The sequence below is a fragment of the Halomonas sp. DP4Y7-1 genome (assembly GCF_019800705.1).
Taxonomy (GTDB): Bacteria; Pseudomonadota; Gammaproteobacteria; order Pseudomonadales; family Halomonadaceae; genus Halomonas; species Halomonas litopenaei_A.
On the sequence record NZ_JAHVKS010000007.1, the window covers coordinates 225,262 to 267,193 of the forward strand.

Here is a 41,932-nt window from a genome sequence, read left to right on the forward strand (position 1 = left end):
GGCTGTCACAGGAAGAAGGGCGGCTGGGGAGTGTCATGGCGCCTCCTGCCGATGGGCCAGGGAAGGATAGGAAGAGCCCCCTGTTGCCGGGGCGTCTGCGGGGACGCTCTCGATCAGTCGACACAGGCTATGGCCATTGGGCATGCCGTCCGGCATGTCCTGCCAGCTGGTCATGGCGTCTTCCATGCGCTGAGCCAGCGCTTCCAGTTCCGCAATACGCTGGCGTATCTTCGGCAGCCGCTCCGCCAACAGGTCGCGGACCAGTGGGCAGGGAGAGTCACCCTGGTCTGCATGAACCAGGATCTGGCGGATGTCGGCCAGGCTGAAGCCCAGGGTGCGGGCGCGCTGAATAAAGCTCAGGCGTTCACGATCCTGCTCCGAGTAGCGGTGATAGCCGTTCGCTGGGTCCTTGCTCGGGGACAGCAAGCCCTCTCGGGTGTAGTGACGAACGGTCTCGGACGTGACCCCTACGGATGTGGCCAGTTCACTGACTTTCATCTTGTCTCCTTGGGCGGGGTGGCGCGGGACAGGGAGCGATGTGGTGCAATGTCAGTGTAAAACCTTTGTGTTACCCAATGGTCAAGGGGATATTTTGTATGCCGTAAACAACAAAGCATGAAGTCCTAAGTCACTGAATTGACGTTAACAGCAAAATTCGTTGGACCAAAGTATGAGCAAATTAGCTATTAAAACGAACGTTTGGCCTTGAACTCTCGCCCGCCTTCGCAAACACTGCGATCAAGCCCGCTAACAAAGGCGGTGCCAGCCGATAATAAATGCGCCGACACGCTTGCTGATATTAAGGACGTCGAGATGATCTATAACAAAGTCAAGCCGTTGACCCTGGCGGTTGCCGTGGCCGCCTCCGCTCTTTCTGGTCAAGCCATGGCCGGTGCCTTCCAGCTGAATGAGCAAGGTGTCAGCGGGCAGGGCACTTCCAATGCGGGCCGCGCCTCTACCGTCAATGATGCCAGCATCGTGTTCGGCAACCCCGCCGGCATGTCGTTTCTTGATCGCGCTCAGGTCACCGCCGGTGCCGCCTTCCTGACCGTAGATACCGATATCAAGAATGCCGATGGCAGCGCGACGGGTTCCAACGAAGGCGATATGGTGCCCAACAGTGTGATTCCGTTCGGTTTCTACGTGCAGCCGATCAATGACAACCTGCACTTCGGTCTCGGCGTGTATGCGCCCTTCGGTTTGATCACCGACTACGAAGGTCAATTCCAGGGCCGCTTCTTTGGCGATCGCAGCAAGGTCGAGGTGGTGACCGTCCAGCCGACCATCTCGGTCAAGTTCAGCGAACAGTTCTCGGCGGGCTTCGGTCTGACCTATAACCAGATCGACGGCGAGCTGACCGCCAATACCCAGGGTGGCCCCGTAGGCCTGTTCGACGCCGCAACCGGTGCGCCTCTGGGCGGCAATGGTATCGCGGGTGAAGGCGATGTCGACATTGAGGGTGATGACAACGCCTGGGGCTATACCCTGGGCGCCATGTACAAGCCCTGGGAACACACCACCTTCGGCTTCGCCTATCACTCCGAAGTGGAGTATGACCTGGAGGGCAAGGCGCGCTTTACCAACGTCCGTGGTGCGCAGGCCGGCCCCTTCCCTGGCACAATCGCGGCAGGTACGCGGACCCAGGCTGCGGACGCCGCCCTGTCCATTACCCTGCCTGCCGTCTGGGATTTCTCGGCCACTCACCAGATCAACGACCGATGGACGGTGATGGCCGGTGCCGCCATGACCAACTGGAGCGAGTTTGACGAGCTGCGCGTCGAGAATGATGTGCGTGAAATCGTCGAGGCCCAGAACTACGAGGACAGCTGGCAGTACTCCGTGGGTACCACCTACCAGCTGAATCCCCAGTGGGTCCTGCGTACCGGCCTGGCCTACGACGAGACACCGATCAAGGACGAATATCGCAGCGTGCGGGTGCCGTCCGATGATCGCATCATCTTCTCACTCGGTGCCGGCTGGACGCCGATGCCGGATCTGACCGTGGACGTGGCCTACAGCTACATTCATGAGTCCGACGCGGAACTGTCCCAGGAAGAGGAAAACCGCGGCACCTACGAGGCGGACTTCGAGAACACCGCCCAGGCCTTTGGTGCCCAGGTCACCTACCGCTTCTGATCCGTTTGGTCGCAAGACCACGGTCACTGACACTGACACTGGCCCCACAGCGCCCCTCCCTGGAGGGGCGCTGTCGTTGGTAGGTAGCTAAGGAACCACGGTAGAAACGGCTGCGCGGACGATTCGCTACGTTGCGCGATGCTCTCATTCTTCACCTGTATCACATAGGCGCCATGGACTGTGCTGCGGGCGCCTGGTCTCTCATTGCGCTCAGCGCTTTCCCGAGGGTTCGCATTGCCGCTTGGCGCAACCGTCAACGTGGCGCTGTGGACGAGGGCGATAGCCATCTGCGGCGATGGGTACGAGCGGCATGGTTGCGGAAAATAGAACATGCCGTTGTGACGAAAGCATGGCCAAAAGGCCGCTTAACGCTGTTTGGACGGCATCGACCTCTCTAGAATTGAGAACTAATAACGTTCAATACGAATTGACGATACTGGTGTTCTCCATGCTTTCACGATCTTTGCTCCCTTGGGTGGTTGTTCCTCTTAGTGGCGCTGCCCCGCTGGTGGTCCACGCTCAGGATGACATCAATCTCGACGATATCGTCGTCACTGCCGCGGGTTACGAGCAGACCGTCAGCAATGCCCCAGCTTCCGTCAGTGTTGTCACTCGCGAGTCCTTGGAGAGGCGTGCGTATCGTGACATCACCGATGCTCTCCAGGATGTTCCAGGGGTTGTCGTCACGGGAGGTGGCGACGGTGAAGATATCAGCTTGCGGGGTATGCCCCCCCAATACACGCTGTGGTTGGTGGATGGCCGCCGCCAAACCTCTCGGGAATCCCAGCCCAGTGGTGGTGGCGGCTTTCAGAAGGACTGGCTGCCGCCGCTAAGCGCCATCGAGCGTATCGAGGTCATCCGGGGGCCCATGTCGACTCTGTACGGCTCCGACGCGATAGGAGGTGTGATCAACGTCATCACCCGCAAGGTCAGTGATGAATGGGTCACCAGCGTGCGCAGCGAAGCGACAATTCAGGAAGACAGCGATTCCGGCAACGAATTCAACAACCAGCTATATGTGTCGGGACCTTTGATCAACGATGTGCTCGGTGTGCAGCTTAGTGGCCAATACCAGCATCGTCAGGAAGACAAGATCGAGCGGGGCTATGCCAAGCGCGAGTTCGACAATCTGGCGGCTCGCCTCTCCTGGCAGGCAAGCGACGAGCACGCCTTTTCCTTTGATGCCAGTCGGCGCAAGCAGGAGCGCACCAGCCGGGCGGGGTTTTCATTGCCAGAGCGATCAAGCGACAGCGAAACCGAGAACCGGCACAAGACGCTAGCGCTCTCCCACCAGGGCAAGTGGGGCGCCTTGACCTCCGATTCTTACCTCCAGCGGGAAGAGACCGACAACGTTGGGCGCGATATCGAGATCCGCAACACCGTAGCCGATTCGCGCTGGGTGCTGCCGTTGGCTGATCACTTCGTCACCTTTGGCGCTACCTGGGAAGACGAAAGGCTTCAGGATACGACGACCAATGCGCTCTCCGATACCGACGAGATCACCGTCTATCAGTACGCGTTGTTTGTCGAGGATGAGTGGTTTCTGACGGACCGCGTTGCCCTCACCGCAGGTCTTCGCATGGATGATCACGAGTTCTTCGGCGACCACTACAGCCCCCGTCTTTATGGTGTTTGGGACTTTGCCGACGAATGGACGATGAAAGGTGGCATGTCCACTGGTTTTCGTGCGCCTAACCTGCGTGAGCTGTCAGGGGAGTGGGTCCAGGAGAGTCGTGGGGGCGATATTTACGGCAACCCGGATCTGGATGCGGAAGAGTCTCGCAGCTACGAGATGGGGCTGGTCCATGATGGCGCCGGAGGCCTGCAGGCCAGCCTGACCCTGTTCTACAACGACTTCGATGACAAGATTGCCACCGTGGGCTGCGGGGGCCGTGACTGCGGCGATGCGGCGACGGGGGATCCGGATGCTCGCACCAACGTCAACATTGATGACGCTATTACCCAGGGAGTGGAAGCTAGTCTCACCATGCCAGTAGGGCAGCGAGTTCAGGCCCTGGCGTCATACACCTACACCGACTCCGAGCAGAAGAGCGGTGACAACGAGGGACAGCCTCTGACCCAGGTGCCGCGCCACCTGTTCACAACCACGCTGAACTGGCAGGCCAGTGACAGCTTAGCGCCCTGGCTGCGCTTTACCTTCCGTGGTGAGGAAAGCCAGCCGGTCAACTTGTCGAGTAACAGCAGTACCTCCATTCGTGCCCCATCCTATGCCACCTGGGACACCGGCCTGGGATGGCAGGCGACGCCTCGGCTAGAGCTATTGGCAGGCATCTACAACCTGACTGACAGGGATATCGACTACGACAATTTCGGCCATGTTGATGATGGACGACGCTATTGGGTTGGGCTGGAGATGGAATTCTGAGCACGTGATGACCGGCCTCTATCGAATCGATACCGCCCTGATTTTGTTTAAGGAACTGAAAATGAAGCACCTATCCAATCCGACTCGGCGAAACGTGGCACGGCAGGCGATCACGCTGGGTCTAGGTCTGCCGGTGGCGCTGATCAGCCTGTCAGCAGTGGCGGACGTTGCTGACAGCGAAGCGCCCGATATCCTGGCTCAGGCGATCGCCGAACGGGGCCTGGCTGCCGGTCAGGCGTTTCCGGGGTTGGCTAGCCTGTGTGACCTGTCCACTCGTCTCAAGGTGGCAGGGCAGCGTCCCAAGGGCAGTGGCGCCGAGCACGAGCATCGTGAGTCCCATCGGGAAAACCGGCGCGGCCCGGCAGAACCAATGCCGACCCGGGTGTTTGATAACCTCTACTATGTCGGTACTCCGGGCGTCGCGAGCTGGGCGGTCACCACCAGTGAGGGCATCATTCTGATCGATGCCCTGAACAACAATGAGGAAGCCGAGAGTTTTATCGAGCAAGGGCTCGTCGATCTCGGGCTTGATCCTGGCGACATCACTACCCTGATCGTGACCCATGCCCATGGTGATCACTATGGTGGTCAGCAATATCTGGTCGACGCCTACGGTGCTCAGGTAGTGATGAGCGATGCTGACTGGACAGCGCTGGAGCAACCGGAGCTGGCGATCGATAACCCGCGCTGGGGCGAGCCTCCGGTCCGTGATGTCACCGTGGCCGATGGCGAAGCGATCACCCTGGGTGATACCTCTATCGACGCCTACGTTACCCCTGGTCATACGCCGGGCACACTGTCGCTGGTCATTCCACTCAAGGATGGTGAGTCGACCCACCACGCCGTGCTCTGGGGAGGCACCGGTTTCAATTTCGGGCCGGATGAAGCTCGCCTGCGTGAGTACTCAGCCTCAGCCGCGCGGATGAAGGCGATCGCCGCAGAACATGACGTCGATGTCTTTCTCTCCAACCATCCCACCCGGGACAACTCTCTTCAGCGTATCGAGGCCTTGAAGCAGCGTGAGGAAGGCGCTCCACACCCCTTCGTCAGCGACCAGTCGCTGGGTGCCCTGGACCTGCTGATGAGTTGCTCGCTGGCCCAGGCCGAGCGCGTCTACGCAGGTGAGCACCCGGCAGAGTAAGGACACCAAGCGAGCAATAGCGAAGGCGGCGACCGCTGCCATCGCACACCAGGCGCTGTCTAGGCAGAGCCTGGTGTCATGCTGGCGACCCTTCGTTACGCCACCTGGTCGAGCATGGCGGCGGCCAGCAGGCGCTTGGTGTACTCGGTCTTGGGGGCAGCAAACAAGTCCTCGGCGCTGCCCTGTTCCACCACCTGGCCGTCCTTCATCACCAGCACGGTGTCGGCCAGCGCCCGCACCACGGCCAGGTCGTGGCTGATAAACAGATAGGTCAGCCCATGCTTTTGCTGCAGCTCGCGCAGCAGGTCGATGACGGTGACCTGCACCGAGCGATCCAGCGCCGAGGTAGGCTCATCCAGCAGCAGGAATTCTGGCTTGAGGACCAGTGCCCGAGCGATGGCGATGCGCTGGCGCTGGCCGCCGGAAAACTCGTGGGGGTAGCGGTTGCGCATGGCAGGGTCCAGCGAGACTTCCTTCAGGCTGGCCATCACCTGGGCGTCGCGCTCTGCCCGGGACAGGTGCGGGGCATGGACCTTGAGCCCCTCGCCGATAATGTCGCCCACGGTCAGGCGTGGCGACAGCGAGCCGTAGGGATCCTGGAACACCACCTGCAGCTTCGAGCGGATCGGCCGCATGGCGGTCTTGTCGAGCACGTCGAGTCGGGTGTCGTGGAAGCGTATCTCGCCCTGACTCTTGAGTAGCCTGAGCAGGGCGCGTCCCAGGGTCGACTTGCCCGAGCCGGATTCACCGACGATGCCCACCGTCTGGCCCCGACGGATAGTGACATCGATGCCGCGCACCGCCTCGAAATACTCGCTGGCCCCGAACAGGCGCTTCTTGAGGGCGAAGCGCACGCGCATATCCTTGGCTTCCAGCACCATGGGCTCGCTGTCAGGCACCATGGCCTTGCGTCCTCGCGGCTCGGCGTCGATCAGCATGCGCGTGTAGTCATGGTGTGGGGTGGCGAAGACCTCGGCGGTGACGCCCTGTTCCACCAGCTCGCCGTGGCGCATCACGCAGACCCGGTCGGCGAAGTGCTTGACGATTGTCAGGTCGTGGGTGATGAACAGGATCGCCATGCCATAACGGCGCTGGAGGTCCTTGAGCAGATCCAGAATCTGCGCCTGAACGGTCACGTCCAGCGCCGTGGTGGGCTCATCGGCGATCAGCAGCTCCGGCTTGCCGGCCAGCGCCATGGCGATCATCACCCGCTGGCGCTGGCCGCCGGACAGCTCATGGGGATAGCTCGCGATGCGCCGCTCGGGCTCGGGAATACCGACCTGGTCGAGCAGGTCAATGGCCTTGGCGGTGGCCGCCTTGCCTTTCACGTTCTGGTGGCGGTCGAGCACTTCCTTGATCTGGTCGCCGATGCGGTGCAGCGGATTGAGCGAGGTCATCGGCTCCTGGAAGATCATGGCGATGTTGCCACCGCGAATCCGGCGCATGCGCTTGGGCGTGGCGCTCAGCAGTTCCTCGCCCTTGAAGCGAATCACCCCCTCGGCCCGGGCCAGCTCCGGCAACAGGCGCATGGCGGCGGTGGAGGTCACCGACTTGCCGGAGCCGGATTCCCCTACCAGCGCCAGGGTCTCGCCGGGGCTGATGGCAAAGCTCACGTCCTTGACCGCCTGGACGGTGCCGTGGGGCAGCTCGAAGCTGACGCTGAGTCCCTCGATCTCGAGCAGCGCCTCGCGGGCGGGACGACGGGTGGGCTTATGTTGTGTGTCGGTCATGGTCGCGTCTCCGTCGTCACTTAGCGGGTCTTGGGGTCCAGGGCGTCACGCAGGCCGTCGCCGAGGAAGTTCAGGCAGAACAGCGTCAGCGCCAGGAACACCGAGGGCACCAGCAGCATCCAGGGTGAGGTCTGCATCATGTCGGCCCCCTCGGAGATCAGCACGCCCCAGCTGGTCAGCGGCTCCTGCACGCCGAGGCCGAGAAACGACAGGAAGCTCTCCAGCAGGATGACCTTGGGTACCGTCAGGGTGACGTAGACGATCACCGGGCCGATGGCGTTCGGAATCAGGTGGCGGGTGACGATCTTGCCGTCCTTGACGCCCAGCGCGTGGGCCGCCTCGACAAATTCACGCTGCTTGAGCGCCAGGGTCTGGCCGCGCACGATGCGGGCCATGTCGAGCCACTCCACCGCGCCGATGGCGGCGTAGATCAGGAAGATGTTGCGGCCGAATACCACCATCAGCAGGATCACCAGGAACATGAAGGGCAGCGAGTACATGATGTCGACGAAGCGCATCATCAGGTTGTCCAGGCGACCGCCGACATAGCCGGAGATGGCGCCATACAGCACGCCGATGATCAGGCTGACGAAGGTCGCCACCAGCGCCACCGACAGCGATACCTGGCCCCCGTAGAGGGTTCGGGTCAGCAGGTCGCGGCCGTTGGCGTCGGTGCCGAGCCAGTGGCCACCCTCCAGGGTGGGTCCTACATCAAAGGCGTTCCAGTCAACGTCGGCCAGCCCCCAGGGGGTTAGCCAGGGGCCGATAAAGCAGGCCAGGGTCATGGCGCCCAATAGCCACAGGCTGACCATGGCGGCGCGGTTTTGAGTCAGGCGCCGCCAGGCATCGCGGCCAAGGCTGTCGCCGGCAGGGGCGCTGGGGGCGAGGGTATCGGTGGTCATGGCGTCGCCTCAGTCGTCGTAGCGGATTTGGGGGTCGAGGGCGGAATAGATCAGGTCGACGATCAGGTTCATCAGCACGATCAGCGCGCCGTAGAACACCACCGTGCCCATCACCAGGGTGTAGTCCCGGTTGAGCGCGCCTTGGACGAAGTAACGCCCGATCCCGGGGATGCCGAAGATCTGTTCGATCACTACCGAGCCGGTGATGATGCCGGCGATGGCCGGACCCAGGTAGGAGGTAACCGGCAGCAGCGCCGGACGCAGCGCGTGGCGCCAGACCACCTCGGCCTCGGTCAGGCCCTTGGCCCGGGCGGTGCGAATATAGTGACTGCCCATCACCTCGATCATGCTGGCGCGCATCATGCGGGCGATGTAGGCGATCTGCTGGATCGACAGGGCGATCACCGGCAGGATCAGATTGGGCAGGGCGCCGTCGTTCCAGCCACCGGCAGGCAGCCAGCCCAGCATGACCCCGAAGACCAGCGCCAGCACCGGGGCGACCACGAAATTGGGCACCGCTATCCCGGCCAGGGCCGTGCCCATTACCGCGTAGTCCACGGCGGTATTGCGTTTCAGCGCGGCAATGATGCCCAACGGCAGCCCGATCGCCAGCGCCAGCAGCATCGCCAGACCGCCGATCTGAAGGCTGACCGGAAAGCCCTGCATGATCAGCTCGGTGACGGTGAAGTCCTTGTACTTGAACGAGGGGCCGAAGTCGCCCTGGGCCAGGTTACCCAGATAGCGGAAGTACTGCTGCCACAGCGGCTCGTCCAGGTGGTAGGCGGCCATCAGGTTGGCCTCGATCTCTGGTGGCAGCGCGCGTTCGCCGTCGAAGGGGCCGCCGGGAGCGATGCGCATCAGAAAGAAGGCGATGGTGATGACGATCAGCATCGTCGGAATGGCCTGAGCCAGGCGCTTGAGGGTATAGCTCAGCATGGTGCCGTTCCTCGCTTGCGGCGGCGGGCGGGGCGTTCGCGGCCGCGCCCAATGGGTTCATGGATCGGGGCTGGGCGAGGGTGTCCCAGCGGTAGGGTGGGGCCGGGCTTGCTCATTTTGCGGCTGCCTCGTCCACGGACACGTAGCGCAGCGGATGCACATCGAGCGTCGTGGGCTGCCAGCCCTCGACGTCCGGCGAGACCAGATTGACGACCACGTAGTCGTAGATCGGCAGCATCACGTCGGCGTCCAGCAGACGCTGCTCGGCCTCGGTCATCAGCGTGGCGCGTCGGTCCACGTCGAGCTCATGGGTGCTGGCCTCGACCAGGGCGTCGTACTCGGGATCCGCGTAGCCGGTGCTGGTAGCCGCCGAGCCGCCCGCCGCGTAGGCGTTGAGGAAGTCGTAGGGGTCGTTGACCGTGGCCACCAAACCGTGGCGCGCGATCTCGAAGTTGCCCTGCTTGAGGCCGGCGAAGTGCACCGCCGCCTCGCGATTGACCAGTTCGATCTCCACACCCAGTGGGCGCCACATGGCGGCGATGGCCACGGCGATCTTCTTGTGGTCTTCCAGAGTGTTGTAGGAAAGCTCCAGTTCAAGCGGTCGATCGGGCCCGTAGCCGGCCTGATCCAGCAGCTCGCTGGCACGAGCCCGCCGGCTGTCCATGTCCTGGTCATGGAAGTCGAGGCTTGCCGAGGTGGGCGAGGCGATGGTGCGCGGCACGAACCAGTAGGACGGCGTCTGGCCCATGCCCAGCAGGCGTTCGGTGATCACCTCGCGGTCGAGCGCCAGATTCAGTGCCTCGCGCACCCGCTTATCGCTCAGCGGCGTGCCGTCGCGCAGGTTGAGCATATAGAAGTAGCTGCCGATCAGCGGACCCACCCGCAGCGATTCGCTCAGGTTCTCCTGGGCCCAGTCGAACCGCGCGGAAGGCACCGCGCCGTAGGCGATGTCGAGTTCGCCCGAGCGAAAACGATTCATCAGCGCCGAGGTGTCCTCGATGGCGTGGAAGTCGACACCGTCGAGGGCCACCTCATCGGCGGCGTAGTAGTGGGGGTTGCGGCTGACCTCGACCTTGTCCTGGGGCTTCCAGTCGGCCAGCACGAAGGGGCCGCTGGCCACCAGGGTGCCTGGCCGGGTCCAGTCCTCGACGCCGCTGGTAAGCAGGTGACGGGGCAGGGGGGCGGCCTCGGTCATCGCCATGGCCTGAAGAAAATAGGCGGTGGGCTCGGACAGCCGGATTTCCAGGGTGTGGGTGCCCAGCGCGCTGACGCCGAGGCTCTCCGGCTCGGCCTCCCCGGTGTTGATCGCTCGGGCGTTGACGATGGGGTAGTAGAGGTTGGCGTTGTGATTGGCGGTGGTCGGCGTCACCAGACGTTGCAGCGCGAAGACGGCATCGTCGGCGGTGATCGGCTCGCCGTCGGACCAGTGAGCCTGGCGCAGTGTGAAGGTGTAGACCAGGCCGTCGTCGGACAGCGTCCAGGATTCGGCCAGGCCCGGCTCCAGTGAGCCGTCGGGGCCGTAATTGATCAGCCGATCAAACAGCTCCCGGGTGATCCGGCTCTCCCAGTTGCCGTTGACCTTCTGCGGATCCAGGGTGCTGGGCTCGGCACCGTTGCCTACCTGCAGCGTGGCGGCTTGAGCGCCAAGCGCCAGCGACGCCGAGGCCAACAGCAGCGTTGCGCGGGTACTGGCCAGAACGGCCGAGGGCAAGACACCACGAAGCGCGGGAGGGAACATGGGCATTTCCTTGATCAGGATGAGAGGGCGAAAGGAACGCCAGCCAGCGGCGACATGGGCCCGAGGGCATGCCTCGGGCTCATTGAAGGCCAACGGTGACACGCTGTCCTCGTCTATTCCTCGAAGGAAACCCAGCGTGAGGGGTGGTCGTCCTCGATGTTGTCTTCCCAACCACTGATCGCCGGGTTCACCAGGTTGCGTGAGACGTAGTACAGCATCGGGATCAGCGCGTCGTCTTCCATGGCCAGGGCCTCGGCACGTTCCAGGATGGCCTTGCGCTCGTCTAGGTCGAGGGTCGTGGCCGCCTCGTCGTACAGGGTATCGAACGCCTCGTTGGCATAGGCCCCGTAGTTGTTGCCGACGCCGGAGCGCAGCAGCGCGAGGAAGTTCTCGGCGTCGTTGTAGTCGGCAATCCAGCCAGCCCGGGCCACGTCGAAGTCGCCCTCGGCGATGGTCTGGTAGTGCACCGTGGCCTCGGCGTTGACCAGCTCAACCTCGACCCCCAGCGGTCGCCACATGGAGGACACTGCTACCGCGATCTTCTTGTGCTCGTCAGTGGTGTTGTAGCGCAGGCGCAGCGTCAGCGGGTTGCCCTGGTCGTAGCCGGCGTCTTCGAGAAGTTCCTTGGCGCGGGCCATGCGGGCGTTCAAATCGCCGGTGATGTCGTTGCCCTCGGCGTCGTCGAAGGCTGCGTTCTGGACCTGGTAGTGATCGATGCCATCGGGCACGAAGGACAGTGATTTCTGGAAGGTACCGCCCATGATGTTGTCGGCGATGACGTCGCGGCGTACGGCAATGTTGAGCGCCTCGCGTACCCTGGGGTCGGCGGTGGGATGGCCGTCGCGATGGTTGAACACGTAGTAGTAGCTGCCCAGGTAGGTGGCCATGTGGGTGGCCTCGGGGATCTCTTCCTTCAACAGCGGATACATGCTCGAGGAATACTCGCGCATGATGTCCAGCTCGCCTGCGCGAAAGCGCGAGACGCCGGCGTTGCGATCCTCGATGGTGTGGTAGCGCACGCCGTCCAGCGCCACCTGATCGGCCTCGTAGTACTCGGGGTTCTTGACCGTGGTGATGCGTGACTGGGAGATCCACTCGGTAGGGGTGAAGGCGCCATTGGTGACGATGTGCTCGAGATCCACGTACTCCTTGCCGTACTGCTCGAAGGTGTGCTGCGGCTGTGGGTAGGCGGTGTAGTGGGTCAACAGCTGCAGGAAGTAGGGCGTGGACTGGTTCAGCTGGACGACCAGGGTGCGGCCATCGTCGCGGCTTTCCACGCCAAGCTCTTCCAGTGCAAGCTCGCCGGTGTTGACCTCCCGGGCATTGACCAGCGGATACAGCATGTAGGCGTACTTGGAGGCGTTGGCTGGGTCCAGCAGGTGGCGCCAGCCGAACACGAAGTCCTCGGCGGTGACCGGTTCGCCGTCGGACCAGCGGGCATCCTCGCGCAGGCTGAAGGTCCAGGTCTTGCCGTCCTCGGAGACCTGCCAGTCGCTGGCCATGCCGGGCAAGACCTTACCTTCCGGAGACTTTTTGACCAGGCCCTCGTAGACGTCCATCAGGATCTGGGATTCCCAGATACCGCCCGAGATCTGGGAGGTGTCGAAGGAGGCGAGTTCGCCGGTGACGCCCAGGTCGAGGGTCTCGGCCATGGCCGGTGCGGCGATGACGGCAGCCAGTGTGGACAGGGTCAGGCCAGAGGCCAGCCCTAGCTGGCGCACCCAGCGAGGACGGATCGCGATCATGTCAGTTCCTTGTTGATGTTGGCATTGTTGTGGCGGGCAGGGCCGTTGGTAGCGCCTGCGGCTAGCCTGAGAAGGTCGCACAAGGTGTACGACATCGGCTAAGCCCGCTTAGTCGCTAATGACCATCGCGCTGAGTCGCTGGTGCTGTCCAGACGAAAATTTTCATAGCGTCTTGCGTTTCGTCGATAGCCCAGCGCGAGCCCTTTTGCCATGAGGGGTGGCCGCCCTGGTCAGGATGACGGGGTTAGACGTTTTGGCTACAATGCTCCCCCTTTATCGCGTTGCCCCTGGCGACGTTCGACCAAAGCCCATTTCACGTGCCCTGGCCGCCCTGTGGCGAGGGACAACACAAGGCGAGCACCATGTTGGAAACCAATCCGATTCACAACCAGATCAAGGACCTGTCTGAGCGGACAGATGTTCTTAGGGGGTATCTTTGACTATGCCGAAAAGAAAGATCGGCTAGAAGAAGTGACCCGCGAGCTTGAGGATCCGGCGGTCTGGAACGACCCGGACTACGCTCAGAAGCTCGGGAAGGAGCGCGCCTCGCTGGAACTGGTGGTCGCCACCATCGACGAGCTGGACCAGGGGCTCGGCGACAGCCGTGACCTGCTGGAACTGGCCGAGATGGAAGACGACGAAGCGACCGTGGCGGAAGTCGAGAAGGAGCTTGATTCGCTTCAGGCCAATCTCGAGAAGCTTGAGTTTCGTCGCATGTTCTCCGGTGAGATGGATGAGAACAGCGCGTACCTGGACATTCAGGCAGGCTCTGGCGGCACCGAGGCTCAGGATTGGGCCAACATGCTGTTGCGTATGTATCTGCGCTGGGCCGAGGCCCACGGTTTCAAGGCGGAGATCACTGAGCTGTCTGCCGGTGAAGTGGCGGGCATCAAGTCGGCTACGGTGCATATTCAGGGCGAGTACGCCTTCGGCTGGCTGCGCACCGAGACCGGCGTACACCGCCTGGTGCGCAAGAGTCCGTTTGACTCTGGCGGTCGCCGCCACACCTCGTTTGCGTCGGTGTTTCTGTCGCCTGAAATCGACGACAGCTTCGAGATCGAGATCAATCCGGCGGACCTTCGCGTCGACACCTATCGCTCCAGTGGCGCCGGTGGTCAGCACGTCAACACCACCGACTCAGCGGTGCGCATCACCCATGAGCCGTCCGGCGTGGTGGTGTCCTGCCAGAGCCAGCGTAGCCAGCACGCCAACCGCGACTTCGCCATGAAGCAGTTGAAGGCGAAGCTGTGGGAGCTGGAGATGCAGAAGCGCAACGCCGCCAAGCAGGAAGCGGAAGACTCCAAGGCCGACATCGGCTGGGGCAGCCAGATTCGCTCCTATGTGCTGGATGACCAGCGCATCAAGGATCTGCGTACCGGCGTGCAGTCCAGCAACTGTGACAAGGTGCTCGACGGCGACCTCGACCAGTACATCGTCGCCAGCCTCAAGCAGGGGCTCTAGGCGACCGTCGACGCCGCCACCCAGCCCCAGGCGCTCGTGCTTGGGGCCTTTCGCCACCATCATTCATGGGTCCCTGCCGGGACCATCCGGGAAGGTCGCTCGTTGGCCTTCCCCTTCGTGACAGAGACGACTAGCCATGGCCCAACAGGATACGCCTTCCCCTCAGGACGCCGCCGCCGAAGAAAACCGTCTGATCGCGGAACGCCGCGCCAAGCTTGCCGCCCGTCGCAAGCTGGCCGAGGCCGAAGGTGGCAGTGCTTTTCCCAATAACTTTCGCCGTGACAGCCTGGCGGCCGAACTCGATGCCGAGCTTGGCGACAAGGACAAGGAAGCGCTGGAATCGCTGGGGCGTGAGGCAGCCGTGGCCGGGCGCATCATGCGCAAGCGTGGTCCCTTTATCGTGATTCAGGATGTCAGCGGCCAGATTCAGCTCTACGTCGACAAGAAGGGGCTCGATCCCGCCCTGCTCGAGGACATCAAGAGCTGGGACATCGGCGACATCGTGGCTGGCCATGGCCCGGTGCACAAATCCGGCAAGGGCGACCTGTACGTGATGATGCGTGAGGCCAAGCTCCTGACCAAGAGCCTGCGTCCCCTGCCGGACAAGTTCCACGGCCTGACCGACATGGAAGCGCGCTACCGCCAGCGCTATGTCGACCTGATCATGAACCCGGACTCGCGTCGGGTGTTCGAGACTCGCGCCGGCATCATCAGCGCCATGCGCCGCTTCTTCGAGGATCGCGGCTTCATGGAGGTGGAAACCCCGATGCTGCAGCCGATTCCCGGTGGGGCCACCGCGCGTCCCTTCGTCACCCACCATAATGCGCTGGACATCGACATGTACCTGCGTATCGCGCCGGAGCTTTATCTCAAGCGCCTGGTGGTAGGCGGTTTCGAGCGGGTCTTCGAGATCAACCGTAACTTCCGCAACGAAGGGCTTTCCACCCGCCACAATCCCGAGTTCACCATGGTCGAGTTCTACTGGGCCTACGTGGACTACCAGGCGTTGATGGACCTGACCGAAACCATGCTGCGGGAGATCGCTCAGAAGGTGCTGGGCACCACCACCCTGAATTACCAGGGTTCCACCTACGATCTCGGTCAGCCGTTCGTGCGCATGACCCTGCGTGAGGCGATTCTGGCCCACGGCGAGGGCATCGAGGCAGCGGACATCGACGAACTCGAGCCTGCCCGCGCCCTGGCCGGCCGTCTGGGTATCAAGATCAAGGACGGCTGGGGGCTTGGCAAGCTGCAGACCGAGATCTTCGAGGAAGTGGCCGAGTCGCGTCTGGATCAGCCGACCTTCATCACCGAATATCCGGCGGAGGTGAGCCCGTTGGCACGCCGCAACGACGCCAACCCGTTCGTCACCGATCGCTTCGAGTTCTTCGTCGGCGGCCGCGAGATTGCCAATGGCTTCTCGGAGCTCAATGATGCCGAGGACCAGGCCGAGCGCTTCCGTGCCCAGGCTGCCGAGAAGGATGCCGGCGATCTGGAGGCAATGTACTACGATGCCGACTACGTGCGCGCACTGGAAGTCGGGCTGCCGCCCACCGCTGGTGAGGGTATCGGGATCGACCGTCTGGTCATGCTGTTCACCGACAGCCCGTCGATTCGCGACGTGCTGCTGTTCCCGGCCATGCGCCCGGAAGCCGGCGACGCGTGAACCAAACGGGCGGCCGCTGGGAGCCTTTCCGAGCGGCCGCAGGCGAAACCGCGCCGCAGCGGCCGGGTTTTATTGGCAAGGGACGCCCATAGCACCCATAATGGCTGCGATTCGAGACTGCGATTCGACGTCGAGGAGATCGCGATGAAACTGCTCAACCGCTCCGCACTGAGCGTCAGACCCACCCAGCACTTTGTTGACTGGATCAATGCCCTGGAACCGACCATGGGCGATGACGATCTCAACCTGTCCGACGTCGACCGCGAGAGTACGGTCTACCTGATTCCAGAAATGGATACTCCCGAGGCGTTGGAAGCCTTCGTTCGCGAGCGGTATCTCGAGGTGCTCGAGAACGAGCTGCGCGCCTGGGAAGAGGACGAGCGGCAGTGGCCTGAATCGCTGGACTGGGCGCTGTTCCAGCGTTTCCTTCAAGTCGAGCACAGCTATCTGGCCATCGATCTGGATAGCGAGGCGGCGCTTGAAATCTCCGAGGTTGACGACGAGTTGCTGGCCGACCTCGAACAGGACTGAGCTCGGCACCCAGCGGCAGGCCTGCTTGCCGCACGTGCAACGCGTCTCTTTGCTGACAGGACCGGCCCAGGCCGGTCCTGTCAGCGTTCGCGCTGGTTTCCCATGACGCCCCAGGACGGGACGATACCTGCATGAGTCGACTGTTCTCTACCCCTGACGGCGACGATGGCCTGCCCGGGCCGGAACGTCGTCTGGCGGTCATCGCCCTGGTGTTGGGCACCTTGATGGCGGTGGTCGACACCACCATGATCAATATCGCGCTGCCCTCCATGGCTCGCGATCTCGGCGTGTCGGATGCCCGCGCCGTATGGATCACCAACCTGTTTCAGGTGGTCTGCGCGGCGATGCTGCTGGTATTTGCAGCGGCCAGCGAGCTGCTCAGTCGGCGCAAGGTCTACGTCGCCGGGCTGTCGCTGTTTGTGCTGGCCGCCCTGGGCAGCGCGCTGTCGCCTAACTTCGAGACCTTGCTGGTGTTTCGTGCCTTGCAGGGCATTGGCGCCGCAGCCACGCTGTCCATCGGGCCAAGCCTGTATCGTTCGATTTTCCCCTCGCGCCTGTTGGGTAGCGCACTTGGCCTGTCGTCGCTGGTGGTGGCCGGTGGCTATGCTGCAGGTCCTTCTATCGGCGGGCTGGTACTGTCGGTGGCCAACTGGCCATGGCTGTTTGCGCTGAACGTGCCGCTGGGAATCGCCGCGGCCTTCATGGCGTGGAAGGCGCTGCCCAGGGAGACTCGCCGCGAGGGTAGCTTCGATGGACCTGGCGCGCTGGCGTCCATGGCCATGCTGGCAGGGTTGTTCATGGCCATGGATGCCATTGGCCATCGTGCGCCGATGCTGGATATCGCGTTGTGGCTGGCAGTGACGCTGGGGTCTGCGTGGGCCTTCATCCATCGCCAGGGGCGAGCGCCGCATCCGCTGCTGCCGCTGGGACTGTTTCGCGAGCCACGCTTCAGCCTGGCCGTGTCGGCCCAGGGTACGGCCTTTATCGGCCAGGGGCTGACCTTCGTCGCGCTGTCGTTTCTGTATCAGCAGCAGATGGGCTACTCGGCCCTGCACACCGCCTGGTTGTTCACTCCCTGGCCACTGACCATCATGATTGTCGGTCCGTTGGCGGGGCGTCTGGCAGATCGCTTCAATCCCGGTCTGGTCGCTAGTGTCGGCCTTGCCGTACTGCTGGTGGGGTTGCTCAGCCTGGCCAGCCTGGATAGCGATGCGACGGCCCTCGATAGCCTATGGCGCACGGCCCTGTGTGGCGCTGGCTTTGGCCTGTTTCAGCCGCCCAACAATCGTGAGTTGATGACCAGCGTGCCGAAGTCTCGCAGTGCCAACGCCTCTGGCGTGATGAGTACCACCCGCACGGTGGGGCAGTCGCTGGGGGTGGCGTTGGTGGGCCTGTGTCTGGCGGTCGGGGCGGGGGTTCAGCAGTCGTTGTGGGTGGGCGCTGCCACCACCTTGCTGGCGCTGTTGATCAGCCTGGTGCGACTGCCGATGGCCCAGCGTGCGTACCGTATCGCCCGTGAAGAAAAGAAGGCGGCCCGCCGCGAGGCATCAGGTCAAGCTTAGTCAGCCAGGCTATGAATGCGTACAATGGCATAGTACTGAGGACAGCCCGCAAGGTTTGTCGTGCCTTCGCGACAATCATGCAGGGGTGCGTCGAATTGACGTCCATCGTAGCCATGTTTGCCGTCTCTACCGAGGCAATGACAAGAGATTTCATCATGAGTATTCAGGCGACCATTGAACACAAGCTCGCGGCTCTCGAACCCACCGAAATGGTGGTCGAGAATGAAAGCCACATGCATAGCGTGCCGCCGAATTCGGAAACCCACTTTAAGGTGACCCTGGTGTCTGAGCGTTTCGCCGGCCTGATGCCGGTCAAGCGTCACCAGCAGATCTACTCGTTGCTGGCCGATGAGCTGTCCGGTCCGGTGCATGCCCTGGCCCTCCACCTCTACACCCCCGGCGAGTGGCAGAGTCGTGGCGCGGCACGCCCTGACTCGCCCAACTGCATGGGTGGCTCGCGCTCGTGACGCCTGAGCCGACACGACTGGCCTATCTGGATGCCATGGGGCTGACCGCTTGGGTCGCCCGGTATCAGTTTCCCAATGCGCGGGAAACCGAGGTCTGTGACTGGCCTGAGCTGGAGCCTCAGCAGCCGCCGGAAACGGGGGCCCGAGGCTTGCACGCGCTGTTGGATGAGGTGCCTGCAGCGCGCAGCCACGAAGCTGCCCAGGACAGCAGCGTCGCCGTCACGGCGGCGTCCACTGCCCAGGCGCCGTCTCCAGAGCCGTCTCAGCCTGCAGCGCCGGTCGCCCGCAAGGCGAGAGCACTGCTGGGCGATATGGTGCCCGATGATGAGGCGACCAGCGCCACACCGGCACTGGACAGCGAAGAAGAGGGTGTCGAGGATGCCGAGCCGCTGCGCTTTGTCTGCCAGGTGGCCTGTCTCGATGGACGCTGGTTGTTGTTGGTGGCCCAGCAGGCGCCGTTGGGCGTGGAGCACCAGCGGCTGCTGTTCAACATCCTGCACAGCAGTGGAGTGACGGCCGAGCAGCGCCCGGTATTCGAGACGCTGACCTGGCCTCTGGCGGAAGGGTTGCCGGTCAGGCGTCCTCTGGAAGAGGCTCGTCAAGGGCTCAAGGCCTTCGTGGCTGGTCGAGCCCGGCGGGGCTGGGCGCCTGAACGCGTGCTGGTATTCGGCCACGAAGACGCCTTGATGCAGGTCCTGGGTGAAGCTGGGCAGGCTGCCGTCGCCGAACCGACAGCGCCGGTGGCCAGCGAACCAGGGCATTCCAGCACCCTGGCACTCCCCCAATGGAGTGGGCCAGGCCTTGATGAGCTGCTGAGCAGTGCGACGGCCAAGCGCCGTTTGTGGGTGTCGAGTGCCGATTGGCAAACCCTATGGCAACAGGGCCGCGAGGCATGACGACCGGATCCGCCGGGCGGGGTGCTGGGCAGCAGCCTGGACGGGGCACCGAGCCCTTCGTGGTGCGCCAGTTGAGGCCTGATGACCTGGCTGCCCTCGAGGCTCTCGAGGCGTCCCAGACCCATCGGCTGTCTCGGCCACAGGCCCTTGAGCAGGCCTTCGTCGATGAGCAGCGCCTGCTGCTGGGAGTCGAGGATAGCAACGGAGGTCTAGCCGCCTACGCGCTGGTGTCGCGGCTGCCCTTTGAAGCCGAACTGGAGGCCATACTGGTGGCCACTGATGCGCGGCGCCAGGGGCTCGGTCGTTTGTTGCTGTCGCAGCTGGTAGAGCAAGCAAGAGATTGGGGGGCAGAAAGGCTGCTGCTGGAAGTCCGCGCGGATAACGCTGAGGCGATCGCCCTCTATCGTGCGCTCGGCTTCACCCAGGATGGGCTGCGCCGCGCTTACTATGCTGCCCACTACGCCGCCCAAGGCGCCGCCCGCGAGCCGGGTGGTGAACGCGTCGACGCGGTGCTGATGTCGTTGACGCTGGCCTAAGCGCGCGAGACGCAAGGGACTCTCTTCAAGGGGCTCTCTTCAAGGGGCTCTCTTCAAGGGGCTCTCTTCAAGGGGCTCTCTTCAAGGGGCTCTCTTCAAGGGCTCCTCTTGGAGCCCTCGGATCGGGCGGTGTGGCTCGCGGTGCTTAGATCGCGGTGCTTAGATCGTGCTGCTTAGATCGTGCTGCTTAGATCGCGGTGCCCTGATCGTGATGCTTAGACGCTGTGCGCCGGTGCTGGCTGCGCGCTGCCCTGTTCTGCATCCACGTCGTCGAGTTGGCCCAGGATAGCCGTCAGACGGCGCTCCCACTCCTCACGCTCCTGCTTCAGTCGAGCGTTTTCCTCGCGCAACTCCTCAGCTTCCAGTTTCAGCAATTCCAGGGCCTCCAGCGCGCTGGTGACCTTCTTTTCGAGTTGGTTGAAGAGTTCCGTGCTCATCCTCGTCTCCTGACATGACGTGGGGTGAGGGCGCAACGCGCGCCCCGATGGCACGAGCGTAACGCCGAGCTCGTCGGTGGACAAGCGTCGCGACGCGGCGACGCTGTCTGATAGAGAGTGCGGGCATCGCTCCGGGGCACAGCGCAATGGTCGAGAGGCCTGGAAAGCACGTCGCAAGGGGCGGTAAGAGGGCTCAGCTCGACGTCGTATGACGCCGATAGAGCCGCCCAAAACTGTCGCCCGCCTTGACCTCCCGGTGTAGATGCCAGTGCTCCGGTACGCTCAGCTCCAGTCCGCTTTCCACCTCGACATAGATCCAGGCATCGTCGGTCAGCCAGCCTTGCTCCAGCGCAGAACAGCAGGGTTCGGCCAGTGCCTGGCGGAAGGGCGGGTCGATAAACGCGATGTCAAACGGTACCTCGGGCGGGTTCGAGAGCATCGTCAAGGTATCTTGAGTGATCACCTCGGCGCTGCTGATGGAGAGCGTGGCCAGGTTGTCGTTGATGGCCTTGGCGACCTGGCCATCACGCTCGACGAAGGTGGCGGCCCTGGCGCCGCGTGATAACGCTTCCAGGCCCAGGGCGCCGGTACCCGCGAACAGGTCCAGCACTCGCTTGCCGTAAAGTGTACCGCCAAGCCAGTTGAACAGCGTTTCGCGCACGCGATCGGGCGTCGGGCGCAGGCCTGGTTTGTCGAGGACGGGCAGCAGTCGGCGTCGGTGGTCGCCACCGATGATGCGCAGCTTGCCAGGGGCGCGGCCTGTGGCTGCTGTTTTGGCGCCGGTACGGGGGCGCGGTCGAGAAGGGCGATGTCGGCTCATGGCGAGAGATTTTACCCGTGCCGAGTGGCTGCGTCATGCCAAGGACGGCCCCAGTGTCATCTTTGTTCGTCGGGTGGTGGTTGGGTTGACCCTGAACGGCGCAAAAGCCGCTGACAGGTCCGCCAGTGAGTTCGACAGCCTGCCTTGCGAGTCCACAGAAGACGGGCAGGGTGGTAGGATGTGGCGGTTCGTTCACCGGCTGAGGCGGCAGGTCATCCATGTTCGGTATTTTCAAGCGCAAGAAGAAGCAGTCGGGTGAAACACCCGTTGAGGATCAGCAGTCACAGGACCTGGCATCCCGCGAGGAAGAGACGCGGTCGAGCGAGGGTCCTGCTGAGACGCAGGATCACGCTGAGTCGTCCCCCGATGCGGCACCTCGGGCTGATGAGGAAAGGTCGACTCCGGCCGCTGAGCACGGGGCAGACTCGGATGTCACATCGGCGCAACAGCACAGCGAGTCTCAGCAGCAAGCAGCTGGCGAGCCTGCCGAGGCGCTGGTGCCGGAGCCCATCGAGCCTGACGCCTTGCGTGAGGCCAGCACCTCTCAGGCCGAGCCCGAGGCCGCAGCCACACCTGCGGCCCAACCAGAGCGCGAGCCGGGTGCTGAGACAGGGGTTGAGACAGGGGTTGAGACAGGGGTTGAGACAGCGGCCGGGCAAAAGACCGAGCGAGATCTTCAGGCAGCGTCGGAGGCCTCCGAAACAAGGACGCCTGCCGCTGATGCCGCTCCCCAACGACCCGTCGAGACCGCAGCGGGGCACGAGAATGCGCCGACGGTCGAGGCGTCGCCAGAGCCAGAGCCCTCCTCTCAGCGTCTCGAGCACGCCGAGGTCATCGAACCCAGCCGCTCCAGCGGGCCTGCGCTGCAGGAAAAGCCAAGGGCCGCGGCTGCCGATAAAGGTGCAGAGAAAAAGGGGTGGTTTGCCCGCATGCGTGCGGGGCTGGGCAAGACCCGGGCCAATCTTAGCGATGGGCTGGCCGACCTGTTCATGGGGGCCAAGCAGATCGATGACGATCTGATCGAGGACATCGAAACCCAGCTGCTGATGGCGGATGTAGGGATCGAGGCGACCAGTGAGATTATCGAGGCACTGACCGAGCGAGTGTCGCGCAAGGAGCTGAAGGATCCCGAGGCGCTGTATCGTGCCCTGCAGCAGGAGCTGGCCAGTATGCTGGGGGCGGTCAGCGACCCGCTGACCCTGACCACGGAAGATGGCGGACCCTTTGTGATTCTCGTGGTGGGCGTCAACGGGGTGGGCAAGACCACCACCATCGGCAAGTTGACCCAGCGCTTCCAGCGCGAGGGCAAGAGCGTGATGCTGGCGGCGGGAGATACCTTCCGTGCCGCCGCGGTCGAGCAGCTCAAGGTCTGGGGCGAGCGCAACAGCGTTCCCGTGGTGGCTCAGCACACCGGTGCCGACAGTGCCTCGGTCATCTACGACGCGGTGGCCGCTGCGCGGGCTCGCGGAGTCGACGTGCTGATCGCCGATACGGCGGGGCGTCTGCACAACAAGTCCCACCTGATGGAAGAGCTGAAAAAGGTTCACCGCGTGATGGGCAAGCTGGATGCCAATGCGCCCCATGAGGTCATGCTGGTGCTGGATGCAGGCACTGGCCAGAACGCTCTGTCCCAGGCGGCGACCTTCAACGAGGCCGTGCCGGTCAGCGGGATTACTCTGACCAAGCTCGATGGCACCGCCAAGGGCGGCGTCATCTTTGCCCTGGCGAAGCAACTCAAGACGCCGATTCGCTTTATCGGTGTCGGCGAAAGCCTCGATGACCTGCGACCGTTCAAGGCAGAGGATTTTGTCGATGCCTTGTTTGATCGTCGCTCGAGTGACGGCGACGAATGATCGCCTTCGAGCACGTCGGCAAGCGCTATGGAGGGCGCTTCGAGGCGCTCTCCAATATCGACTTCCGTGTTTCCCGCGGAGAAATGGTGTTTCTCACCGGGCATTCCGGGGCTGGCAAGAGCTCGTTGCTGCGTTTGATCATGCGCCTGGAGCGCCCGAGTCGAGGGCGCGTGCTGGTGGCCGGACACGACATCGACAAGCTTCACTCGAGCCAGCTGCCCTTCTACCGGCGTCAGATTGGTGTGGTGTTTCAGGATCACCAGCTGCTGTTTGATCGCTCCATCTATCACAATGTGGCGCTGCCGCTGGAAATCCGCGGACTACCGCCGCGAGATACGGCTCGACGTGTGCGTGCCGCCCTCGACAAGGTCGGCCTGTTGCACCGTGAGAAGGCCTTGCCGATCGAATTGTCCGGTGGTGAGCAGCAGCGTGTGGGAATCGCCCGTGCCGTCGTCAACAAGCCGGCCCTGCTGCTGGCCGACGAACCCACCGGTAATCTGGACCCCCAGTTATCCGCTGACATCATGGGCTTGTTCGAAGATTTCCATCGCATCGGCACCACCGTGATGATTGCCAGCCACGACCTGGCACTGATTGCGCGCCTGCGTCACCGGACCCTGCGCCTGAGCGAGGGACGGCTGGTGGGTGATGGGGAGGCTGCGTGAGTCTGGATCCCCCCCGTAGAAGAGCGGCCACGCCGCGCAGCACTGGAGCCCGCAGTCGGGGTGCCGTCAGGTCGGACCGACCAGCCGGTCGAACCGCGGGTACACCGGCCCAGGGTGGTGCCCGTCAGCAGTCCGCCAGGCCGCAAGGACAGTGGCGGTCATGGCTGCGTCATCACCGGGCCATGTGCCTCGACAGCCTGCACCGGCTGATTCGCCAGCCGGTGGGCAGCCTGCTGACCATGCTGGCCATCGCCATTGCCTTGGTGCTCCCTAGTGCGCTGTGGCTGTCCCTGGACAGTGCCAAGCTGGTCGATGCAGAGCTCGATGCCAGCGCCACCTTGACCGCCTATCTGGACAAGGGCGTGGATGAGGCCCAGGCCCAGCGTATTCTCGAGGCCATCGAGGCACAGTCGAATATCGCCAGTACGCGCATGATTACCGCGGCTGAGGGCATGGCGGAGTTCCAGCAGGCGCTTGGTCTTGACGACGCGCTGGCCCGACTCGAGACCAATCCTCTGCCCGCTTCGGTGGTGATATCGCCGCAGTCGCCGTCACCCGAGGCAATGACGGCGTTGTCCGAACGGCTGACGGCCATGCCGGGCATTGCCGAGGTACGCCTTGATCTGGCCTGGATCGAACGCTTGCGGCAGCTGGCCGAGGTGGGACGGCGCGTCACGCTGGCGTTAGGCGTACTGTTCGGACTGGGGGTGTTGCTGGTGGTCGGCAACACGATCCGGCTGGCGGTGGAGAATCGCCGCAAGGAAATCGAAGTGGTGACGCTGATTGGTGCCACCCATGCCTTCGTGCGCCGCCCGTTCCTTTACAGCGGTGCCTGGTATGGGCTCGGCGGTGGCCTGCTGGCCTGGGCATTGCTCACTCTTGGCAGTGACTGGCTGTCAGCCCCGGTAGCGTCGCTGGCTGCGAGCTATGGGGCACACTATCAGCTGCCCGCGCTGGGGCTGGCTGGTTCTACAATATTGCTGAGTTGTAGTACACTATTGGGCTGGTTAGGTGCCTGGATCGCCGTCAGTCGTCATCTGGCGGGCATCAAGCCCCGCTAGGTCATCACGTTGCGCACGGTCATCTCATAGCGCACGTGAGTCGTCAGCGAAGCCTGAGGCGCCACCAGGTGGTTTCGTCGGATGCACCCTGAAGGGCTATACGACGAAAGGGGAACTTTTTGAGCGTGTGTTCCTCCAAGGTGCATTCGAAATCTTGTTGGTCTTCGAGGAGACAATCTGCACATGAGCAACAGTCTTCTGCCGGTGGGTCATCTATCACCGGGGCACGACCTGAACGGCTACATTCAAGCCGTCAACCGCATTCCCCTGCTGACGGTGGAAGAAGAGCAGGATCTGGCCCATCGCCTCCAACAGGAAGGTGATCTGGAAGCCGCCCGCCGTCTGGTCATGTCCCATCTTCGTTTTGTCGTGCACATCGCACGCAGTTACTCCGGCTATGGGCTTCCCCAGGCTGACCTGATTCAGGAAGGTAATGTTGGCCTGATGAAGGCGGTCAAGCGTTTCGATCCGACCCAGGGCGTCAGGCTGGTGTCCTTCGCCGTGCACTGGATCAAGGCGGAAATCCACGAGTTCGTGCTGCGCAACTGGCGCATCGTCAAGATCGCCACCACCAAGGCCCAGCGCAAGTTGTTCTTCAACCTGCGTGGTGCCAAGAAGCGTCTGGCCTGGCTGAACAGCGACGAAGTCGATGCGATTGCCAAGGATCTGGACGTCAAGCCAGAGGTGGTGCGGGAAATGGAAGGTCGGCTGGCCTCCCACGATGCCGGCTTCGATGCTGCTCCGTCCGATGACGAGGAAAGCGCGTATCAGGCCCCGGTGCATTATCTGGATGATGCCAGCCAGGATCCGGCGACTCAGCTGGAGGACAGCGACTGGGAAGAAGACGCCACCCGTCGCCTGCAAGGGGCGCTGGCGGACCTGGATGAGCGTTCCCGGGATATCCTGACCCAGCGCTGGCTAGCCGAGAACAAGGCGACGCTGCACGAGCTGGCGGACGTCTATGGGGTATCGGCTGAGCGGATTCGTCAGCTTGAGAAAAACGCCATGAAGAAGATTCGTGAGCGTCTTGGCGATGCCCTGGCTGCCTAAGCGGCGGTAGGGGAGGTCCCTTCGGTACTGGCCTGAACGCAAGCCTGAACGCAAGCTATGTTCAGCAGCAGTGCCAGCCCACGAAAAGAAGCGCCCGAACCGTCAGGTTCGGGCGCTTTGCGTAAAGACCGGTCCGTTCGCGGCAGCCCTCAGAATCAGGCGGGCACCGCGCTGTCTCTGAGCAACTGAGACGACAGCGCAGGCCACTGATCTTCCCAGTACTCGGTGGGACGGTGGCGATAGTCGCTGCGCACGTACTGGGCGATACGCCCCTCGATCTGTGCTGTCAGTAGGTTCGCGCTGGCGCTCGCCGGCATGGCCAGACGACGTCCCTCACGAAGTTCCGCCTCGCGGAGTACCTGCTTGAACTGGGTTTCCAGGCGCTCGAACAGCTGGTGAATGCGCAGGCGTAGCCTGGCGGTTTCACCGGTCAGTACATCGCCGCCGAGCAGGCGCGACAGTCCGGGGTTCTTCTCGGCAAAGGCCAGCACCAGGGTCATGATCTGATGGCAGCGTGGCAGCGCCTCCTGCTGCTCGTCGAGGATACGCGTGATGCGTTCAAACAAGGTTTCCTCGATAAAGCTGATCAGACCTTCATACATCCTGGCCTTGCTCGGAAAGTGGCGATAGAGCGCGGCTTCCGAGACGCCCACCTGTCGGGCCAGGGCAGCAATGGTGATGCGCTTGCCGCTGTCTTCCTCCAGCATCAGGGCCAGGGCCTGCAGAATCTGGTCCCGCCGGCTTGGGGTGTTTTCCTGCGTCATGGTGTCGAGTTCTTTATCGTTGATGGCCCGCCAGGCTATCCGGCGGGCGAGTTCCCTTGCGATTCGACGATCTGGCTGGCGAACCGCATCTTCCTTGCGTGTCAGTCTTGTTGGCGCCGCTGGGCGGTATCAGTCAGGTGCGTGGTTGGTGATCAGGGTGCCGACGCCGGCATTGGTGAAAATTTCCAGCAGGGTGGCGTGGGGCACGCGGCCATCGACGATATGGGCGCTGACCACGCCGCCCTTGACCGCATCCAGCGCGCAGCGGATCTTGGGCAGCATACCACCATGAATGGTGCCATCGGCGATCAATTCGTCGACCTGCGCGGTAGACAGCCCTGTCATCACCTCGCCGTCACGGTTCATCAGGCCTGCCACATTGGTCAGCAGCATCAGCTTTTCAGCACCCAGCGCTTCGGCCACCTTTCCCGCTACCAGGTCGGCGTTGATATTGTAGCTATGGCCTTCGCCATCGACGCCGATAGGGGCGATGACGGGAATGAAGTCCCGCGCGGCCAGCATTTCGATCAGGTCCGTGGAGACATGCTCCACTTCACCCACGTGGCCGATATCGATGATTTCTGGAGCGGTCATTTCCGGGCTTTGGTGTTCCACCTTGAGCTGGCGAGCCCGAATCTGCGCGCCGTCCTTGCCGGTGAGGCCGATGGCCTTGCCGCCGCACTGGTTGATCTGATTGACGATGTCCTTGTTGACCAGGCCGCCCAGCACCATTTCCACCACGTCCATGGTCTCGGCGTCGGTCACCCGCATGCCACCGACAAAGCGTGACTCGATGTTGAGCTTCGCCAGCAACTCGCCGATCTGAGGGCCTCCGCCGTGGACCACGACGGGGTTGATCCCTACTTCCTTCATCAACACCATGTCCCGTGCGAAGGAGTCGATAAGGGCATCTTCGGTCATGGCGTTGCCGCCATACTTGACCACTACGGTCTTGCCGGAAAACTTCTGGATGTAGGGGAGGGCCTCAGAGAGGACCTCCACCACCAGGCGCGGATCGTGAGCCTGTTCGCTCATTGGCGTAGTGTCTCCTGCGGGTTCAGTTCGGAAGGGTGAGCGAGGCGTCTACCGCCGCCAGAGCCTTGGCAAAACGCTCGCGAATGCGTGCCAGGGCATCACCATCATTGCCCTCGAAACGCAGCACCAGCATCGGCGTGGTGTTCGACGCGCGGCACAGGCCCCAGCCGTCAGCGTAGTCCACACGGATGCCATCGAGGGTAGTCTTGACGCCGTCGTCACCGAAATCCCCCTCCCGAGCCAGGCGATCGACCAGATCGAACTTGGTCTCGTCGGTCACTTCGATATTGATCTCCGGCGTGCTGATATTCTGCTGATAGCGATCAAAGAAAGTGTCGGCGTCACCGTCGAAGCGGGACAGGATTTCGAGCAGGCGGGCCGCGCCGTAGAGACCGTCGTCAAAGCCGTACCAGCGCTCCTTGAAGAAGATGTGGCCGCTCATCTCGCCGGCCAGCAGGGCGCCGGTCTCCTTCATGCGAGCCTTGATCAGAGAATGACCGGTCCGCCACATCTCAGGCGTGCCGCCGGCTTGCTCGATCACCTCGATCAGCTTGCCGGTGCACTTGACGTCGAAGATGACGCGGGCGTCCGGATTGCGGCTCAGCATGTCTTCGGCAAAGGCCATCAGCAGGTGGTCGGGGTAGATCAGTCGCCCCTTGGGGGTGATCACACCCAGGCGATCGCCATCGCCGTCGAAGGCCAGGCCGATATCGGCGCCGTGCTCGGCCACTGCCTTGATCAGGTCCTTGAGGTTTTCTGGCTTGCCCGGATCCGGGTGATGGTTCGGGAAGGTGCCATCGATCTCATCAAACAGGGGGATGGTGTCAGCGCCCAGTGCCTTGACCAGTTGTGGGCCAAGCTCACCTGCGACACCGTTGCCACAGTCGACCACCGCCTTGATCTTGCCGGATACCGAAACGTCACCAAGGATGCGTGCGAGATAGGCCTCGCGAACGTCCTGCTCGGAGACCTGGCCCTGACCTGAACGCAGATCACCGTTCTCAAGACGCGTGTAGAGCGCGGTGATCGCGTCGCCGGACAGCGTCTCGCCGCCAAGGACCATCTTCAGACCGTTGTAATCCGGCGGGTTGTGGCTGCCGGTCAACATGACCCCGGAGCTGGTGCCGTCGAGAGTATGGGTCGCGAAATACAGCACCGGGGTCGGCACCATGCCGATGTCGATGACATCGCAGCCGCTGGCGGTGAGGCCGCGGGTCAGGGCCTGGATCAGTCGGGGGCCGGACAGCCGCCCGTCACGGGCGACGACCACCCGGGTTTCCCCGCGGTCCTGGGCCTCGCTGCCGATGGCCTGGCCAATGGCTTCGACCCCCGCCTCGGTCAGGGTGTCGTCGACGATGCCGCGAATGTCATAGGCACGAAAGATCGTGGAAGGTACGTGTGTCATGGGCAGGTCCTTTCCTTTTGACGTAGCGCTGGGTCAGGTGAGTCGCGATCAGTGACGGCCAGAACTGCCGAAGCCGCCATCACCGCGCAGGCTGGCGGAGAAGTCGTCGACCACTTCCAGGTTGGCTTGAACCACCGGCACCAGCACGTACTGGGCGAGGCGTTCAAAGGGTTCCAGGGTGAAGGAGCGGTCCGAGCGGTTCCACACGGACACCATCAGTTCGCCCTGATAGTCAGAGTCGATCAGGCCGACCAGATTGCCGAGCACGATCCCGTGCTTGTGGCCGAGGCCAGAGCGCGGCAGGATCAACCCGGCCAGTGCCGGGTCGGCAATGTGGATGGCGAGGCCGGTACGCACCAGCTCGCAGTCTCCTGGCGCCAGCGTCAACGGCGCATCGAGCAGCGCATGCAGGTCCATGCCGGCGGAGCCTTCAGTGGCATAGCGCGGCATGCGGTCCTTGATGCGCTCGTCGAGTATCCTGACCGCCATGGTGGGGCGAGTGGTTGTGCTGGACATGCAAAATCCTTGAGTCGTGAGAGCGCTTCCGGCCCCCGTGTTGAGCGTAGTGCAGCGACCGCATGGTCGGCCGCAGTGATACAGTGCCACGGCACCGCACGACCGGCGCGAAGTGTCAGTCGTGGTGCTGGCGAGCGGCAAGACAGGCGCTGGCCTGGGCGATGACAGCCTCGGCCAGGCGCGTCTTGTCCTGTTCGGCTTCGTGGCGTGTGTTGACCTGGTCGCCGTCGCGCCACATCAATAATGCCGCATTGCGATCGGAGCCAAAGCCGAGTCCTGCGCGGGAAACGTCATTGGCCACGATCATGTCAAGATTCTTGCGCCTGAGCTTGTCCTTGGCGTAGCGCTCGAGGTCACGGGTCTCGGCGGCGAAGCCGACAATCAGGGGGCGTGGGTGACGACTCGCCAAGGTGGCAATGATGTCCGGGTTCTTGACCAGTGTCAGCGTCAGACCGTCCTCGCCTTCCTGCTTCTTGATCTTGTGTTCGGCGGGTGCCGCGGCGCGGTAATCGGCCACAGCTGCACAGCCAATGAAGATGTCGCACTCGGCGACTAGGCCTTCGGCCGCGGCGAGCATCTGCTCAGCGGTATCCACATCCATGCGAGTCACTCCGGCCGGGGTAGGCAGGCTGACAGGCCCAGCGATCAGCGTGACCCGGGCGCCGCTGTCGCGAGCTGCCTGCGCCAGCGCAAATCCCATCTTGCCCGAGCTGTGATTGCTCAGGTAGCGCACCGGATCCAGAGGCTCGCGCGTCGGCCCTGCGGTGATCACGATATGGGGCGCCACTGCGGAAGGTGGTGTGCTCGTTTCACTCTGTGCCGCGACAGTCGCCTCTGTGGTATCCCGGAACAAGGCCGTGACGATCTGCTCGGGCTCCATCATGCGTCCAGGGCCTACATCACCGCAGGCTTGATCGCCTTGATCGGGGCCCAGCAACTGCCATCCATCGTCGCGCAGCTGGGCGGCATTGCGCGCCGTAGCCGGATGGCGCCACATGGCCTGGTTCATGGCCGGTGCCACTACCCGTGGCGCATCGCTAGCTAGACAGGCGGTCGTCAGCAGGTCGTTGGCCATGCCCTGGGCCAGGCGTGCCATGAGGTCGGCAGTTGCGGGGGCGATCAGGATCAGGTCGGCCCAGCGTGCCAGCTCGATGTGCCCCATGCCCAGTTCCGCATCCGGATCCAGCAGTGATGTCCTCACCGCACGTCCCGTCAGCGCCTGCAGCGTCAGCGGCGTGATGAAGGCCTGTGCCCCTTCCGTCATGACAACCTGGACCTCGCAGCCTCCCTGCACCAGCAAGCGAGCCAACACAGCACTTTTATAGGCAGCAATGCCAGCGCTGATACCAAGCAGCACACGCTGTCCTGCGCGCAGCGCCGGAGGGCCATAGCGCGTAGAGGAAGATGGTTGAAGCATGCAAAACGATCCACGACCGGGGTAAGAGTCCTACCTTACCACCGGTGTCGGATCATGCGTAGCCGCGCACCCCCGTCCCAGGTCATCGCTGATGCCACTAGACTCATCAGGTATGTCGGCGCTCGCCGACACTGGCGCGCATCGCTACCCAGGGAAAGGCCGCCACCCACAGCGGGACAAGGTAGCGGGAGGGCGGTCAGACAGGCAAACAAGAAGGGCAGACAACAAGAGCTGACTAGAAAGGCTGACAAGAGGGGCTGACAAGAGAGGCTGACAACGGCGGGCGGCCAGAGGGGCGGATAACACAGGCTGACCAGAAAGCGCGGCAAGAGCGCTGTTCATAAAGGAGACAGGGATGTCGATACGGGATTGGCCTGAAGGAGAAAGGCCCAGGGAAAAGCTTTTAACCATGGGGCCCGGTGCGCTGTCAGATGCCGAGCTGCTGGCGATCCTGCTGCGCGTCGGTGTGGCAGGGCGCTCCGCCGTGGACCTGGCTCGGGATGTACTGGTGGCGTTTGGTGGCCTGCGCGCGCTGCTTGAAGCTCGCCAGCAAGAGGTCTGCGCCCAGCGCGGCCTGGGGGTGGCGACGTTCGTCCAGCTGCAGGCTGCCCAGGAGATGTCGCGCCGGCACCTTGCGAGCCACCTTGAACGGGGTCAGCCGTTGGATTCCCCCAGTCGAGTGAGGGCCTTCCTTGCCGCCCAGCTGCGCCACCTTGACCACGAAGTCTTCGCCGCGCTGTTTCTCGATAGCCAGCACCGAGTGATTCGATTCGAGGTGTTGTTCCATGGCACGTTGGACAGCGCATCGGTGTATCCGCGAGAAGTCGCCAAGAGGGCGCTCGCTCTGGGAGCCGGAGCGCTGATCCTGTGTCATAACCATCCGTCCGGCGTTGCCGAGCCCAGCGAAGCAGATCGACGAATCACCGAACGGCTGAGGGAGGCGCTGGGGCTGTTCGATATTCGTGTGCTGGATCATTTTGTGGTGGGAGACGCAGAAGTGGTGTCATTTGCCGAGCGAGGGTGGGTATAATATGCCGCGCGCAGGAACCGGGTGGTTATCGGCGGCGTCTACGACGCATGACGACACCGGGATCCTCTACCATCGACAACGCCACGCCACCGCCGTGAACGCACCCTTGCCGCTTCGATGCAACACACGAGACAGGCAACGGCGCGAACGGGATGGCGAAGCTTGGCGTAACTCTTGCCCAGGCGGCAGGGTTCTGGTATAAAGTGCACCCTTTGAATTCCCTTGGGTTGAAAGCACGGGGCTCATGACAGGGCTTGAGGTTGCTGAGGCTTGATGACTGCGGATCTGCGTCGACACCGCGCGGCGGGTTTGCGACACAGGCTGACAGGCACGCCACTTATTCAGTTAAGGTTCTCGCCCTTCCCGGTTTGCCCGACAGGTTTTGAACAACTCGCCACGCGGTTGGAGGCTCTCATGTCCAAAGTATGTCAGGTTACCGGCAAGCGCCCGGTGACTGGTAACAACGTTTCACACTCCCAGCGCAAGACACGTCGTCGTTTCTTGCCGAATCTTCACAGCCATCGCTTCTGGGTCGAGTCCGAAAAGCGTTTCGTGACTCTGCGCGTCTCTTCCAAGGGCATGCGCATCATCGACAAGAAGGGCATCGACGAGGTGCTCAGCGATATTCGTAAGCGCGGCGACGCCATCTAAGGATGTCGTCACTCGGAGCCTGTAGAGCGTAGCTCGTATCACAGGTTCCGGCCGACTTGAATGACTGGCCTGGTGTGGCGAACGTACCAGGCAGCAATCTGGGAGAATTCTCATGCGTGACAAGATTCGTCTGGTGTCCAGCGCCGGTACCGGCCACTTCTACACCACCGACAAGAACAAGCGTAACACTCCGGACAAGATGGAAATGAAGAAGTTTGATCCGGTGGTTCGCAAGCACGTGATGTACAAGGAAGCCAAGATCAAGTAAGGCTTGATCTCGCTTCCACCGCAGGCGAGCCGCCTGTCGACGAGAACCCGGCCCCGAGGTCGGGTTCTTGCGTATCAAGGTGCTGACGCGGCGCCTGGCGAGAATGTTTCGCCTGACGTCGGGATATCAGCCTCACTGCCGCAGGTGCAACATGCCCGAGTTGCCTGAAGTCGAGACGACCCGGCGCGGTATCGCTCCCCATGTGGAAGGGCGAGAAGTGCGCGAGGTGCTGGTGCGTCAGTCGCGCCTGAGAGTGCCCGTGCCCGAGACCCTTGCCGAGCGCCTGGTAGGGGCGCGGATTGGTCAGATTCGTCGTCGCGCCAAGTATTTGCTGTTGCCTGTCCTGTCTCCCTCGGAGAGCGCTACGGTGGACGAGGTGGAAGCGCCCCGGGAACGGGGTACCTTGCTCTGGCATCTGGGCATGTCGGGCAGCCTGCGGATCGCTCGTCTTGGCGATCTGCCGAAGAAGCATGACCACGTCGACCTGGTGCTCGAAGGCGGCGCGATTCTGCGCTACCACGACCCTCGCCGTTTTGGCTTTGTCGATTGGCTACGCGAGGACGAGTCTCAGGATACGCGACTGTCGCGTCTCGGCCCTGAGCCGCTATCGCCAGCGTTTGATGGTGCTCGCCTTTACGCCCTTTCTCGTGGGCGGCAAGCCGCGGTAAAGCCGTTTTTGATGGACAATGCTGTGGTCGTTGGCGTGGGCAATATCTATGCCAGCGAAGCGTTGTTTCTGGCGGGAATCGACCCTCGGCGAGCAGCCGGGCGCATCGGCCGCGAGCGCTATGACAGGCTCGCCGCGGCTGCCAAGGATGTACTTGCCGCAGCCATCACCCAAGGGGGCACGACGCTGCGTGACTTTGTCAGCGGCACCGGCGAGCCCGGCTATTTCGCTCAGCGCCTCAATGTCTATGGTCGCGCTGGAGCGCCCTGTCGCCGCTGCGGCGGCGAACTCAAGCATGTGACCCTGGGGCAGAGGGCCAGTGTCTTTTGTCCTCGCTGTCAGCGCTGATAGCACTGGCACCTCCACACCTTAGATATCTTGAAGAGAGTGATCACCGTGACTCGACCGCTGCGCTTGAAAAAGAATGCCGATCGTCGCCTCAAGTCTGGCCATCTATGGCTGTATTCCAACGAGGTCGATACCACCGAGACACCGCTCAAGGCATTTGAGGTTGGCGAACAGGTCATCGTCGAAGCCGCTAATGGCAAGCCCATGGGGCTGGCCTATATCAACCCGAACTCGCTGATCTGTGCACGTATCGTGTCGCGTGATCCGAGCCAGCGCCTGGATCGCTCGCTGCTGGTGCATCGTCTCAACCAGGCGCTGGCCCTGCGTGATCGCCTGTTCGACAAGCCTTTCTACCGTCTGGTGCATGGTGAAGCCGACCTGCTGCCCGGTCTGGTGATCGATCGCTATGCCGACGTGCTGGTGGTACAGCTGAACACAGCAGGCATGGAAGCGGTGAAGGACGAGCTGCTGGATGCCCTCGACAAGGTGGTATCGCCAGGGTGTGTGGTGTTGCGCAATGACACCAGTGGCCGTCGTCAGGAAGGTCTTGGCGAAACCATTGAAGTGGTCAAGGGCGCGCTTCCCGACCAGGTGCTGCTGGAAGAAAATGGCGTGCAGTTTATCGCCCCCGTCATGGACGGGCAGAAGACCGGTTGGTTCTATGACCATCGCGTCAACCGGGCCTGGTTGAACCAGCAGGTCGCCGGCAAGCGAGTGCTGGACCTTTTCAGTTACGTCGGTGGCTGGGGTGTCCAGGCGGCGGCCCATGGCGCCAGCGAGGTCTTGTGTATCGATGCCAGCGAGTCCGCACTGGACCGCGTCGCGGAGAACGCTGCCCTCAACGGTCAGCACGAACGCGTCGCCGTCGGTCATGGTGACGCCTTCGAGGCCCTGGCCGCGCTCAAGGCAGATGGCGAGAAGTTCGACGTGATCGTGCTCGACCCTCCCGCCTTCATCAAGCGCCGCAAGGATATTGCCAACGGTGAGCGTGCCTATGCCCGCTTGAATCGCGATGCCATGCGTCTGCTGGGGCGCGATGGTCTGCTGCTGTCAGCCTCCTGCTCCATGCATCTGGCGCCGGAGCGCTTGACCGACGTCGTGCGCGGCGCAGTGCGCCATCAGGATCGCCATGGCCAGATCCTGTTCCAGGGACATCAGGGCCCGGACCATCCGGTGCATCCCGCCATTCCCGAGACCGCCTATCTGAAGGCGCTGGGCGTTCGCGTATTTCGTGATTGAGGGCGGCGCGATATCCCCTTCCACGACGTCTGCTCCAAGGAGGGCGGGCGACATGATCGACCCTCGTTAAGGCGGGGGTGATCAAGTGTCGTTCGAGTATCGATCAGGGCTTGTCCTTATGGCGGTGTTGGGCGCATCGTGGCCAGTAAGGCTGCGGCCCTTGCAACGATAAGGATATCCGCCATGAACGACGTGCCCTGGACGATGATCTTCTCCGACAGCAATGCCCTGATGGTGGGGCATGTGCGTAACCTGCTCAATGGGGCAGGCATACCCACGGAGCTTCGCAACATGACCCTGGGGGGTGGTGCCGGCGAGTTGCCACCGCTGGAGTGTGAACCCCAGGTGTGGGTGGCCGAGCACAATCGCCAGCGCGCCGAGGCGGTCATTCATCAGGCGTTGCGCGCATCCTCGCCTGGGGGCGAGTGGCGCTGCCGGGTGTGTGGTGAGGAGCTGGAGGTCGCCTTCGATACCTGCTGGTACTGTGGTACCGAACGCGAGGATCAGAAATAGTGTCTGTCTGCAGCCAGCCCAACTGGGACCTGCCTAATCCCTTCGTCATCGACATCCTTGTGACAGCGGATGCCATCGACCACTACGGCCACGTCAATAACGCCCAGTACCTGCGCTGGGTCGAACAGGCCAGCTGGGCACACTCGGCTCAGCTAGGTCTGACCTTGGATCACTACCGGGCGTTGGATCGTGCCATGGCGGTGCACCGCCACGAACTCGATTATCTGGCGCCAGGGTTTGAGGGCCAGCAACTGGCCATGGCGACCTGGATCGTGGCCTGTGACGCACGCCTTACCCTGACACGTCGATTCCAACTCTTCCGACCCGATGATGGGGCGACCCTGTTGCGGGCACGCACGCGCTACGCATGTATTGCGCTGTCCAGCGGTCGTCCACGTCGCCTGCCTCCTGAGTTTGTCAGCGCCTATGGGGGGGCATTGGTGGCAGAGGCTTAGAGCGTGGAACCTCGCTTTCCGGCCGAGTGCTGTCGATGCACCTGGCTGTCTAGCGAATACCTGTGCTGACGGCGGCGATCGTTTCTGCTTCCTGCTTCCTGATTTCCCTTTCCTTCTGCCTCCTGCTCTCTCTTGCCATCCGTGCTCTTGCTTATTCTCTTTCCCAGAGAGATGCGGAGTAGGTCGGCTATTTTTTGTTATTCATGCCGCGCCTCTTTGAGAGATATCGGTTTTGTTTGTAGGAAATAGTGGACAATGCTAGATGAGGCGGCATTACCTCTTTTCAGTAACTGCTTTCCTGCCCTCGGCCTTTTTATGTCAATCCTTCTATCGTTGTGCTTTTTCGCTACGACATTCATTTCTGGTGCATTTTTTCACTTTCACTCCTTGAGGTAGCATCACGCTACTGTCAACCACCTCAGCAGTGGCTGGGGGTCAATGTTAGAGACATTATGTGGCTGGCAATCTTGAGCCGAGTCACGATAGTTGTCCGCCATAACGCCGAACGAGGTGTCGCGGTAGCCGTGCTGTTGCCACGCTTCCGGATGGCCAGCCACGCAGGGTGGTGGGTGAGTTGGGTAGAAGAAAATGAAGGGAAAAAGATAACGACGCTAAGGATGGAAGCCAGGAATAGACGCTAGGGGTGGAAGTTAGAGATAAAAAATCAAGATGGGAATGAAAGATAGAAGTCGAGATAGCAATTCGAAAAAGAAGTTAAAGGTAGCCACTTTGAGTGCGTGAATCAGCATAACAATATGACGGCTCAACGTCGTCAATAAAACGTGGAGCAGGCCAGGCCAGCGACCACGAGTCAGTGTCTCTTGCAGGGGAATCTCATAGATGATGGTGCATTGCGTCGACGCGTCTCGGCCGGGCGTGGCGTTTCTTGTTGACCCGAGGTGTTTACGCCTGATTGGCGCAACACTGTTGGCGATGGTGGCGTGCTGTCCGACCTCGGTACTCGCCCAGGTACAGCCACCGGTGTCGCTGCCTTCAGCGGTTCCACCCAATGCCACCTTCAACGAAAACTTCATTCGTGACGATCAGCAGCGCCTGCTTGAGCAGCAGCGTGAACGCCTGGATCAGCTGGAGCGCTTGCCCGGTGAGGCCGTGGCGGCTCCAGAGGTGCGCCCTGATGACGGGGGCTGCCTGGATATTCATGAGATTGAACTGGAAGGCGCGAGCCTGCTCAGCGAGAGGCAGCGAGGGCGGCTGTTGCAGCCCTATCTGGGACGCTGCCTGTCAGCAGCTGAGCTCAATGGGCTGCTGGGTGAGGTGACCCAGTGGTACCTCGAACGTGGCTACGTCACCACCCGCGCCTATCTGCCAGAACAGGACCTGACTCAGGGGCGGCTGCGGGTGGTCGTTGCCGAAGGTCGCCTGGAAGCGTTGGACAGCGGCGGAGTGCGACCTTCCCCCCGAGAAGTCTTGATGGCGTCACCCACGCGGCCGGGGGACATCCTTAATCTGCGTGATCTTGAACAGCTGATCGACCAGTTGAACCGCCTGCCATCACGCCGCGCCCAGATGGAATTGCTGCCGGGTGACGCCCTGGGCGGCAGCCGCGTGCGCATCGACCCGGATGCCGGGCAAGGGCGCCCCGTGCGCGTCGCGCTGGGTCGCAGCAATGACGGCAGCCGCGAGACCGGCGAGCAGCAGTGGACCCTGGGCGGCGAGTGGGACAGCCCTCTGGGGCTGGCCGATCAGCTCAGTCTGCAGTTCGGTCACGATGTCACCGGCGCCTCCGGCATTGGCTCCAGCAACCAGTATGTGGCCTATCGGCTGCCCTGGGGGCGCTGGAACTTTCGCTATCAGTACAGCCGCAGCGACTATCGCAGCATCGCCCGCGCCGATGGGTTTCGCTTCGACCTGGACGGTGCCAGCGAGCGCCACAGCCTGTCGGCCGAGCGTCTGATGCATCGGGACCGCGTCAGTACCACCTCTGCCAGCGTCGGCGTCAGCAGGCTGAGCACGCGCAATGACCTGGACGAAACGCGCATCGAGGTCAGCAGTCAGCGCCTTAGCGAGCTAAGTCTTGGGCTGAACCATGGCCGCCGCCTGGGGCGTGGGCTGATCAACGCGGACCTGGGCTGGCACAAGGGCCTCGACATCCTGGGCGCCCAGGACGATGACGACCAGCCCGCGGGGTCGCCCAAGGCCCAGGGCGAGCGCACCACCCTGACGCTGAGCTATGCCCGACCGTTCGAGGTGCTGGGCCAGTCCCTGACCGTGACCAGCCTGGCCAGCGGCCAATGGAGCGACGATGCCCTTTACAGCCCCCAGCGGCTTAGCCTGGGCGGCCAGTACTCGGTGCGTGGTTACAAGGACCAGACCCTGAGCGGTGACAGCGGGGGGTACTGGCGCAATGAGATCAGCTGGGCCCGTCCGTTACCTGCGGAGGTCCCCCTGGTGAATCGGCTCGAGGCAAGCCTTGCCTACGATGTGGGCGTCATCCGCCACGATGACGATAGCGGCGACCAGCACGGTCGTCTCAGTGGCATGGCCCTGGGGCTTGGCGTCAGCGGCGACTACCTCAGTGCCAGTGTCACCCTGGCCAAGTCCATTGACCGTCCCGATGCCATCGATCATCGCGAAAGTCCCGTCTATTTCACCGTTCAGGCGCGCTTCTAGTGGCCGCGCCAGATACGTGCCATGCCTTCCAGGAGGGACGTTTGATGAACCCACGCCGTCCGCTGTTTCGCCATCTGGCCATCGTCATGATCAACGCCCTGTTCTGGCATCCCGTGGTGGTGCTGGCAGACGGCATCGTGGTGGCGCCGGGGGGCAATACCCGGCTCGATCAGGCCGGCAACGGCGTGCCGGTGGTCAACATCGCCACCCCCAACGACAAGGGGCTCTCCCACAACCGCTTTCGCGACTACAACGTGGACGCCCGCGGGCTCATCCTCAACAACGCTACTGGCAAGACTCAGTCGACGCAGCTTGGCGGCATCGTGGTCGGCAACGCCAATCTGCGCGGCCAGGCGGCCCAGGTCATCCTCAATGAGGTCAATGGCGGCAATCCGAGCCGACTGGCGGGCTACACCGAAGTGGCCGGCCAGGCCGCCAAGGTGGTGGTGGCCAACCCCTACGGCATCTCCTGCGATGGCTGCGGTTTCATCAACAGCCCCCGGGTCACCCTGACCACCGGTGCGCCGGTGATCGAGGATGGCCGGCTGGACCACTACGCGGTGGACCAGGGGCAGGTCGCCATCGAGGGGCTGGGGCTGGACGCCCGTGAGGTGGATCAGTTCGAGATCCTTACCCGGGCCGCGGCGCTCAACGCCGAGCTGCACGCCCAGGACCTGACGATCGTCGCGGGTGCCAACGATGTCGATGCCGCGAGCCTGAACGCCACGCCTCGCAGTGGCACAGGGTCCCGTCCGGCCCTGGCCATCGATTCCTCCGCTTTGGGCGGCATGTACGCCGAGCGCATCCGCCTGGTCGGTACCGACGCCGGGGTCGGCGTGCGCCTGGCCGGTGACATGGCCGCCAGTGCCGGCGACATTCGCATCACCGCCGATGGCCAGCTGAGGCTTGCCGATGCTTCGACCCCGACGCGCCTGATCACCCAGTCCGGTGACGCTAGCTTCGGGGGTGACGTGCATGCCGACCAAGGGGCCGACATTCAGGCCGACGATGCCCTGGACATCTCTGGCCGGCTGACCAGCGGCGGGGATATCGCGCTGTCAGCGCAGCGCCTGACCACCACCGGTGATGTGGTGGCCGGCGTCCGCGGCGGACAGCGACGCGCGGGGGCTGAGCTTGCGATCACCGCCGCCACCCTGGACAACCGTGGCCGACTCGACGCCAGTGACCGTCTGGCCGCGACCACCGCCGTGACCCACAACCGCGGCCAGATGCTGGCAAGCGAGCTGGCGCTGACGTCGCGCCAGAGTCTGGACAATGGCGGAGAGATCCTGGCGGACAGGGTGTCCCTGAACGCTACCCAGCTCACTAACCAGGGGCTGGTGGAGGGACAGCGTGTCGTGCTGACGGCGGATGTCATCGACCAGCAGGGGCGTGTTCAGGCCGATCACGCCAGCCTGAGCGCCACACGCATCGACAATCAGGGCACGCTCTACGCCGAGCGGCTGGCGCTGTCGGCCCCGGACCTGGTCAACCGTGGCGACCAGGCGACCCTGTCCGCAGGTAGTTCCCTTGAGCTCGAGACGCGACGCCTGGCCAACCTGGGCGGCTCGCTGGTGTTCGCCCCGGGGCAGGACCTGCGACTCGACCTGGAGCGCTTCGACAACCAGGGCGGGCGCGTTGTTCTGGATGGCTCGCTCAGCGGTGACATCGGTCAATGGAACAATGCCGAGGGTCAGCTGGCGGCCAAGGACATCGCCTTGAGCGCGGCCTGGGTCGATAACCGCAGTGGTCTGATCAGCGCCGAGACCGGTGCGCTGGCGCTGGCCAGCGACGGGGAGATCATCAATACCGGGGGCACGTTGCAGGCCCGTCAGGGCTCGCTGACGTTGACCGCGGCGGAACTCGACAACCAGGGCGGTAAGGCCGTTGCCCGAGAGGCGCTGACGGCCAGCGTGAGCGGCGTCGTGGGCAACCAGGACGGAGGGCGATTCAGCGCCCGCCAGCTTAGCCTCAGCGCCCAGGACCTCGACAATCGGGGAGGCGAGGTCGACGCCGCCGGCGCCCTGAACGTGAGTCTGAGCGAAAGCCTGGATAACGCGGGTGGTCGCGTCAGTGCCGGGCAACTCGCCATCGTCGCCCGGCATCTCGATAACCCAGGGGGCCAGGTGGTGGCCGACGGCGACCTGACGGCCACCCTGAGCGGCCACCTGGCCAACCGCGACGGCGGCACCTTGGGCGCCGAGCGGGTCGTGCTCACCACAGGGCAGCTCGATAACCGTGATGGCGCGCTGCTGGCAGGCGATGTGCGGATCCACAGCCAGACCCTGGACAACGCCCGGGGCATGATCAGTGCTGACGATGCTCTGGCGCTGACGGTGACCCAGGCGCTGGCCAACCGTCAGGGCCAGATTCAGGTGGTCGAGGGAGGCCTCGAGGCGCGCCTGGGCAGCCTCGACAATCAGCAGGGCACTCTGGTCGCCAGGCGGCTCAGCGTGGCCTCGCAAGGCGCCGTCGACAATCGTCAGGGGCAGCTGGTCGGCGACGAGCTGCGCCTGGATGCAGGGAGCCTGGACAATCGCCAGGACGGTCGCCTGACCGCCTCCTATCTGACGCTGGCCATCGATGACGCCCTCGATAACCAGGGCGGGGTCCTCGACGCCGACCAGGGCGAGCTGCAGGTCGCGGCACGGCGTTTGGACAATCGTGGTGGCACCCTGAGTGCCAGCCAGCTTGAGCTGAACTTCGGCCTGGACCCGGACCAGGGCATCGACAACCGGGACGGCGGCCTGCTGCTGGCCGATGACCTGCGCCTGACGGCCGGGTCGCTGTCCAACACCCAGGGGCGGGTGCTGGGACAGTCGCTGGTGCTGACCTTGGCGGAACTTTATAACGCCGGGGGGCTGATCAGTGCCACGCAGGCGTTAGGTCTGGCGCTGAACGGCGCGCTCGACAATCAGGGAGGACGGCTGCAGGTCACCGACGGACAGCTGCAGTTGAGCGACGCCACGCAGGTGGATAACCGCCAGGGCGTGCTGGTGGCCCAGCAGTTGTCTCTCGTCGATATCGGTCGGCTGGACAATCGTCAGGGCCAGCTCGTCGCCGATGGGATCCGCGTGGCGGCCACCACCGTCGATAACACGCAGCAAGGGCTGATCAGCGCCGCTGAGACGCTGGAACTGACCGTTCAGGAGGACCTGGCCAACGCCTCGGGCACGCTGGAGGCCGCTCGGCTGAATGTCGCGGCCACCCGCGTCGACAACACCCAGGGCAGGCTGCTGGCGGACCGGATCGGGCTGAGGGCAACGACCCTGGG

36 protein-coding genes are annotated in these 41,932 nt (G+C 63.2%); 23 read left to right on the plus strand and 13 right to left on the minus strand.

The window, feature by feature from the left end; genetic code table 11:
* Positions 1-33: 33 nt before the first annotated feature.
* Positions 34-498, minus strand: coding sequence for a MerR family transcriptional regulator (locus KUV72_RS14615; protein ID WP_222238893.1), 465 nt, complete (start codon positions 496-498; stop codon positions 34-36).
* A 315-nt stretch (positions 499-813) separates the two neighbouring features.
* On the opposite strand from KUV72_RS14615, the gene KUV72_RS14620 reads away from it, so the two are divergent.
* The 3 genes from KUV72_RS14620 (at position 814) to KUV72_RS14630 (ending at position 5,663) form a co-directional block, all read left to right on the plus strand.
* Entirely contained in the window at positions 814-2,136 is a 1,323-nt protein-coding gene (locus KUV72_RS14620) for an OmpP1/FadL family transporter (RefSeq protein ID WP_206940419.1), read from the plus strand.
* Positions 2,137-2,584: 448 nt separating this feature from the next.
* Complete coding sequence (locus KUV72_RS14625) at positions 2,585-4,522, plus strand: TonB-dependent receptor domain-containing protein (protein ID WP_222238894.1); 1,938 nt, start codon at positions 2,585-2,587, stop codon at positions 4,520-4,522.
* A gap of 61 nt (positions 4,523-4,583) precedes the next feature.
* The gene (locus KUV72_RS14630) at positions 4,584-5,663 is read left to right on the plus strand and encodes an MBL fold metallo-hydrolase (protein ID WP_222238895.1); all 1,080 of its coding nucleotides are present in this window, start codon (positions 4,584-4,586) and stop codon (positions 5,661-5,663) included.
* A 95-nt stretch (positions 5,664-5,758) separates the two neighbouring features.
* Here KUV72_RS14630 and KUV72_RS14635 read toward each other — a convergent pair whose 3' ends face one another.
* From KUV72_RS14635 to KUV72_RS14655, 5 genes are all read right to left on the minus strand, one after another.
* A complete protein-coding gene (locus tag KUV72_RS14635) occupies positions 5,759-7,393 on the minus strand; it encodes an ABC transporter ATP-binding protein (protein ID WP_222238896.1) in 1,635 nt (544 codons plus the stop codon).
* Between the two features lie 20 nt (positions 7,394-7,413).
* Complete coding sequence (locus tag KUV72_RS14640; RefSeq protein ID WP_206940411.1) at positions 7,414-8,295, minus strand: ABC transporter permease; 882 nt, start codon at positions 8,293-8,295, stop codon at positions 7,414-7,416.
* A gap of 9 nt (positions 8,296-8,304) precedes the next feature.
* Positions 8,305-9,231 carry an oligopeptide ABC transporter permease OppB gene (gene oppB, locus KUV72_RS14645; protein WP_222164021.1) on the minus strand — a complete coding sequence of 309 codons (927 nt, stop codon included), beginning with the start codon at positions 9,229-9,231 and terminating at the stop codon, positions 8,305-8,307.
* A 112-nt stretch (positions 9,232-9,343) separates the two neighbouring features.
* Positions 9,344-10,969 carry a peptide ABC transporter substrate-binding protein gene (locus KUV72_RS14650; RefSeq protein ID WP_222238897.1) on the minus strand — a complete coding sequence of 542 codons (1,626 nt, stop codon included), beginning with the start codon at positions 10,967-10,969 and terminating at the stop codon, positions 9,344-9,346.
* A gap of 113 nt (positions 10,970-11,082) precedes the next feature.
* A complete protein-coding gene (locus tag KUV72_RS14655; protein ID WP_222238898.1) occupies positions 11,083-12,714 on the minus strand; it encodes a peptide ABC transporter substrate-binding protein in 1,632 nt (543 codons plus the stop codon).
* A gap of 362 nt (positions 12,715-13,076) precedes the next feature.
* On the opposite strand from KUV72_RS14655, the gene prfB reads away from it, so the two are divergent.
* The 7 genes from prfB (at position 13,077) to KUV72_RS14690 (ending at position 19,833) form a co-directional block, all read left to right on the plus strand.
* Positions 13,077-14,175, plus strand: a protein-coding gene (gene prfB / locus KUV72_RS14660) for a peptide chain release factor 2 (RefSeq protein ID WP_347401316.1) whose coding sequence is annotated in 2 segments (ribosomal slippage) — positions 13,077-13,151 and positions 13,153-14,175 — 1,098 coding nt in all. Because the reading frame shifts where the segments join, the coding sequence is not laid out codon by codon here.
* 136 nt (positions 14,176-14,311) lie between these two features.
* Complete coding sequence (gene lysS, locus KUV72_RS14665) at positions 14,312-15,841, plus strand: lysine--tRNA ligase (RefSeq protein ID WP_222238899.1); 1,530 nt, start codon at positions 14,312-14,314, stop codon at positions 15,839-15,841.
* 144 nt (positions 15,842-15,985) lie between these two features.
* Entirely contained in the window at positions 15,986-16,372 is a 387-nt protein-coding gene (locus KUV72_RS14670) for a hypothetical protein (protein WP_206940401.1), read from the plus strand.
* A 131-nt stretch (positions 16,373-16,503) separates the two neighbouring features.
* The gene (locus KUV72_RS14675) at positions 16,504-17,934 is read left to right on the plus strand and encodes an MFS transporter (protein WP_222238900.1); all 1,431 of its coding nucleotides are present in this window, start codon (positions 16,504-16,506) and stop codon (positions 17,932-17,934) included.
* A 155-nt stretch (positions 17,935-18,089) separates the two neighbouring features.
* A complete protein-coding gene (locus KUV72_RS14680; RefSeq protein WP_222238901.1) occupies positions 18,090-18,401 on the plus strand; it encodes a BolA family protein in 312 nt (103 codons plus the stop codon).
* Positions 18,398-19,297 (plus strand): hypothetical protein, encoded by a 900-nt coding sequence (locus tag KUV72_RS14685; protein ID WP_222238902.1) that lies wholly within the window; start codon positions 18,398-18,400, stop codon positions 19,295-19,297. Before KUV72_RS14680 ends, KUV72_RS14685 begins: the two co-directional genes overlap by 4 nt.
* Positions 19,294-19,833, plus strand: coding sequence for a GNAT family N-acetyltransferase (locus tag KUV72_RS14690; protein WP_222238903.1), 540 nt, complete (start codon positions 19,294-19,296; stop codon positions 19,831-19,833). The genes KUV72_RS14685 and KUV72_RS14690 overlap by 4 nt, the downstream gene beginning before the upstream one ends.
* 215 nt (positions 19,834-20,048) lie before the next feature.
* On the opposite strand, the gene zapB is transcribed toward KUV72_RS14690, so the two are convergent.
* Together zapB and rsmD are read right to left on the minus strand one after the other, a co-directional pair.
* A complete protein-coding gene (gene zapB, locus KUV72_RS14695; protein ID WP_206940392.1) occupies positions 20,049-20,270 on the minus strand; it encodes a cell division protein ZapB in 222 nt (73 codons plus the stop codon).
* Between the two features lie 193 nt (positions 20,271-20,463).
* Complete coding sequence (gene rsmD, locus KUV72_RS14700) at positions 20,464-21,090, minus strand: 16S rRNA (guanine(966)-N(2))-methyltransferase RsmD (RefSeq protein ID WP_222238904.1); 627 nt, start codon at positions 21,088-21,090, stop codon at positions 20,464-20,466.
* Between the two features lie 494 nt (positions 21,091-21,584).
* On the opposite strand from rsmD, the gene ftsY reads away from it, so the two are divergent.
* The 4 genes from ftsY (at position 21,585) to rpoH (ending at position 25,719) form a co-directional block, all read left to right on the plus strand.
* Positions 21,585-22,943 carry a signal recognition particle-docking protein FtsY gene (gene ftsY, locus KUV72_RS14705; RefSeq protein WP_409995896.1) on the plus strand — a complete coding sequence of 453 codons (1,359 nt, stop codon included), beginning with the start codon at positions 21,585-21,587 and terminating at the stop codon, positions 22,941-22,943.
* Positions 22,940-23,608 (plus strand): cell division ATP-binding protein FtsE, encoded by a 669-nt coding sequence (gene ftsE / locus KUV72_RS14710; protein WP_222238906.1) that lies wholly within the window; start codon positions 22,940-22,942, stop codon positions 23,606-23,608. Before ftsY ends, ftsE begins: the two co-directional genes overlap by 4 nt.
* Positions 23,609-23,610: 2 nt before the next feature.
* The gene (ftsX, locus tag KUV72_RS14715; RefSeq protein WP_261317516.1) at positions 23,611-24,669 is read left to right on the plus strand and encodes a permease-like cell division protein FtsX; all 1,059 of its coding nucleotides are present in this window, start codon (positions 23,611-23,613) and stop codon (positions 24,667-24,669) included.
* Positions 24,670-24,852: 183 nt separating this feature from the next.
* Positions 24,853-25,719 carry an RNA polymerase sigma factor RpoH gene (gene rpoH / locus KUV72_RS14720; RefSeq protein WP_206940385.1) on the plus strand — a complete coding sequence of 289 codons (867 nt, stop codon included), beginning with the start codon at positions 24,853-24,855 and terminating at the stop codon, positions 25,717-25,719.
* A gap of 155 nt (positions 25,720-25,874) precedes the next feature.
* Here the strand turns inward: rpoH and slmA are convergent, their stop codons facing one another.
* The 5 genes from slmA to coaBC form a co-directional block, all read right to left on the minus strand.
* Positions 25,875-26,483, minus strand: a complete 609-nt coding sequence (slmA, locus tag KUV72_RS14725; protein ID WP_206940382.1) for a nucleoid occlusion factor SlmA — start codon at positions 26,481-26,483, stop codon at positions 25,875-25,877.
* A gap of 129 nt (positions 26,484-26,612) precedes the next feature.
* A complete protein-coding gene (argB, locus tag KUV72_RS14730; protein WP_206940380.1) occupies positions 26,613-27,518 on the minus strand; it encodes an acetylglutamate kinase in 906 nt (301 codons plus the stop codon).
* Positions 27,519-27,540: 22 nt separating this feature from the next.
* Positions 27,541-28,923, minus strand: a complete 1,383-nt coding sequence (locus KUV72_RS14735) for a phosphomannomutase/phosphoglucomutase (RefSeq protein ID WP_222238907.1) — start codon at positions 28,921-28,923, stop codon at positions 27,541-27,543.
* A gap of 48 nt (positions 28,924-28,971) precedes the next feature.
* Positions 28,972-29,412, minus strand: coding sequence for a dUTP diphosphatase (gene dut, locus KUV72_RS14740; RefSeq protein WP_374107049.1), 441 nt, complete (start codon positions 29,410-29,412; stop codon positions 28,972-28,974).
* Between the two features lie 142 nt (positions 29,413-29,554).
* Positions 29,555-30,856, minus strand: coding sequence for a bifunctional phosphopantothenoylcysteine decarboxylase/phosphopantothenate--cysteine ligase CoaBC (coaBC, locus tag KUV72_RS14745; protein WP_222238908.1), 1,302 nt, complete (start codon positions 30,854-30,856; stop codon positions 29,555-29,557).
* Positions 30,857-31,211: 355 nt separating this feature from the next.
* Between coaBC and radC the strand changes: the two genes are divergently transcribed.
* The 9 genes from radC to KUV72_RS14790 form a co-directional block, all read left to right on the plus strand.
* Positions 31,212-31,886, plus strand: a complete 675-nt coding sequence (gene radC, locus KUV72_RS14750; protein ID WP_222238909.1) for a RadC family protein — start codon at positions 31,212-31,214, stop codon at positions 31,884-31,886.
* Positions 31,887-32,300: 414 nt separating this feature from the next.
* On the plus strand, positions 32,301-32,537 hold the full coding sequence (gene rpmB / locus KUV72_RS14755) for a 50S ribosomal protein L28 (protein WP_206940369.1): 237 nt from the start codon (positions 32,301-32,303) through the stop codon (positions 32,535-32,537).
* 112 nt (positions 32,538-32,649) lie between these two features.
* On the plus strand, positions 32,650-32,805 hold the full coding sequence (gene rpmG / locus KUV72_RS14760; RefSeq protein WP_016856547.1) for a 50S ribosomal protein L33: 156 nt from the start codon (positions 32,650-32,652) through the stop codon (positions 32,803-32,805).
* A 151-nt stretch (positions 32,806-32,956) separates the two neighbouring features.
* Positions 32,957-33,820 carry a bifunctional DNA-formamidopyrimidine glycosylase/DNA-(apurinic or apyrimidinic site) lyase gene (gene mutM / locus KUV72_RS14765; RefSeq protein WP_222164033.1) on the plus strand — a complete coding sequence of 288 codons (864 nt, stop codon included), beginning with the start codon at positions 32,957-32,959 and terminating at the stop codon, positions 33,818-33,820.
* Positions 33,821-33,868: 48 nt separating this feature from the next.
* Positions 33,869-35,059, plus strand: coding sequence for a class I SAM-dependent rRNA methyltransferase (locus tag KUV72_RS14770; RefSeq protein WP_206940365.1), 1,191 nt, complete (start codon positions 33,869-33,871; stop codon positions 35,057-35,059).
* A gap of 183 nt (positions 35,060-35,242) precedes the next feature.
* Positions 35,243-35,572, plus strand: a complete 330-nt coding sequence (locus KUV72_RS14775) for a DUF2007 domain-containing protein (RefSeq protein WP_222238910.1) — start codon at positions 35,243-35,245, stop codon at positions 35,570-35,572.
* Positions 35,572-36,027, plus strand: a complete 456-nt coding sequence (locus KUV72_RS14780; protein WP_206940361.1) for an acyl-CoA thioesterase — start codon at positions 35,572-35,574, stop codon at positions 36,025-36,027. The genes KUV72_RS14775 and KUV72_RS14780 overlap by 1 nt, the downstream gene beginning before the upstream one ends.
* 840 nt (positions 36,028-36,867) lie before the next feature.
* A complete protein-coding gene (locus KUV72_RS14785) occupies positions 36,868-38,658 on the plus strand; it encodes a ShlB/FhaC/HecB family hemolysin secretion/activation protein (protein ID WP_261317513.1) in 1,791 nt (596 codons plus the stop codon).
* A 44-nt stretch (positions 38,659-38,702) separates the two neighbouring features.
* Positions 38,703-41,932 (plus strand): filamentous hemagglutinin N-terminal domain-containing protein (locus KUV72_RS14790; protein WP_222238911.1); only part of this gene is annotated, 3,230 nt, incomplete at its 3' end.

Bases quoted from the DNA above. Each gene is read 5' to 3' on its own strand.
- argB (WP_206940380.1), bottom strand. From the start codon at position 27,518: ATGAGCGAACAGGCTCACGATCCGCGCCTGGTGGTGGAGGTCCTCTCT.
- rpoH (WP_206940385.1), top strand. From the start codon at position 24,853: ATGAGCAACAGTCTTCTGCCGGTGGGTCATCTATCACCGGGGCACGAC.
- oppB (WP_222164021.1), bottom strand. From the start codon at position 9,231: ATGCTGAGCTATACCCTCAAGCGCCTGGCTCAGGCCATTCCGACGATG.
- KUV72_RS14650 (WP_222238897.1), bottom strand. From the start codon at position 10,969: ATGTTCCCTCCCGCGCTTCGTGGTGTCTTGCCCTCGGCCGTTCTGGCC.
- lysS (WP_222238899.1), top strand. From the start codon at position 14,312: ATGGCCCAACAGGATACGCCTTCCCCTCAGGACGCCGCCGCCGAAGAA.
- rpmG (WP_016856547.1), top strand. From the start codon at position 32,650: ATGCGTGACAAGATTCGTCTGGTGTCCAGCGCCGGTACCGGCCACTTC.
- zapB (WP_206940392.1), bottom strand. From the start codon at position 20,270: ATGAGCACGGAACTCTTCAACCAACTCGAAAAGAAGGTCACCAGCGCG.
- KUV72_RS14630 (WP_222238895.1), top strand. From the start codon at position 4,584: ATGAAGCACCTATCCAATCCGACTCGGCGAAACGTGGCACGGCAGGCG.
- KUV72_RS14680 (WP_222238901.1), top strand. From the start codon at position 18,090: ATGAGTATTCAGGCGACCATTGAACACAAGCTCGCGGCTCTCGAACCC.
- mutM (WP_222164033.1), top strand. From the start codon at position 32,957: ATGCCCGAGTTGCCTGAAGTCGAGACGACCCGGCGCGGTATCGCTCCC.
- KUV72_RS14615 (WP_222238893.1), bottom strand. From the start codon at position 498: ATGAAAGTCAGTGAACTGGCCACATCCGTAGGGGTCACGTCCGAGACC.
- KUV72_RS14775 (WP_222238910.1), top strand. From the start codon at position 35,243: ATGAACGACGTGCCCTGGACGATGATCTTCTCCGACAGCAATGCCCTG.
- KUV72_RS14640 (WP_206940411.1), bottom strand. From the start codon at position 8,295: ATGACCACCGATACCCTCGCCCCCAGCGCCCCTGCCGGCGACAGCCTT.
- rsmD (WP_222238904.1), bottom strand. From the start codon at position 21,090: ATGAGCCGACATCGCCCTTCTCGACCGCGCCCCCGTACCGGCGCCAAA.
- KUV72_RS14635 (WP_222238896.1), bottom strand. From the start codon at position 7,393: ATGACCGACACACAACATAAGCCCACCCGTCGTCCCGCCCGCGAGGCG.
- KUV72_RS14670 (WP_206940401.1), top strand. From the start codon at position 15,986: ATGAAACTGCTCAACCGCTCCGCACTGAGCGTCAGACCCACCCAGCAC.
- dut (WP_374107049.1), bottom strand. From the start codon at position 29,412: ATGGCGGTCAGGATACTCGACGAGCGCATCAAGGACCGCATGCCGCGC.
- slmA (WP_206940382.1), bottom strand. From the start codon at position 26,483: ATGACGCAGGAAAACACCCCAAGCCGGCGGGACCAGATTCTGCAGGCC.
- KUV72_RS14655 (WP_222238898.1), bottom strand. From the start codon at position 12,714: ATGATCGCGATCCGTCCTCGCTGGGTGCGCCAGCTAGGGCTGGCCTCT.
- KUV72_RS14625 (WP_222238894.1), top strand. From the start codon at position 2,585: ATGCTTTCACGATCTTTGCTCCCTTGGGTGGTTGTTCCTCTTAGTGGC.
- KUV72_RS14735 (WP_222238907.1), bottom strand. From the start codon at position 28,923: ATGACACACGTACCTTCCACGATCTTTCGTGCCTATGACATTCGCGGC.
- ftsE (WP_222238906.1), top strand. From the start codon at position 22,940: ATGATCGCCTTCGAGCACGTCGGCAAGCGCTATGGAGGGCGCTTCGAG.
- coaBC (WP_222238908.1), bottom strand. From the start codon at position 30,856: ATGCTTCAACCATCTTCCTCTACGCGCTATGGCCCTCCGGCGCTGCGC.
- KUV72_RS14675 (WP_222238900.1), top strand. From the start codon at position 16,504: ATGAGTCGACTGTTCTCTACCCCTGACGGCGACGATGGCCTGCCCGGG.
- KUV72_RS14620 (WP_206940419.1), top strand. From the start codon at position 814: ATGATCTATAACAAAGTCAAGCCGTTGACCCTGGCGGTTGCCGTGGCC.
- KUV72_RS14690 (WP_222238903.1), top strand. From the start codon at position 19,294: ATGACGACCGGATCCGCCGGGCGGGGTGCTGGGCAGCAGCCTGGACGG.
- KUV72_RS14785 (WP_261317513.1), top strand. From the start codon at position 36,868: ATGATGGTGCATTGCGTCGACGCGTCTCGGCCGGGCGTGGCGTTTCTT.
- rpmB (WP_206940369.1), top strand. From the start codon at position 32,301: ATGTCCAAAGTATGTCAGGTTACCGGCAAGCGCCCGGTGACTGGTAAC.
- radC (WP_222238909.1), top strand. From the start codon at position 31,212: ATGTCGATACGGGATTGGCCTGAAGGAGAAAGGCCCAGGGAAAAGCTT.